The sequence below is a fragment of the Arthrobacter sp. SPG23 genome (genome assembly GCF_000876655.1).
In the GTDB taxonomy this organism is placed as follows: Bacteria; Actinomycetota; Actinomycetes; order Actinomycetales; family Micrococcaceae; genus Arthrobacter.
In genome coordinates this window covers 1-55,717 of record NZ_JYCN01000014.1, presented here as the reverse complement: position 1 = coordinate 55,717, position 55,717 = coordinate 1, and the positions used below count along the sequence as shown (strand labels likewise).

Genomic DNA, 55,717 nt, shown 5'->3' with positions numbered 1-55,717 from the left:
CCGGGTACTCATGGGCATCGGCGCTGCCGGCGGCGGCGTGGTGGCCATGGCCATGGTGCGGGACCTTTTCACGGGATACGCCATGGTGCGGATGTTCTCACGGATGGCCCTGGTCAACGGCCTGGCACCGATCCTGGCACCGGTCATCGGGTCCCAGCTCCTGCTGGTCATGCCCTGGCCGGGAATTTTCTATTTCCTGGCCGGCTACGGCTCGCTGGTGATCATCGCCGCAATCCTCCTGGTGCGCGAAACCCTCCCCCGCGAACTCCGGGGCAGGTCGGGCCTGACGGCGGGCCAGCGTTACAAACTGCTCTTTTCGGACCGGATCTTCGTGGGCCTGCTGCTGCTCGGCGGCATGAACTTCGCCGGGCTCTTCGCCTACCTCTCAGCCTCCCCTTTCCTGTTCCAGGATGTGTACGGGTTCTCGCCCCAGCAGTACGGCCTGCTCTTCGGCATCAACTCGCTGGGCATCGTGGCAGGCGTGCAGACCAGCTCCCGCGTGATCAGGCTGGTTCCGCCGCAGTGGATCCTGGCCTGTTCCACCGCGTGGATGTTCCTGATGGCGGTGCTGATCGTCCTTTTCGACCAGCTCGGCTTCGGGCTCTGGGGCGTCATGGTGCCGCTCTGGTTCTACATCCTCGGCACAGGCTTCACTTTTCCCTGCGTGCAGGTCCTGGCACTCTCCAAGCACGGGGCACAGGCAGGGACCGCGGCGTCGCTGCTGGGAGCGGCTACGTTCATGATGGCCGGCATCGTCTCTCCGGTGGTGGGCTGGTTCGGAGACATCTCGGCAACCGTCATGGGCGGAGTCCAAGCCACAAGCATCCTGCTGGCCGCGGCTGCGCTGTGGCTGGTGGTGCGCCCGCGCACGGTTCCCTCCATCCACTAGCCCCCGCGGCCCCACTGGCCCCCGGCCGCCGTCCCGGTGCGCTGAGACCCCCGGTACGCTGAAGCCATGGCCAAGAGACTTAACCGCAACCGCAGGGGGTTGTTCCTCGGCGCGGTGATTGGCGGCGTCGCAGGTTACTTCGCCGGGCGGGCGATGGGGAACCCGGCCATGGGCATCATCCTGGGGGCGATCGCCGGCTCAGCGTTGCTTTACCGGGTCAATCCCGGCCCCTGGAACCGGCCCTGACAAGCTCCCGGGAGCACCGGGCTTAGTGGCCCTGTTCCGGGAATTGCCCGCGCGATAAAGTTGTTTTGTGCCCGACTGGCAGCAGCATCATCCGCCCCTTCCGGCCACGTGGCAACGATGCGACACCGGCATCCTGCCCCTGTGGTGGGAACGGCTGTGCGCACAGACAAGTCCGCAGTCCGCAGCGCTGTACGCCGCCGGACTCTTCACCGAGGACCGGCGCCGTCCCATCGCCCAGTGGTTCAACCCCGCGTTCAACGCCGCGCTCCTGGTGGCCCCGGAAACGTCCCCGGAGTGGCCCGTGCAGCGGTTCGGCATCTTCTACGCTCCGCCGAGCAGCGGCTTCACCAGGGTGCACTCAGCGCCGCACGAGTGGCATCCCCGGGAACCGCGGAAGTCCCCCACCGAGGACGAAGCGTTCCGCGCCGCCATCGATGAGGCGGAACGCTTCCTTCAGGTGGAGATGGACTTCGTCTGACCCGCACTGTTGACTCAGCCAAACAAGCTGTTGACTCAGCCAAACAAAAAGGCCCCGCTGCCGGCTGTTAGCCGGCCGCGGGGCCTGTGCGCTCCTCCTGCTGGACTTGAACCAGCAACCCTTCGATTAACAGTCGAATGCTCTGCCAATTGAGCTAAGGAGGAATGAAGCAGGTATGACATTAGCAAAGGTTCCGCCCCAATGTGAAATCGGGTTCCACGGTAGGCCTGGATACCCCGCCGGGGTATAAAAAAGTCCCCGTTCCGGTGGCCCGGAACGGGGACTGTGCGCTCCTCCTGCTGGACTTGAACCAGCAACCCTTCGATTAACAGTCGAATGCTCTGCCAATTGAGCTAAGGAGGAATGAAGCGGGTACTAGCCTAGCAAGCCCCCGTCAGGAAATGAAATCGGGAAGTGAAACCGGCAACCGAAGCTGAGCGGTGCCGCACTCCTCCTGCCCCGGTTCGCGCACGGGTGGTCAGGCATCGGAACGCAGCGAACGGCGCTCCATTTCCAGCATCATCAACTCCCGGTTCAGCCGCTGGAATTCGTCAGGATGGGCCGAGGCATCCAGCCTCTGCAGCTGTCCCATCTTGTCCGCCTTGACCCTGGTGATCTGCAGTTCGAACAGCCGGGCGAGAATATCCCGGCAGTATCTGAGCACGCCTTCGGCATTGCTCGCCGGAAGCGGCACTACGGCAAGCTCCGAGACCAGCGGGCGGAGTGGCTCCGGCACTTCGTTCATCACCTGTTCCACCCACCGCACAGGATCGCCGGTCAGCCCGGGGCCGGAGGCGCGCATGGCCTCGTGGACGGCCTGGTAGGCGGGCGTCCGGAACCGGGCCGCACTGAACCGGTCCCAGGTCGCGCCAGCCAGCATTGCGGGCTCCTGAAGCGCCACTTCCAGCGCCTGCCGCTCCATGGACGCCACGGGGTCCCGGGGGTCCGGCCTGTTGAAGGACGGCACAACGCCCGACGCCGGCAGCTCGGCTATGCCGGGTGTCCCGCCAGCGCCTGCGGGCGTCTCGCCCTGCGCAGCACGTTTGGCGGCGACGGCCACCGCGCGGCTGACCTCCTCGACGGGCATGCCGAGCCAGCCCGCCAGCTCGCGGGCGTACCCGGGGCGGATACCTGCGTCACGGATCTGGGCCACCACCGGCGCGGACTCCCGCAGGGCCGCAATGCGGCCTTCAACGGTGTCGAGGTTGTGCCTCTTCAGCGAGGCCCTGATGGCGAATTCAAACAGCGGACGGCGGCTGCTGATGAGGTCCCGGACGGCGGAGTCGCCCCGGGCCTGGCGGAGATCGCAGGGATCGGCTCCAGTCGGTTCCACGGCCACGTACGTCTGTGCCACGAAGCGCTGGTCCTCCTCGAAGGCGCGCAGGGCGGCCTTCTGGCCGGCGGCGTCGCCGTCGAAGGTGAAGATGACCTCTCCGCCGGTGCCGTCGTCGGACAACAGCCGCCGGGCGATCTTGATGTGGTCAGCGCCGAACGCGGTCCCGCAGGTGGCCACCGCCGTCGTAATCCCGGACAGGTGGCAGGCCATGACGTCGGTGTACCCCTCCACCACCACCAGCTGCCGTTCCTTCGCGATGTTGCGCTTGGCGAGGTCGATGCCATAGAGCACCTGGGACTTCTTGTAGAGCGTGGTTTCGGGCGTATTGAGGTACTTGGGGCCCTGGTCGTCCTCGTAGAGCTTCCGGGCACCGAAGCCGATGGTGTCGCCAGCGATGTCGCGGATGGGCCATACCAGGCGGCCGCGGAACCGGTCATAGATTCCCCGGTTGCCTTCCGAGAACATGCCCGTCAGCTTCAGCTCCGCATCCGTGTAGCCGCGGCCGCGAAGGTGCTTGAGCAGCGCGTCCCAGCCCTGCGGGGCGTAGCCCACGCCGAACTGTTCGGAGGCGGCGCGGTCGAAGCCGCGGCCGTGGAGGAAGTTGCGGCCCTCTGCGGCCCCGGGGGTCAGCAGCTGGGCACGGAAGAACTCGTCTGCCACTTTGTGGGCGTCCAGGAGGCGTTGCCGCTTGCCCACTTCCTCGCGGTTGGGGCCGGTGCCGCCGTCCTCGTAATGCAGTTCGAAGCCGATCCTGGCCGCCAGCTTTTCAACGGCCTCATGGAACGACGAGTGGTCCAGCTTCTGGACGAAGGAGATGACGTCGCCGTCCTCGCCGCAGCCGAAGCAGTGATACCTGCCCACCTGCGGGCGGACCGTGAACGACGGCGAGCGCTCGTCGTGGAACGGGCACAGGCCCTTGAACGATCCCAGGCCGGCGCCCTTGAGCGTCACGTAGCCGTCGACGACTTCCTTGATGTCCGTGCGCTGGCGTACTTCGTCAATATCTTCGCGTTTAATCAGCCCGGCCACAGAGCCATCCTAGTCGCCGGGTGAACTACCGGCGACCGCGCGGTGGCCGTTCGACGGCGGTCCCCCGGGCGGCGGTCACCGGCTGGCCGCTCCCCCGTTGGCCGTCATCCTGAAAGCTGAGGGCCAGCATCGGGCACAGCGCGACGGCGTCACGTGCAGCCTCGAGGTCAGCGGGCGCCAGGGGAACGTCGGTGCGCTCGCGGCCCACCCGGCCGCGGGCCACGGGATAGCCCCAGTCATCCCGGTCCAGCATTCCGGAGAGCAGTTCGGTGCACAGGCCCCGCCCGTCGCACCTGGTCCAGTCGATGTGAAGGAAGGTACTCACGCCGCCAGGCCTCCGGGGCCGATGCATCGGCCGTTCAGGTGTGCCCGGACGTCGTCGGCGAAAACTTCCAGCGCGCTGCCGGCCAGCCCCGCTGTTCCGTCCGGGTGCCGGCACGCCCCGCGCCCGGACACAAGCCTGGCAAGGCGGTCCAGTTCGCCCGGAAGCCGGGGATTCCTTTCCCCGGCGGCAATGCGGTTGAGGTTCGACGCCATGGCCGGCAGGCCGAACATGCAGGGCCCGCATTGGCGCGCCGATTCCCCGGCGAGGTAGGAGACGATCCGCGCGGTGACCTGGAGTCCGCAGGCACCAGCACCCAGGGCGTGGATAACGCCCGCTCCCGGCCGCACCGCACGGCCCGCGGGCCCCGTGGGCGAAAGCACATACGGGCCCGGCCGGACCCAGCGGCCGTGGTATCCGCCCACCAGCACAGCGGACACTGAGTCCGGGTCCATGCCGGCGGAGCGGAGGACGTCCGGCAGGCTTGCCCCGCCGGGTACCTCCAGGACAACATCGCGGGCCGGAGCCGGTCCGGAAACGGACACCAGCCGGGTGCCCGGATCCGAGGGGGTCCCCGCTTCGCGGAACCATTCCGCCCCATACCTGGCGATCAGGGCAACCTGCGCAAGGGTTTCGACATTGACCACCAGCGTGGGACGCCCGTTGAGTCCCGCCTCACTGAGCCGGCGGCGTTGGTCCAGCGGCAACGCCGAACCGGTGGCAATCCTGTTGACAACGGCGCTCGCCTCGCCGGAGACGAACGTTTCGGGTGCTTCCACCACCTCGATCCGGCGCGCACCCGGGTGCTCCGAAAGGGCGCGCCGCACACCGGGAACGCTGACGGCGGTGACATACAGGTACATCTGAGCCCCGGACAGTGCCCGGGTCAGGGCAAGCAGGCCATCGATCACCAGGTGCGGCGCGTGGGCCAGAAGCGTCCGGTCCTTGAAGCTGAGGGGTTCCCCTTCGGCACCGTTGCCAATCACCACCGGCCGGGCCGGAAGCAGCCCCTTCCGCCCGGACCGGGCCGTGGACATGGCCTTGCGCCCCGTTTCGAAGGCTGCGCCGCCACGGCCCGTAAGGCCTGCTGACTCAAGCACCGTCAGGAATCCGGGCGTCACGGCGTCGGCGTCCAAAGGGCCGAAGGTGTCCAGATGCCGGGTCAGCGCCGGGTCCGGACCTGCCGCCAGCAGCCGGGACACCTGCCGGCCCGCGGGCGGGAGGTGTTGCGCGGACACGTCAGTGAAGGGGTTCACGGGAGGCTGCCTTCACGTGATTTGGACGTTTCGAGGAACCCTGCTGAGAGCCGCCACACCACGGCCGCTGCGACGGCAAGCGCCGACGCCGCCGCCAGCAGGAAGAACCACGTGCTGCCGGCATCGGTGCCGTTTCCGATCGCGTGGGCCATCGCCACGGGCCAGACGCCGTAGCTTAACCAGTGGACGGCTTTGAAGGCACGCTGCCCGATCCGGTGCCGCAGAAAGCCTGTCACCATCACGGCCGCCACGAGATCGAGGGCCACCGTCCCCAGTCCCTGCCAGAACGGCCGGTACGAACCCAGGAAGGGGACCAGGACATCCACCGGGCGCAGCTTGGCGTAGGAGTCAAGAAGGAGGGACCCGATGTGCAGGGCCAGGAATACCGCGGCCAGCAGGGCAAAATTCCGATGCAGGATGCTGATGGAGAACCTGGGCAGCACCAGCAGCGGCCGGCCGGACCGGTTGAGGATGCCCAGCAGCACTGAAGCCGTGAACAGTGCAAGGGCCATGAACCCGCTGGCCCTCCCGAACGCCCACATCGCCTCATCCATGGGAAGCACCCGCCTCCACGGTGTAGCGTTCCGCGGGCCAGCCGCCGACGGCAACAACCCGTCCCTGCTGGTCCACAAAGCGGGCCGGGACGCCTTCCGAGGTAAACCATTCGGGGGCGGCGGTACCCCGGACAACGCCTGCGGTGCTAAACGCGTTGGCCTCAAGGCAGGTGCGGGCGGCCACGGTGACAGAACGCCATACGGCCCGGGCGGGAAGCCCGAAGCGGGGGTCAAGGATGTGATGGACATCGGTTCCGGCGTGCTTCCAGCGCCGCTTCTGCGTACTGGAGGTGGCGAGTGCGAACCCTGGTTCCAAGGCAACATGCTGGCCCGGGTCGGCGGGTAGGTCCTGGACGAAGATCTGCCACGGGCCCGGGCGCCCGGACGCTGCAGGTGCCGGACCGGCGGTTGCCAGGTCTCCACCCAGGCACACGAGCGCCCCGCAGCCCAGGACGGCGTTCACCTCGGTCGCGGCAAGGTCTGCCGCTACAGCTTTGGCTGTTGCGCCCAGGTCCAGCCGGAGATCGGCAGGAACGGTCAGCGTGTGTCCTTCGAGTGCAATGCGCTGCCAGCCCGGAACACGGCCGGCAGCGCGCGCAGGTTCTGCTTCCAGCGGCACGCTGACTAGTCCGCGGGCATACCCCAGGGCATCCAGGTCGGCGCCAAGGGTTGGATCGACGTCGCCGTCCGTCAGGTGCGCTGCAGCGAGCGCGCGTTCCATCAGGTGGCGGAGTGTCTCGCTGACGGTGACACCGGCGGCCATGTCGGGCTGGAGCATCATCAGCTCCGAATCGCCGCGGAAACGGCTGCAGGCCAAGTCCACCTCAGCGACGATGCGGCGTACTATCCGTTCCGCGTCCGGCAGCAGCCCCGGATCGGTGACGGTGAGGCTGGCGTCGAGCCCCCAGACCGTCCAGCTGGATTGGCCGTCCACGTCAGGACCCCGATGACTGTCCGTGGGCAAAGCCGCCGCTGCCCGGCTGCACGGGGCTGGTACCGCCATAGCCACGCTGGCGCCGAACGCCGTTGTCCTCAGTACTGCCGGAATAGCCGCCTGACGGGGAGCCGCTTGAGGAGGATCCTCCCGGTGTAGTGGCCCCTCCCGGAGCCTGGGACGTCGAGGTGGTGGAATTCGCTGTGGAAAGGACCGACGGCGTGGCGGAATAGATCGCTGCGGCGGCGACGCCGGCGGTCGCGAGACTGCCTACGCCCACGGCTGCGGTGATGCCGCTGGCCAGGCGCTTGCCCCTGTTGCGGGTACTCATGACCTGCTCCCGTCTCTTGCGCTCTGCTCGTACGGTCTGCCTGTCCTTCTATACTCCTCGCGCTTCCTGTGTAAATTCTTAGAACCAGCTGTTGATCGGCCTCACCACAGCGACGGCAGGCTGCCGACCAACCGTTCGTACATCGCCAAAGCTGAACCGTCGGTGAGTGAGGCGACCTGGTCGATGACGACGCGAAGACGCGCGCCGTCGTCGGCCGCGTCCCGCCAGTCGGCAGCGAACATCGGCTCAAGGTGGCGGTCCCCGGTGGCGTTCAGCGCCGTCACCAGGGCGTGCAGGACTTCGCGCTGGCGTTCGTAGATGGGCTGGCGGTGTTCGGTGGTCATCACGAACGTGGTGGCAAGGCCCTTCATGACGGCGATTTCCATGACCGTTTCATCCGGCACCATCAGCTCGGCGTTGTACCGGGTGAGGTCTTCGGGGCCGTAGACGGCCCGCGTTGTCTCCAGTGCGCTCTGGCAGAACCTGCCGATCAACTGGCTGGTCATGTTTTTCAGCGCGGCCATCGCCTTGCGGCTGCCGTCGGCCTCGCGGACCCAGACGTCCGTGGCCTCCAGCCGGGCCAGCGCGGCATCGATGGCAGCGGGATCGTTGTGCGGCAGGTACCACTGCCTGGCGTAGCCCACCACGCGGGCGCGGTGGTCCGGGTTGTCCATCCAGCGGAGCTGGAAGTGGCCCGCCACGATGGCATCCTCGACGTCGTGCACCGAGTAGGAGATGTCGTCCGCGAGGTCCATGACCTGCGCCTCCAGGCAGGACCTGCGCTCCGGCGCTCCCTCCCGGATCCAGTCAAAGATGGGCAGGTCATCCTCATAGGCGCCGAACTTGCTGGTCCGCTGGCCGTGGATCACCGGGGCATTCAACGCCGACCACGGGTACTTGGCAGCGGCGTCAAGGCTGGCCCGGGTGAGGTTCAGCCCGGCCGGGGTTCCGTCCGCGGCCAGCACCTTGGGCTCCAGCCGGGTCAGCAACCGGAGGGTCTGGGCGTTGCCCTCAAAGCCGCCGATGGCGTGCGCCATCTCGTTCAGGGCGGACTCGCCGTTGTGCCCGAAGGGCGGGTGGCCAAGGTCATGGCTGAGGCAGGCAGTGTCCACAACGTCGGGATCGCAGCCCAGCGCCCGGCCCAGTTCGCGGCCCACCTGGGCCACTTCGAGGCTGTGCGTGAGCCTGGTCCGGACGAAGTCGTCCGTGTCCGGTGCAACCACCTGGGTTTTTGCCCCAAGCCGGCGCAGCGCCGAGGAGTGCAGGACCCGTGCCCGGTCCCGTTCGAAGTCGGAGCGGTAGGTGGTTTTGGGCGGTTCCTCCACCCAGCGGGCGGAGTCATGGGCCTCGTAGCCCGGCAGCACGGGGGCCGTGGTCCGGGTTTCAGCCACCTGACACGTCCAGTTCCGCGGCGGCGATGTCGCGTGTCTGGTCAGCGTCCATCTGCCGGCTGAGCAGCCAGTCCTTGGGCAGGGCGGGCTTCTTGGGGGAACCGGCACGTCCGCGGGGGCCCTCAGCATCGACGCCGGGGTACGGAGAGTCCTGGTCCAGTTCGGCCAGCGTTTCGCGCAGGACCTGAAGGCTGGTCACCATGGCCAGCCGCGTCCGCAGTTCGCTGCCCACCACGTAGCCCTTGAAGTACCAGGCCATGTGCTTGCGGATCTCGCGGAGTGCTTTGCCTTCATCGTTGCCAAAGGTTTCGACCATGAGCTCCGCATGGCGGTATACACCTTCGGCCACTTGCCGCAGGTTGGGCTTGTGGCGTTTGTCGCTGCCTTCGAACGCGGCCTGCAGGTCGCCGAACAGCCACGGGCGTCCCTGGCAGCCGCGGCCCACCACCACGCCGTCCACGCCGGTTTCCCGGACCATCCGCACGGCGTCTTCGGCGGACCAGATGTCGCCGTTGCCCAGCACGGGAACGTCCGGCAGCGCCTCACGCAGCCGTGCGATGGCTGACCAGTCCGCCTGGCCGGAGTAGAACTGCGAGGCGGTGCGGCCGTGGAGCGCGACGGCGGCAACTCCGGAATCGCGGGCGATCCGCCCGGCGTCGAGGTACGTCAGGTGGTCCTCGTCGATGCCCTTGCGCATCTTGATGGTCAGCGGGATGCCGCCTTTGGAGGCTTCCCGGACGGCCGTCTGCACGATGGAGGTGAAGAGGTCGATCTTCCACGGCAGGGCGGAGCCGCCGCCGCGGCGCGTCACCTTGGGCACGGGGCAGCCGAAGTTGAGGTCGATGTGGTCCGCCCGGTCCTCGTCGACGAGCATCCTGACGGCCTGGCCAACGGTCACGGGGTCCACGCCGTAGAGCTGGACGGAACGCACTTTTTCGTCGGGGTCGTGGGAGATGATCCGCAGGGATTCGGGGGTTCGCTCCACCAGCGCACGCGAGGTGACCATCTCCGCAACGTACAGGCCGCCGCCGTATTCGCGGCACAGCCTGCGGAAGGCGGAGTTGGTAATGCCCGCCATGGGCGCCAGGATCACGGGAGTGTCCACCGTGATGGGGCCCAGCTTCAGGGGCGGGAGTTCCAGCTTGGGGGCGGGAGGCGTTGCTACAACAGTCACCCGTTCATTGTCTCAAAGCCGGGCAAATCGGCGAGCCGGCTGCCGGAACGCTGCTCCTGCGGCGTCGCCCGGCCCGCATTACTCCCCTTCTGCGGCCCGCCGTGCCCGGCGGCTGCCGGGCAGTGGTTCCCGCCCGGGCTCACGGGACGCGGGGGAACCGGCGGGGCGCGTCCGCCCGCCGCGGGAAACCGCCGCTGCCGCCGCGAGCGCGCCGGTGTCCGCGACGTCGTCGGGCGTTACCGGCGGCCGGCCGGGCACGGAACCGGCCGTTCCCGCTCCGTTAGCGGGCCTGATCCCGGTGGCCTTGACCACCAGCACCGCGATCAGCGTGGTGACGGGGATGGCCAGCACCAGCCCCACCGAACCGACGAGGGTCCTGATGACTTCCTCGGACAGTTCAGCACTGGTCAGGGCCTCGCCGAGCGGGCGGTCGTACAGCATCACGATGATGAGGATGGGCAGCGCCGCCCCTGCGTAGGCAAAGGCGATGGTGTAGACGGTGGAGGCGATATGGTCGCGGCCGATCCGCATGGCCGAGGAGAAGAGCTGGCGGGCGCTGGTCTCCGGCGCAAGTTCGTACAGTTCCCACACCGCCGAGGACTGGGTGATGGTGACGTCGTTCAGGACGCCGAGCCCGGAAATGATCAGGCCGCAGAGGATGATGCCGGAGATGGAGATGTTGTCCGAAATGTTCGCCAGCGTGGCGGCATCGTGGCTGCCCACGCCGGCCAGGTTTGCTGCGTCGGTGGCCCAGGCCGCCAGGAGGGCCGTGATGCCCAGGCCGAACATGGTGCCCAGCAGCGCCGTGGAGGTTCGCGCCGAGAAGCCGTGCGCGAAGTAGAGGACACCGATCATGATCACGGTGGATCCCACCAGCGCCAGCAGCAGGGGCGGTTTTCCTTCCACCAGCCCGGGTAGCATGAACGTCACCAGCACCGCGTAGGCGCCCACCAGTCCGATCAGTGCCCGCAGCCCGCGCCAGCGCGCCACGGCGATCACCACGGCCGCGTAAAGGACTGCCAGCAGGATGATGGGCAGCGTGCGGACGAAGTCCACGAAGATGTAGGCGGGCGCGCCCTGCCCTGCGGACGCGCCCTGCGCGTTGGAGAGGTTCAGGTAGCGGATGTTATCCCCCACTTTGACGCCGTGGGACTTCACCACGTCCGGGTTGATCACCACTTTGACCGGGTTGCCGCCCTTGTCCGGCTCGGTAAAGGCGAAGGTGCACTCACTCCCCGGCTGCGTGGCGCCCTGGCCGGTGTCCTGGCCCGTGCCGGGCTGGGCGGCCGGGTTTTGGCCGGTGTTTCCCTGGATGCAGCTTTCCACCACCACCCGCTGGATCTTGCCGGTGTCGAAGGTCACGCCGGGGGCGGCGGCGTACGGGCTGGCCAGCTTCAGGTCCTCCTTGTTCCCGGACGGCCACATCATGGCCATGGCCGCCAGTGTCAGGAGGGTCAGCGGAACCAGCACTGCCGCGAGAAGCCAGTTGGCCCGCTTACGCGCAGCGAGAGCCCGGGGTGTCGGCTCCGATTGGTCCGTGTGACCGTGCGAGTGTCCGGCACCCATCAGCAGAAAAACCTCATGCCAGAACTTTACGCGGAACCACCGGCCCCTCCGGTCGCCCATCTTCACCAGCGGCGGCTCCGAATGTCAGGTGGAAGCCCTGTTGTCGGGTGCCCGTGCACCCCCGGCCGCGCCGGAAATGAACACCGGAACTAAACACGGGAACCCTTGGGTTTATAACTGTAGGACGAGGAGTCTGGAGGCCCCGCATGGGTAATCGCAGGAATGACGACGCAAGCACCAAGCCCGTACTGACGGTGCGCGAGGCGGCGGGAGAGACCCGCGGCGTGGCACTCGTGCTGCATGGCGGCCGCTCGCACAGCTACGAGCCCGTTGAGGCCCGCCACTTGAGCCCGGCCCGGATGGTGCCGTTCGCGAAGCACCTGCACCGGGCCGGCGGCAGCCACGGGCTTGCGGTCTGGACGCTTCGCAACAGCGTGCGCGGCTGGAACGGCCCGGACATGTCACCGCTGCAGGATGCCCGCTGGGCGCTCGCCCGGATCCATGACGAACACCCGGGCGTGCCCGTGTACCTGCTGGGGCACTCCATGGGCGGGCTCACCGCCCTTTGCGCCGCCGACGATGCCCAGGTGGATGCGGTGGTGGCCCTGGCCCCGTGGCTGAGTGCCGAGACACCGGCGGAGAACGTGGCAGGGCGCCGGGTGCTCATTGTGCACGGCTCCACGGACCGCTGGACGAGTCCCGCCGAATCCTGGAAATTTGCCCAGCGCGCCACCGCCCGGGCCAAGGAGCTGCGCTATGTGTCGCTGGCCGGGGCAGGCCATTTTATGTTCCGTAAGGTCCGGCTGTGGCACACCCTGGCCACCGGCTTTGTCCTCAAGGCCTTCGCCGAATCCGCCGGTGTGGAGCTGGAAAGCGGCCGCGGACGGTTTGACGCCCTGTTGCCGGCAACCGCCCCCGGCGCCCCGGTGGTGCTGTGATGCTGGCGGATTTCCCCCTGAACGAATTCCTGGCGAGCCTGCCGTGGACGGCCCTCGCCGTGGCAGCAGTCCTGGCGGTGACCTTCGCCGTGGCCGTGGCGCAGCGGAGGCACTCCGTCATGGACGTCGCCTGGGGCCCAGGCTTCGCTGCCATCGCCGCGGTTTCGTGGCTGCTCTCCGCAGGAACGGGCGACGACGGCCGGCGCCTCCTGCTGTTGGTGCTGACGGGTGTGTGGGGCCTCCGCCTCGGGGCCCACATCGGCTGGCGTGCGCGCGGCGGCCACGAGGACCCCCGCTACGAGGCAATGCTCAGCGACGCCCCGGGTTCCCGCAATGTGTACGCTCTGCGCCGTGTCTACCTGCCCCAGGGCCTGGTGATGTTCTTCGTCTCCCTCACGGTTCAGGTGGGCATGTTCGCCACCGGCTCGGTGGGCTGGGTTGCCGTCCTGGGAGTGGTCCTGTGGGTGGTGGGCTTCGTGTTCGAAACGGTGGGCGACTGGCAACTGGCACAGTTCAAGAAGGACCCGTCCAACAAGGGAACGGTACTCAACACCGGGCTGTGGCGTTACACCCGCCACCCCAACTACTTTGGCGATGCCGCCGTCTGGACCGGGCTGTTCCTGGTTGCCGCCGACTCCTGGCCCGGTATCCTGACCGTCCTCTCCCCCGCGCTGATGGTCTGGGCGCTGGCGGGAAAGACCGGGAAGCCGCTCACGGAGAAGGCTATGTCCGCCCGGCCAGGGTACAAGGAGTACGTCGAGTCGACGTCGGGCTTTATCCCCTGGCCTCCGCGGCGGCCGGCGGGCGGGCGCTGAGATGGCATGGCGGCCGCAGCCGAACGACCGCTTCTACCGCTTCATCGTCCGCACCGGGCTGGCGCTGCGCCGGCTCTTCCTGATCCGCGTCATTGTCTCGGGCCGCGAACACCTGCCGTTGCCGGGACCGCTCAACGGCCCGTCCCGCCGGGTGGTGCCGGGTGAGGGGGCCGTGGTTGCCATCACCCATTTCGGGTACCTGGATTTTGCCTTTGCGGAGCTGCTCCTGTGGTGGAACAACCGTGCCGAGATGCGCTACCTCGTCACCCAGGGCGCGGCCGACCACTGGCTGGCTGGTCCTGCCATCAGCGCCGCCGGGCACGTTGTGGTCCCCTACGGTCCCGGCAGCGGCGCCTACGACGCAGCGGTCGCTAAACTGCGCGAAGGCGAATACATCGCCATCCTTCCTGAAGCAGGGGTGAGCCGCAGCTTCACGGTCCGCCACTGCAAGACCGGAGCCGTACGGATGGCGGCAGAGGCCGGCGTGCCGATCATTCCGGTCTCGGTGTGGGGCGGCCACCGCCTGATGACCCGGCACCACGGGTTCTCACCGCGCCGCGCCTGGCGCGCGCCGGTACGGATCCATGTGGGCGAGCCGCTGCTGCCCGCGGACTTGCCGGACCCTGCCCAGGACGCCGATGCTGCCACCGAACAGCTCAGGATGGTCCTGCAGGCCGGGATCGACACTGCAATCAAGGACTTTCCGCTCACCCCGCGGCCCGGGGCATGGTGGATGCCCGCGCATTTGGGTGGCGGGGCCCCCACGGAAGAGGAACGCCAGCGGCTGGATCAGGCCGAAGGGCCCCGGCGCCCAGGGGGACGGCGCGGCCCACAGAAAGCTTAAGCAGGCAGGCCCGCAGTAGCGGACTACTGCGGGCCTGCCGTTTGGGGGTCCTAGGCGGGGTCGGAAACCACCAGGGTTTCGGTGCCCCGGAGGCTGGCCTTGCCGTCCTCCAGCAAAGGTTCGACGACGGCGCGCAGGGCAGTCATTGAGTCGTCCAGTTCCAGCACCACGGGGTGCTGGAACGCGATGAGCGCCAGCAGGTCGCGGACGGCAGCGCGGGCCTCCTCCCCGGACAGCTTCGGCTCATGGCCGACGAACACATCCGTGGGCTGCCCCGACGCAGAGCCTGCGCCGTCGGCCGCCGCGTTCCCGCCGGCGGGGGCCAGCTCCGCGTAGCTGATGGCAAACGCCTCGAGCCGGCCCTTCCTGCTGGCCGGGACGCCCTGGCCGAACGCGCTGGCCTTCGGTGCCCGCAGCACAATGGCTCCGTGCGCCCCGCTGAGTTCATCGAGGAACAACCGCTGCACCGTGCCGATGCTCAGTTCGCCCGGGCTGTCCCAGCCGTGAACAGCCGTGTAGTAGCGGCCCACCACGTCGCTGAGTTCGACCGATCCTGTGGCAAGGTCTTCGATCTGCTCCGAAGCAGCCGCCTCAGAGCCGTCGCCGAAGACCGGCAGCTTGAGCGCGCCGGGTTCAACCACAACGAGGCGTGAGCGCTGGATGGGAACCAGCCCGGCAGCTTCGGCGAAGGCGGCCCCGGGAGTGCCCGGTTCCACCTTGGTCCGCAGCCTGGACACGCCCGACGGCGCCCGGCCCGCCTCGTGCCGGAGCATGGTCAGCAGCGTGGAACCAACACCGGCGCGTCGGTGGTCCTTTGCCACCTCGATGTAGGCCCAGAGCCGCTCGGGGTGGAGGGAGGCTTCGTGGACGACGGCGGCCGCCACCGGGATGGCCACGCCGTCGACGACGTCCTCGGCCACGATGCAGCGGCGCCACGGCGAGTTGCCCGAGGGCGCCAGGGTGCCGCGGAACTGCCGTGCCTGCTCGGTCTCCGGGCCGCCCCACAGTTCGAGCAGTGCAAGGTCGTCGCCCTCACGCCATTCGCGGTATTCGATGGCCATGCTCAGGCGCCGATCAGCCGTGCGGCCAGGTAGCCTTCCACCTTGTCCAGGGAGACGCGTTCCTGGCTCATGGTGTCGCGTTCGCGGATGGTCACGGCCTGGTCCTCGAGGGTGTCGAAGTCCACGGTGATGCAGAACGGGGTGCCGATCTCATCCTGGCGGCGGTAGCGGCGGCCGATGGCGCCGGCGTCGTCGAAGTCGATGTTCCAGTTCTTGCGGAGCTGGGCGCCCAGGGCCTTCGCCTTCGGGGACAGGTCCTCGTTTCGGCTCAGCGGCAGCACAGCGGCCTTGACGGGGGCCAGGCGCGGGTCCAGCTTCAGCACGGTACGGACGTCCACGCCGCCCTTCGCGTTGGGGGCCTCGTCCTCGGTGTAGGCGTCGATGAGGAACGCCATGAAGGAACGGGTCAGGCCTGCCGCCGGTTCGATCACGTACGGGGTGTAGCGCTCGTTGGTGGCCTGGTTGAAGTAGCTCAAGTCGTGGCCGGAAGCCTTGGAGTGCGTGGAGAGGTCGAAGTCCGTGCGGTTGGCAATGCCTTCCAGCTCGCCCCACTCGGAGCCCTGGAAGCCGAAGCGGTATTCGATGTCCGTGGTGCCCTTGGAGTAGTGGCTCAGCTTCTCCAGCGGGTGCTCGAAGAAACGCAGGTTTTCGGCTTTGAGGCCCAGGCCGGTGTACCAGTCCATGCGTTCCTTCATCCAGTACTGGTGCCACTGCTCGTCCGTGCCCGGCTCCACGAAGAATTCCATTTCCATCTGCTCGAACTCACGGGTGCGGAAGATGAAGTTTCCGGGCGTGATCTCGTTGCGGAAGGACTTGCCGATCTGGCCGATGCCGAACGGCGGCTTCTTCCGGGAGGTGGTGAGCACGTTGTTGAAGTTCACGAAGATGCCCTGTGCGGTTTCCGGGCGCAGGTAGTGCATGCCTTCCTCGTTGGCCACCGGGCCGAGGAAGGTCTTGAGCAGGCCGGAGAATTCCTGGGGCTCGGTCCATTCACCGCGGGTGCCGCAGTTCGCGCAGGCGATGTCCTTCAGGCCGTTTTCGGCCGGACGGCCCTTCTTTTCCTCGTACTCTTCTTCGAGGTGGTCGGCCCGGTAGCGCTTGTGGCAGGAAAGGCACTCCACCAGGGGATCGGAGAAGACCTCCACGTGGCCGGAGGCTTCCCAGACCTGGCGGGGAAGGATGACGGAGGAGTCCAGCCCCACCACGTCCTCGCGGCCGCGGACCACGGACTGCCACCACTGGCGCTTGATGTTTTCCTTCAGCTCGGCTCCGAGGGGCCCGTAGTCCCAGGCAGAACGGGAGCCACCGTAGATTTCACCGGCCTGGAAAACGAAGCCCCTCCTCTTGGAGAGGGAGATGACCTGGTCGAGAACGGATTTTGCTGCCATGGGGAACTCCAATTTCTACAGGGCCGCTGGGTGCGGTCCGCGCGGTTTCTAGGCCCCTGTGCCTGGCTGGTGCCGGGCGGGGCGGTACGAAGGAAAGAATGTGCAGGAAGCTGCGTGTCCTAGCCTACCGGCCCGGCTGCCGCTTGAGGGCGCCGCGCGGCCACGGAAGGGTGGCCAGGACTATCGCGCCGAGGGTCAGGACGGTGCCGAGGACGGTGGGCAGGGCCACCACAGTGCCGGGGGCGGGAAAGGCAAGGTCCAGGCCCAGCGAACCCAGCAACTGCCCCGCAATCATGCCCAGTCCGGTGACCAGTACGCCCAGGCTCCGGACCAGCAGTGCGCCCAGCCCGATGAATGCGCAGCCCATGGGACCGCCCAGGTAGTACCACCATTCCGGGGGCAGCCCATTGCCTGCCCCGGCCACAGCCAGCTTGATCAGCCACGCGAGCCAGAGCACTATGGCGCCCGAGATGAAATTCACCAGCGTGGCCGCGATCGGTGAGCCGTAATGCACCGTGGCGGTCCCGTTCATTGCCTGCTGGAAACTCATCAGGAACCCGGCAATAACAGGCAGGAGAACCGGCAGGAGCAGCTGGGCCGGCTCCGCCCCTCCGCCGGCACCCGCGCCGCCGAACCGTGGGGACACAGCCCATGCGACGGCGGCGATGGTCAGCACGGTGCCCAGGACGCGGATGCCGGTGACGGACTTCTTGCCGGCGGGCCCGATGCCGAGCCGGTCCACCAGCAGCCCGCTCAGGGTCTGCCCGGTGACGGTGGCCACGGTAAACAGCGCCACGCCCAGCAATCCCACGGTGAAGGACTGCGCAAAGACGAAGAAGGCCCCGATGCCGCCGGCCATCACGTAGACCGGCGGAAAACGGCGTTCCCGCAGGGCGGGCAGGATCTGCGCCAGCCCGCGGCGTCCCCGCGGCAGGACCAGCGAGACCAGGACCATCACGATGAGTCCCGTGGTGAAGCTCACCACGGCCGCGGCGATGCCATCGTTCAACCGGGCACCCAGCGCACCGTTTATGCGGCCCTGGACGGGGATGGCGAGTCCGGCGGCTACAGCCAGCGGCAGTCCTGCAATGAGTGGGAGACGGGGTGCATGGGTCACTGGATTCACCTTACGTCAGGCATCATTGCTTGTATGAGCAACCCGGAAATCGAAGAGATCCCCATCCGCGACGACATGATCCGCCTGGGCCAGCTCCTGAAGCTGGCCAGCCTCGTGGAGGACGGCGTCGAGGCCGCGGAGCTGATCAGGAACGGGCTCGTCAAGGTCAACGGCGAAATCGACGACCGCCGCGGCCGGCAGCTGCACCACGGCGACACCGTCACCGTGAATGGCCGGACCGTGCGGATTCTCACACCCGCCGCTTCCTGACCTTTCCGGCTGACCGTCCGCGGCTGGCCACGGAGGGACTACTTCTTCAACACCTCGTGGGTGAGGAATTCGGAAACGTGGCCGATCTCCTGCTGGTTGATCCCGTGCCACATCCCTGCGTAGAGCACCTTTGTCAGCTTCACGTGCTTGCGGACCCAGCCCATGGTGTATTCGATCTTGTCCTGGGTGATGACGGGATCCTGCTGGTCGCGGCCCCAGAACAGCGGGACGGTGCCGTCCAGTTCGTCGTCGCGGAAACTCGGGTCCCCGCCGGCGTTCACCACAAAGCCGGAAAGCCCGACGACGGCGGCGAAGTCCGCGGGGCGCTGCCTCAGCAGGGTGGTGGCCATCGCCATTCCCATGGAGAACCCGAGCAGGGTGACGGACGGGTGGTCGCCCTTGACGCCGTCGAGCCATTCCAGAACAAAGGCGGCGGCCTCCTTGACCGCGTCAAGGGAGTAGTCGGCGGAGTCCGTCAGGGGAAACCAGGTGAACCCCGGGCCCATGGCGATGGGGGCACGGACGGATGCCACCGCGAAATCGCCGGGCAACAGCTCGGCCAGGCTGAGCAGGTCCTGTTCGTTGGCACCATAGCCGTGCAGCAGAACCAGCAGTGGCTTTCCCGAGCGTTCTTCGTCGGGAGTGGACCACAGGACAACAGGGGCAGTGGAAACGTCGGCTTCAGTCATGGAACCATTCTTGCAGTTACCGCCCGGTAACAACCTACGGTGGCGTAGCTTTAGCCTCACGAGGCAGGATGGAAACGTGAGCGAAACTGAAGCCATTCCGAACCCGCAGGACACCGTTGATACCCACCCCTGGGGCCGTTATGTCGCCATGGGTGATTCGTTTACCGAGGGCATCGGCGACCCGGAAGCGGGAAGCCAGGGCGGGCACCGCGGCTGGGCTGACCGGGTGGCCGAAGAACTCAGCCGGGGGCACAGCGATTTCGCCTACGCCAACCTCGCCGTGAGGGGCCGGCTCCTGGGACAGATCGTTGACCAGCAGCTGGCGCCGTGCCTGGCCCTCAAGCCGGACCTGGTGACGCTTTCGGCAGGGGGCAACGACCTCATCCGGCCCGGCGGGGACCCTGACGCATTGGCCGAAAAGCTGGATTCCGTGGTGCACATCCTCAGTCTGGGCGGTGCCACCGTAGTGCTGTTCAACGGCCCGGACACCGGTTCGTCCGTCCTGGGCAGGGTCCGCAGCAAGATCGCGATCTACAACGAGAACCTCCGCACGGTGGCGGCGCGGCACGACGCCGTTATCGCCGACATGTGGTCGCTTCGCCAGCTCAGCGATCCGCAGATGTGGGACCAGGACCGCCTGCACTTCTCTCCCCTCGGCCATCACACCATCGCGGCCATGGTGCTCGATTCGCTCAACATCCAGCACACCCTGGAACCGCTCTCGCCCAAGCCCCTGCCCCAGCGCAGCTGGCGCGAGGCGCGGTCCGGGGACCTTGTGTGGGCGCGTGAATACTTTGTGCCCTGGGTCGTCCGGCGGCTTCGCCACCAGTCCTCCGGCGACGGCGTCACGGCCAAGCGGCCAACGCCCGGTCCGGTCTTTGGTCCAGGGATGCCGCTGGGCTCGGGCGAGGCAGCGGGAATAGAGTCCGAACAGGGGTAGGGGCGCGTGCACGCCGACGACGTCGTCAGGCTGAGGCTTAGCCGGCAGCAGCTCCGCCCTCCCCGGGCGGTTTCCGCCGAAGCGGCGGTGAAAAACCTCCTGGCCGTCCAGTCGCAGGAATTTTCCTACGCCCGCTGGTCGCTGGCGCAGCGCACTGCCGGAGCCTCCGCCGCCGACGTCGAACAAGCCGTGGCTGACGGCCGGATCCTCCGGACGCACATCCTGCGGCCCACCTGGCATTTTGTGCACCGCGACGACCTCCGCTGGCTGCTAATGCTGTCGGCGCCCCGGCTGCACCGGAAAAACGCGGGTATGTACCGCCAGGCCGGCATCGATGCCGGGGCGGCGGCCCGGAGCGCCCGGGTCCTCGCCGAGGCCGTGGCCGGCGGCGCCCACAAAACCCGGGAGCAGTTGGCCGCTGCACTGCGGCTCAGCGGCTTCGCGGACAGGGGCCTGGAACTCGCCTACCTGATCATGCACGCGGAGATCAGCGGGGTACTGACTAGCGGAACGCCCGTGCGCAGCGCCGGCGGCACGCTCAAACAGACCTATGCACTCTTCGAGGAACGCGTTCCGGTGATGCCCGGCGGCCCCGCCGACCGCCCCGCGGCCCTGGCGGAGCTGGTGAGGCGCTACTTCCTCAGCCGCGGACCGGCCACCGTGAAGGATTGTGCAGACTGGTCCGGGCTCACTGTCACGGACGTCCGGCTCGGGCTGGGCCTGACGCTGGAAGCTGATTCTGCTGCGTTGGGGACCGCGGTGCTGGACGATATGGAGTTCCATTTCAGTTCCGCGGAACCCGGACCCGGTGGGCCGGCAGACGCCGCACCCGGACATGACGCGGAGAGCGGAGGACACCGGATTGACCTGATCCAGTGCTATGACGAATACGTCATGGGCTATTCACGGACGCGGTATTTCCTGGGCGGCACCGCCCCGGCGCGTCCGGAGCGGGACACTCCGATGCATGTCGTACTGATGGACGGCCAAATGATCGGCTCCTGGCGCCACGACCTGGCCGGCGGACGCTGTGAGCTGGACATCCGCACCGGGCCCGAACCCGACGCCGCCGCTGAGCGGGACACCAGCCATGCGATCGATGAAACCGTTGCCGCATACGGCGCCTTTCTGGGGATCCCCACGGTGCGGAAGTAGGCGCAGTGCGGAAGTAGGCGGAGTGCGGAAGTAGGCGGAACGAAGCCGTCTGGCTGCCGCGGTCCAATGCCGGTGTTGAGCCAGGGGTTAAACTGAAGGGACACTTCTGAGAGGCCCTCCACCGTGAGCAACGTGTTCTTCTGGATCATCATCCTGTCGTTCCTGATTCCCTTCGCCATGCGCATGTACCGGAAGTCAGTCCGGGGCAGGAACCAAAACCAGGATTTCAACGGGCAGTATCCTGGCCAGTTCCCCGGGCAGCAGCCGGGCCGGCCAAACAACCAGCCTCGTGACGGCTACACCCAGCAGGACTACTTTGGCGGCGGCTTCCGGCAGCTCGGCGGCGGGCAGCAGCCCCCGCTCGACCAGCCCTACCCGAACCCCGGCTACCCGGCTCCCGGTTACCAGAATCCGGGCCACCACACTCCCGGCTATCCCGCCCCCGGCGGCACCGGACAGGTGCCCTACGAGGACAGCCCCGAGTATCCGGCCAACCGGTCACGCCAGCAGCCGCAGCAGCCATCCGCCCCGGTTACTCCCCCGCCGCCGTCGGCCCCTCAGGGTTTCCGCGCACGGAAACTGGCGGAGCTTGACCAGCAGTACAGCAACGGCGAAATCGCCATGGAGGAATACATGGCCCGGCGTGACGAGATCATGAACGGTTAGTCGTTCCCTTTCCCGTTTACTCCTAGCAATGCCGGTTCCCTTCGGGTTCGCCGGTTCCCTGCAGCGGCCTGTCCTCAGGCGGCCACCGAGCCATCTAGCCGGGAGCGTTTCAGGATCTTGGCGCGGTGCAGAAGTTCTCGTCTCTGGCGACGGCTCAGCGGCGATGGCGTGCCGGGTAATGATGTCCCGGGCAGCAGCGGGGCGGTCGACCGGTACGTATGCCCGGTCGGTGTCTGGACCTGCAGGGTGTGCCGTGGCCCAGGCCTTGGTTCGGTATGCCAACCGGGAGATTCTTTGGCGTAGTTACAGGATTCGCAGAGACCGCTGCCGTTGCTGTGGCTGGTGGCTCCTCCGTGGTGCCACACCACAATGTGGTCGTGGTGGCGGATCGGCGCATCGCAGTAGGGCGTGCGGCATGTGTCATCCCGGGCTTGGATGAAACGGCGCAGCCCGTCCGGGAAGATCCTGGCACGGGAATCCATCCCCACCAGCTCCCCGTCCCCGGAGCGGTGTAGAGCCTGCGCAGCCAGGTAGTCAACGCCGCGTCACGCTGGCCGCCCCCTTCTTGCTGCAACCCTGCAACCGCGGCCCTGGCCCACCCGGCAGGGACCACGCCGTATCCGGGCAGCCTCGCCGGTTCGCTGTCCCCTTGGAAGAGAGTGCGGTCGGTCATCACGAGCTGGATCTCGATGCCGCTGATCCCCCCGGAGGTGCCCGTGATCCGGTCGACGAGGTCATCGGCCATGATCTGTCCGCGGGAGCGGGTGTCTCCGGCCGAGCGCAGGGTGTCCGCCTGCCGCGTGAGCGCAGCGTGGACGGCCACGCCGGCAGTGACCGGGAGCAGTGCGGTCAAGTAGCACATGGTGTCCGGAGCCGGACGAAGGCTCACGTGCCGGTCGGCAACGGCTTTGCGGGCACGGTCGACCACGGAGTGGGGGTCCAGCCGATAGGCCGCTGTCCGGGCTGCCGCGATAATGGTCCGGTCGCCGGCGCCGGCCAGGGTACCGGTGTCTGCGGCGAGCTGATCATCAACGGCGCACCGGTCCGCCGCGGACAGGCAGGCGGTTTCCTTCACCAGCAGCGTGGCGCGCCACTCATTGAGCTGTCCCATCCGGAGGGCCGCCAGGGTGTGGGGCATCTCCGTCACCAGGGCTTTCGCCATGCCGAGCAAGCGTCCGCCGCGGGCGGGCGATTCACCACGGGCCAAAGCGATCTGGGCGGCGACGCCTTTGCCGAGTTCATCTGCCGGAAGCCCGGCCTCAGTCTGGGCGCAGCGCTGCTGGACATCGAACGCCACCGACGCGCGGGCCTGCATCGCGGCAGCGGCCGACTTCAAATCCTCCAGATCCCGTAGCTGGTCAATCAGGGCGGCACTGTCGTTGCAGGGGCGGATCGCGGCCAAGAGACCAATGAGGTCCCTGACCGTGATCCCGCGGCCTGTCTCGTCCGAAGCCTCACCCGGCCCGCGATTACCTTCCATAGCTAAAGTCTGCCCGGGACCACTGACATTTTTAGTGGCCCCGGGCAGACAACCCGGACGATTCCGGCTTGAACGGCCGGCGCTTAGTCCACCTGCGGGAAGCCCAGGTCGATCACCGAGGTGGACGGGTCCGGCCAGCGGGTGGTCACCACTTTGCCGCGGGTGTAGAAGCGGATGCTGTCCGGGCCGTACATGTGGGTGTCGCCGAACAGCGAGTTCTTCCAGCCGCCGAACGAGAACGTCCCCACCGGAACCGGGATGGGCACGTTGACGCCCACCATGCCGGCCTCGACGTCGAACTCGAACTGGCGCGCCGCGCCGCCGTCGCGCGTGAAGATGGCCACGCCGTTGCCGAACTCGTTGTCGTTCACCAGCCTGACGGCGTCGCTGTAGCTTTCAGCGCGGACCACCGAAAGCACGGGGCCGAAGATTTCGTCGTCGTACACTTTCATGCCCGGCTTGACGTGGTCCACCAGGCTGACCCCGATGAAGAAGCCGTCCGAGTCGAAGGCCTGCTCGCGCCCGTCCACCACCACAGTGGCGCCCTCGTCCGCTGCCCCGGCCACGTAGGAAGCAACCCTGTCCCGGTGTTCCTTGGTGATGAGGGGGCCCATCTGCGAGGCCGGATCCGTACCGGGACCGATCTTGAGGTCCGCCATGCGGGTGGAAATGGCCTTCACCAGGTCGTCGGCAATGTTGCCCACCGCCACCAGCACGGACACCGCCATGCACCGTTCCCCCGCGGAGCCGTAGGCGGCTGACACGGCGGCGTCCGCGGCCATGTCCAGGTCTGCGTCCGGCAGGACCACCATGTGGTTCTTGGCACCGCCCAGCGCCTGGACCCGCTTGCCGTGGTCCGCAGCCCGCTTGTAGATGGACTGCGCGATCGGAGTGGACCCCACAAAGCTGACAGCCTTGACGCCGGGGTGTTCCAGCAGGACGTCCACGGCCTCCTTGTCACCGTGGACCACGTTAAGGACGCCCGGCGGCAGGCCTGCCTCCGCGAAGACCTGGGCGATGAAAACGGCCGACGACGGGTCCTTCTCGCTTGGCTTGAGGAGGACGGTGTTGCCGCAGGCCAGCGCGCTGCCGATCATCCACAGCGGAACCATGGCGGGGAAGTTGAACGGGGTGATGCAGGCGACCACGCCCACCGGCTGGCGCACTGAATGCACGTCCACGCCGCTGGACACCTGCTCCGAACGTTCGCCCTTGAGCATGTGCGAGAGGCCCGTGGCGAACTCGATGTTTTCAAGGCCGCGGGAGATCTCGCCCTCGGCGTCGGAAAGCACCTTGCCGTGCTCGCTGGTGAGAATGGCGGCCAGCTCCGACTTCCGCTGCGTCAGCAGTTCCCGGACCCGGAAGAAAATGTTGGTGCGCTTGGCCAGGCTGGTGGCCCGCCAGCCTGGCAGGGCAGCCTGGGCGGCCGCGATGGCTTCTTCCACCCGGGATGCTGAGGCCAGTGCTACCTCTTTGTCCTGCGCGCCGGTGGCGGGGTTGAAGACGGGGCCGAAACGGTCGGCGTCGCTGACCAGGGCGCCGTTGATGAAGTGCGGAATGCGTTCCATGGGAAAGTCCTATTCGTGAAGCAGGCTGCGGTTAGTTGGAGGTCTCGAGCGAGCCGTCGACGAGTTTGATGATCATGGAGCAGTCCTTGCCGGACTGCCCGGAGTCGATGAGGCGCTGGAAGAGCGTCTGCACGTGCTCGCCGATTTCCAGCGGGGTGCCGGTGTCGCGGGCGGCACTGATGGCCAGGCCGATGTCCTTGTTCGCGAGCTCGGTGGTGAAGGTCGGGGCGAAGTCGTTGTTGGAGGCCGCGGTGGGGACCACGCCGGCTACCGGGTACCAGGTGCGCAGCGCCCAGCTGTCACCCGAGGACACCGAGGCGATGTCCCAGAAGACCTGCTTGTCCAGGCCCAGCCGCTCGGCGAGCACCGCACCTTCGGCCGTGGAAGCAAGGTTGATGAAGAGCATCAGGTTGTTGCAGATCTTCGCCGCCTGCCCCGTGGTGGCGCCGCCGGTGGGAATGATGTTAGAGGCCATCGGACGGATGTATTCCGTGGCTTCGGCCACCGCGTCCGCCTGGCCGCCGATCATGAATGTCAAGGTCCCCGCCTTCGCCCCGCTCATGCCGCCCGAGACGGGGGCGTCCACGAAACGGAAGCCGGCGGCAGAGGCGGCGTCGTGCAGTGCCTGGGCGGAGGCGATGTCGATGGTGGAGGAATCCACCAGCAGCGTACGCGTGTCCGCATGGGCCAGGACGCCGTCCTCCCCCAGGTACACGGCCCGGGCGTGTTCGCCCTTCGGCAGCATGGTGAACACGACGTCGGCACCGTTCACCGCCGCGGCGATGCTGCCCACGGGCTTCACGCCGCCGGCTTCCGCGGCTGCGACCGCCTCGGGGTTAAGGTCGAATCCGCGGACGTCATGACCGGCCTTCGCCAGGTTTGATGACATGGACCCACCCATGTTTCCGAGACCGATCCAAGCGACTACTGCCATGGCTAAAGCTCCTTTGCTTCGAGTACCAGCCGGTATTGCTGGAGGTTCCGTGTCCACCATCACACCCTGTTAGAGTGCAATCAAGGGGAAAAATTACAGAGAGCATGTGCATTGATGCACATGACTTGGGAAAGCCGCGCTTGGAACCGGAGAGATGGACGTGAATAAGTGGACGTGAGCCGGTTGCCGAGCCCTGATGACCTGCTGATCCTGTTGACCGTGGCCAGGCTGGGCCGGTTCAATGCCGTGGCAGAGACGCTGGGCACCACTCACACCACCATTTCCCGCCGGATCCTGGCATTGGACAAGCAGCTGGGCGGCCGGACACTGGAGCGCAGCCCGCACGGCTGGGAACTGACGGAACTGGGCAACCGGGCCGTTGCCGCGGCTGAAGCTATCGAGGCGACGCTCGGGTCCCTTGCCGGCACCATCGGCGACGGCGAACACTCACTGTCCGGTATGGTCCGGATCAGCACGTCCGACGGGTTCGGGGCGGAATTCGTAGCCCCGGCACTGGTGCGACTGCAGCAGGAGAACCCGTTGCTGGACATCGAGATGCTCAGCGCCACGCGAAAGGTCAGCCAGAACCGTTCCGGCGTGGACCTGGAGGTGGTGGTGGGCCGGATGGAGGTCACCAACGTGCAGCCCATCTTCCTCACGAACTACTTCCTGCGGCTCTATGCCAGCCCGGGCTATGTCCGGTCCCGCGGGCTGCCCGCGGCCCTGGATGACGTCCGCGAGCACGGCTTTGTCTCCTACGTGGAGTCGGCTTTGCAGGTGGCGGAACTGGGCCACCGGTCCTCGCAGCTGCCCGCGCCAAAATCCAGCTTCCAGGCCACCAGCGTCTTCGCCCAGGTGGAGGCGGTCAGGCACGGCGCGGGCATCGGCCTGCTGCCGAACTTCATGGTGGCGGACAAGCCGGACTTCGTTCCCGTCCTGCCTGAGCTGTTCCAGCGCCAGCTCCCCATCTGGGCGGTGGCGCGTCCCGAGTCGCTGCGTTCGGCGTCTGTCCGGGCCGTGGTGGAGGCGCTCAAGGCGGAAGTGTCAGGCCGCCGGGACATCCTGGCGGCCTGACACGACGCCGGCCCTGACACTACGCCTGGAACAGCCGGCGGACCACCTTTCCGGCGGCCAGGGCGTCAAGGCCTTCGTTGATCTCCGCGAGCGGCCTGGTATCCGTGTGCAGCAGTTCCACCGGAAGCCGTCCGGCGCGCCAGTGGTCAAGATACAGCGGAATATCCCGCTCCGGGACGGCATCCCCCATGTAGGAGCCCAGGAGCCGCTTCCCTGCTCCGGCGAACTGCAGGGCTCCTACGGTCAGTTCCGCTGAGGGTTTCGGCAGCCCGACGGAGACGACGGCGCCGCCGCGCGTGACGAGGTCAAGGCACGAGGCGATCACCCCGGCGGAACCCACGGCCTCGACGGCGACGTCCACGCCGTCGCCGGTCGCCTCGGCAACCAGCCGGGCTGCGTCGTCGGGAGTTCCCACTGCCGTGGCGCCGCAGTCCCGGGCGAGCTGGTGCTTGCCCTCATTGGGGTCGATGGCAATGACGGCGGCGGCGCCGGCCAGGGATGCCGCCATCACGGACGATAGCCCGACTGCGCCGAGCCCGAAGACTGCCACCGACTGCCCGGCGGTGACCGCCGCCGTGTTCAGCACGGCGCCCATTCCGGTGAGCACAGCGCAGCCGAACATGGCAGCGACGGTGTCCGGGACGTCGTCGTCGATCACCACTACTGATTCGCGCGCCACCACGGCGTAGTCCGCAAAGGCCGACACCCCGAGGTGGTGGCTGATCCGTTCCCCCGACGGCGTCCGCAGCAGCGCCTCCCCGTGCAGCAGGTCGCCGGAGCCGTTGACCTCGGCGGCGCGGTGGCACAGGGCCGGGCGCCCGGAGCGGCACGCGCGGCAGTCGCCGCAGCTGGGGACGAAGACGAGCACAACATGGTCGCCCGCCGAGACGTCGCTGATGCCCTCTCCCACTGCCACCACCCGGCCGACGGCCTCATGCCCGAGTGCCATGGGGAGCGGCCGGACCCGGGAGCCGTCCACCACCGACAGATCCGAGTGGCACAGGCTGGAGTAGGTGATGGCCACCCCCAGCTCGCCGGCGCGGGGTTCAGGCCGGTCAAGTTCCTGCACCACGAGCGGGCGTGCTTCGGTGTAGCTGGTTCCGGCGGGGACGGTGGAGTAGAGGACTGCAGCTTGCATGGGCACTGGTTCCTGCCGTTACTTCTTGCTGGCGGCAAGGAGGTCCGCGGTGCCCTGGGCATCGGCGGCGTCGACGTCGTGCAGTGAGATCCCGCGGGTTTCCTTAAGGAAGTACACCGCCACCATCGTGACCAGGCACGCACCGAGCAGGTAGACGGCCACCGGGGTGGAGGATTTGAACTGGCTCAGCAGCGCGGTGGCAATGATCGGGGCCATTGAACCGGCCACGATCGAGGTGACCTGGTAGCCCAGGGAAACGCCGGAGTAGCGCATCCGGGTGGGGAACATCTCGGCCATGATGGCCGGCTGGCCGGCGTACATCAGTGCGTGGAAGAGCAGGCCGATGGTGATGGCGGCGAGAATGACCAGATCGTTCTTGGTGTCCATCATCGGGAAGGCGAAGAAGCCCCAGGTACCGCCCAGGATTGCACCGGCCATGTAGACGGGCTTGCGGCCGAAGGCGTCGGAGAGCTTCCCGACCATCGGCACCACTGAGAAGTGGACGACGTGAGCCACGAGCAGCAGCAGGAGGATCCGGGAGGTGTCCGTCTGGACAACCACCTTCAGGTACGTGATGGAGAAGGTGACCACGAGGTAGTACAGGATGTTCTCCGCGAAGCGCAGGCCCATGGCGGTGAAGACGCCGCGCGGGTAGCGGCGGAACACTTCGGCGACGCCGTAGCCCTTCTTTTCGACGGTGACTTCCTTCTGCGCTTCGAGGAAGATGGGGGCGTCGGTGACCTTGGTCCGGATGTAGTAGCCAACCAGCACGATCACAGCGGAGAGCCAGAAGGCCACGCGCCAGCCCCAGCCGAGGAAGTCGGCGGAGGACAGTGTGGAGGACAACGTGAAGAGCACTGCGGTGGCGAGCAGGTTGCCCAGGGGTACAGCGGACTGCGGCCAGCTGGCCCAGAAGCCGCGGGACTTGCTCGGGCTGTGCTCGGCAACGAGCAGGACGGCACCGCCCCATTCACCGCCGACGGCGAAGCCCTGGGCGAAGCGCAGGAAGACCAGGAGGGCAGGAGCCCAGTAGCCGATCTGCTGGAAGGTCGGCAGGCAGCCCATCAGGAACGTGGAGACGCCCACCAGGATGATGCTGAGCTGGAGCAGCTGCTTCCGGCCGAATTTGTCGCCGAAGTGGCCGAAGACGATGCCGCCGATGGGTCGGGCGACGAAGCCCACCGCGTACGTGAGGAAGGCGGCAATGATGCCATCGAGCTCCGTGCCGGAATTGGGGAAGAATGTCTTGCCAAAAACCAGGGTGGCCGCTGAGGCGTAGAGGAAGAACTCATACCACTCAACGACGGTGCCGGCCATTGAGGCCGTTACCACCTTCTTTAGCCCTGAGGCCTTGACGTCAGTCTCATCTGCGCGCCTTGCGGCGGAGTTTTGTGTGCTCATTGTGAACTCCTTCGGCGTCTCCGTCGACACCATGTGGACCATTCCGTAGCGGCCGCGTGTGATGTGCACCACCAACGCGCCGGTCCCCTAGAGTATGGACTCACATTGCCGCAGGCTCAACGCCATTTTCTGCAGAACCGCTCTGCATAAATGCACATTGAGCCGACGGGCTAGGCGAAAAAGTTCTGCCTCAGCTGAGCGTTAAGCTGGCCGATTTCGGTCAGGAATCCGTCGTGGCCGATGGGCGCTTCAATGACGTGCACCGGCACATCGCCCGGGAGTGCAGCCGCGAGTTCGTGGGACTGCGCGGGAAAATACAGCCGGTCGGTATTGACGGCGGCGAGGAAGAACTCGGCCTTGGCACGCGCCAGCGCTTCCTTGAGCGGGCCGCGCCCCCGGCCCACGTCGTGGCTCATGAGCGCTTCGGTGATGGCGATGTAGCTGTTGGCGTCGAAGCGGCGGACCAGCTTGGTGCCCTGGTGATCGAGGTAGCTCTCCACCTGGTACCGGCCGCGCTCCCCCAGCGACACTGCCTGGAGGGGCGCTTCGCCACCCTGGGCGCTCCGGCCGAACCGGGCTTCGAGCTCGTCGGCGGAGCGGTACGTGATGTGCGCAATCCTGCGCGCCAGGGCCAGGCCTGCCTCAGGTTCCGGGCCGCCGTAGTAGTCGCCGTCATTGAAGTTGGCGTCCTGGCGGATGGCGAGGGTCTGCGCCTGGGCAAAGGCGATCTGCTCGGCAGTACTGCTGGCGCCGATGGAGATCACGGCACAGCGCCGGACGCGGTCCGGGTAGCTCACGGCCCATTCGAGCGCGCGGGCCCCGCCCAGTGATCCTCCCAGGACGGCGTACCAGCTGTCGATGCCCAGGGCATCTGCCAGCCGGGCCTCGGCCGCCGTTGTGTCGCGCAGGGTCACCAGGGGGAAGCGCGAGCCCCATGGCTTGCCGTCCGGAGCGGGAGTGGAGGGCCCGGTGGAGCCGTAGCAACCGCCCAGGATATTGATGGAGACCACGAAGTACTTGTCCGTATCAACCGGGGCTCCGGGGCCGGCAAGCTGCTCCCACCAGCCCACCTCATCGCTTGCTCCCCTGGTGACGTGCGTGCTGCCGGTCAGGGCATGCTGCACCAGCACGGCGTTGGAGCGGTCGGCGTTGAGTGTTCCCCACGTTTCGTAGGCGAGCGTGACGTCCGGCAGGCGGCCGCCGGCCTCCAGGTCGAGTCCGCCTATGTCCAGGAACCTGACGGTTCCATCGGGGACACTGGTTGTTTCGGGTACACCACTGCGGGTGACGGCAATCGTCATCTGAGGACCTCTTCTTCGCGCTTGCCCGCCGCCAACTGGCCGGCAGGCCAGGTCTTCACCCGGGGCACCCCGCCGCGTAAGGAGGGTTGCCGGCCAGCAAGCCGGGGCTGTCGCTGGCACTCATGACCTGTAAAGAGTGTACGAAATGCGTCCCCGCAATGGCGAAGAATGTGACAGCAATGTGACCCCCGGCGTCGGGCGCCGGGGGTCACAGTGTTCAGTCGCCCTTGGCTGCGCGGAAACCGGCGTCGAGGTCGGCGATGATGTCATCGATGTGCTCGAGCCCCACCGAGAGGCGGACCAGGCCCGGTGTCACCCCCGCCACCGCCTGCTGTTCCGCAGTCAACTGGCTGTGCGTGGTCGACGCCGGATGGATGACCAGCGAGCGCACGTCACCGATGTTTGCCACATGGGAGTGCAGTTCCAGCGCGTCCACAAACCGTTTGCCGGCCTCCGCCCCGCCGGCGATGTTGAAGGACACGATCGCGCCGGTGCCCTTGGGCCCGTACTTGCGGCCGCGCTCGTACCAGGGGCTGGACGGCAGGCCCGCATAGGCCACGGATTCGACGTCGGCCCTCGCCTCCAGCCACTCCGCGACACTCACCGCATTGGCCACGTGGCGCTCAACGCGCAGGCTCAGCGTTTCCAAGCCCTGGGCGATAAGAAAGGCGTTGAACGGGGAAACCGCTGAACCCAGGTCACGCAGAAGCTGGACGCGGGCCTTGAGGATGTAGGAAAGATTCGCGCCCAGGGCGCCCCCGGCGCCGAGGTCCCGCGCGTAGACAAGCCCGTTGTAGGTGGGGTCCGGAGTGTTGAACCCCGGGAACTTCTCCGGATCCTTGCCGAAATCAAAGTTGCCCGAGTCCACGATCACACCGGCGATGGCGCTGCCGTGCCCGCCAAGGTACTTCGTTGCCGAGTGGACCACGATGTCGGCGCCCCATTCCAGGGGCCGGATGAGATATGGGGTGGACAGCGTGTTGTCCACGATCAGCGGGACGCCTGCCTCGTGGGCGGCGCGGGAGACGCCCTCGATATCCAGGACGTCCTGGCGGGGGTTGGACACCACTTCGGCGAAGAAGAGCTTGGTGTTCGGCCGGACGGCGTCCTTCCACTGCTGGAGGTTGTCCGGGTCCTCCACGAACGTCACGGAGATGCCGAACTTCTTCAGGGTGTGGGCCAGCAGGTTGTACGTGCCGCCATAGAGGCTGGGGCTCGCCACCACATGGTCGCCGGCCTCGGCCACGTTGAGGATGGCGAACGTCTCCGCAGCCTGTCCCGAGCTGAGCAGCAGCGCTGCCAGTCCACCCTCAAGGCTGGCCACGCGCTGCTCCACCGCATCCTGGGTGGGGTTGCCGATACGCGTGTAGATGGGCGCCAGTTCGGCCAGCGCGAAACGGTTGGCGGCGCTTTCGGCGCTGGGGAAGACGAACGACGTCGTCTGGTAGATGGGCAAGGCCCTGGCGCCGGTGGCGCTGTCCGGCTCCTGGCCGGCGTGGATCTGGCGGGTTTCGAATGACCATGCATTGGACATCGGGGGGCTCCTTCCAAGGAAGGCACCATGGCCGGGCGTACGGTATGCCGGGCCGGCCTGGTGCCGCGCTTGCCGCCCGGCGGTTGCCGGAGGGCCAGGTCTTCACCCGGGGCACCCCACCGCGGAACGAGGGTTGCCGGCCAGCAAGCCGGGGCTCGATGCTGGCGCTCATGACCTGGACCCAGTGTAGAAAGGGCGGATTGTGTGTGAACAGGTTTGTGACGAAGGACGTCGGCCGCGTGATTTCACGGGCCTCAGGCCGGTCCGGAACAACATCCCACCTCGGTAAGGATACCCTTAGCTGAGAGCTCCATCACAAAGTGCCAAGATGAGGGCATGCGCATGGATCACGTCTCTTACGCCTGTGAACAGGATGGCCTGGCTGCCACCACCGACCGTATTGCATCTGCCCTCGGCGTCGAAGCCGTCAAGGGCGGGGTACACCCCCGTTTTGGCACCCGCAACATGATTATCCCGCTTGCCGGGCACAAGTACCTGGAGGTCGTGGAGGTCCTGGACCACCCGGCATCCGACAAGGCTCCGTTCGGGCAGGCTGTCCGGGCCCGCTCCGCAGCGGGCGGCGGCTGGATGGGCTGGTGCGTCGAAGTGGACGACCTGGCACCGTTCGAAGAACGCCTCGGCCGCTCGGCTGTTAACGGCAACCGCAAGTTCCCCGACGGCCGCGAACTCGTCTGGAAGCAGATTGGCATCCTGGGCCTCATTGCGGATCCGCAGGTGCCGTACATGCTCAAGTGGGAAGGCGACCCGGAGCTTCACCCGTCCAACGCCTACCCAAGCAACGTGAAGATGTCCAGCCTCACCATCGCCGGCTCGGCCGAGCGTGTCACGGAATGGCTCGGCCAACCGGTCGAAAAGCCGCTCGAAGATGTAGCCGTTGAATGGGTCGCTCCGAAGGGAACGCCGGGAATCCTCTCCGTCACGTTCGAAACCGCCTCCGGGGCAGTAACCATCTAACCCCCTTCCACCGTGTGGTCCGCAGGGACCACGGGCAGCGCGCTGCCTTGACAAACTTCGGCCGCTATCAGCGGGTGCCAATGACGCCACCCACCGATAGCGGCCGAATCCTTTTAGGCGGCCGGCCCGAGACGTCCCTCAGGCGTCCCTGAGCAGTACAGCTAGCCCAGCCCGATGGCCTTGCCGAAGAGGCTGAACCCGACGAACGCCACGATGTCCAGCAGCGCGTGGGCGATCACCAGCGGCATGACCCGGCGGGTCTTCGTGTAGATCCAGGCGAAGACAACGCCCATGACTGCGTTGCCGATGAACGGACCGAAGCCCTGGTAGAGGTGGTAGCTGCCCCGGAGCATGGAGCTGGCGAAGATGGCCAGCGGCATGCCCCAACCGAACTTGCCGAGACGGTCCAGCAGGTACCCCACCACGATGACTTCCTCCACGATCCCGTGCCGGATTGCGGACAGGATCAGCACGGGAATCGTCCACCAGTAGGCATCCAGCGCGCTGGGGATGATGGCCGTAGTGATGCCCAGGGCCCGGCCGGCTGCGTACAGCCCCAGCGACGGGATGCCGATCAGCGCTGCAAGGCCCAGCCCCTGCAGCAGGTCCCTCCCCGGGCGGGCGAAGTTGAAACCGAGTTGGCGGAAGGCCGAGGCCCCGGACTGCCCCGCCGCCCGGTGCTCGGTGAGAAAGTAGATGACCAGCGCCACCGGCACCAGCGCGAAAAAAATATCCAGCAACTGGTACGTCAGGTCGAAGTATTCGCGGCTGCTCTGCGACCGGTTGAGGGTGGAGGTCCCTTCGGCCAAGGGTGCACGCGTCAGCTTGTCCAGCAGCTGCACCACCGAATACACGGCGGACTGCCCCAGCGACAGACCCAGGACAATCCAGACTTCTATCCGCAGACGACGGCGGGAGGGAACCAGCATGTTCCTATCTTGCCTTCCCTTTCTGGTTCTTTCCTGTCCGCCGCTTCTGGAGTCCCGGGGCAAGGCCACCCGGATGCTGCGTGGTCCGGGGCCTATGCTTGGGATTTATGAGTGCGCCCGGAAAAATCATCATGATCCGGCATGGCCAGTCCGCCGCCAATGCCGACACTTCCATTTATAACCGGGTGCCCGATTACCGGATACCGCTGACCGAACTCGGCGTGGCACAGGCCCGGGCCGCGGGCGAGAACATCCGCCGCGAACTTAACGGGCAGCCGGTGTGTGTCTATGTTTCGCCGTATCTCCGGGCCTACCAGACCCTCGAAGCGCTCAACCTGGGACCGCTCGTGGAGCGGATCATCGAAGAACCCAGGCTCCGCGAACAGGACTGGGCCAACTTCCAGATCGCCGGGGACATCGAGGACCAGAAGGAGCTCCGGAACGCCTACGGCCACTTCTTCTACCGGTTCCGCGAGGGTGAATCCGGCTCCGACGTCTACGACCGGATCTCCTCGTTTATGGAAACCCTGCACCGGCACTGGTCCAAGCCCAGCTACGCGCCGAACGCCCTCTTTGTGACCCACGGGCTGACCATGCGGCTGTTCTGCATGCGCTGGTTCCACTGGTCCGTGGAGTATTTCGAGTCCCTCAACAACCCGGACAATGCCGAGGTGCGGATCCTGGTGCGCACCCGCAAGGGCAAGTACGAACTGGACAAGCCGTTCAGCCAGTGGGAGGACCGCCGGGTGGACGAGACAGTCCTGGACGCTCCGCCCATGTTCTTCTAGCGGCCGCGCTTCATTCCGGCAGCCGGGCGATCACCTGACGAAACTTCCCGCTCGTGCCGCTCTGTTCTGGCGGCTCGACCGCGCGGACGACGCCGACGTTCCGCAGTTCCAGCCCGGCGAGGTACTCCAGCAGCTTCGCGGAGGCCGTGCGCCACACCGCTGCGGCGTCGGCGCCGGGTTCCGGTTCGAGCCGGAGGCGGATGGTTGCCGGTCCTGTCTGCACCAGCTGGCTGCGGTGCAGTCCGGGAGTTTCGTCGACGACGGACCCGATGGCGAGCGGGAGCACCCGGACCGTGGTCCCGTCCGCGGCGAGGAGGCGGAGGACATCGTCGCTTCGGCCCGCGACCCGGATGGCGGGCAGCTGATTACCACATTCACAGGGACCTGTCTTCGCCAGCACCGAGTCGCCGAGATCGTAGCGGATCAGCGGCTGGACCCGGTTGGCGAGGTTGCTCAGCAACACCGTGTGGGACGCCTCCCCCGGCGGCGTGGGCCGGAAGTCCGCGTCGACGGGTTCCAGGATGGCCCAGTCGCTGTTGACGTGCAGCCAGCCGCGGGGACAATCGAATGCCAGCGGGTGTGAACTCGGAGGCCGCATAAGCATCGTGGAGGGCGCCCCCGAACGCCTCCGCGATGCGGGCCCGCGCGTCCGGAGCACTGGACTCGCCAGCCAGCTCCACGATCACCGGCTTCAGCTGCAGCCGGCCGGCCATTTGTTCCTCGGCGAGCAGCGCAAGGGCACTCGGGTAGCCGGTGACAGCCGAGGGGTCGTAGACATTGAGGGCTGCCACGAGCCGTGCCAACGGCTGTTGCACCGGGAACGTCTGGAACGCGCGGCGGCGCCACCGGCTGCGCCGGCGCTGCCATTGCATCCAGCCCGCGCCCGCGTAGTGCCCGCCAGTGCCTACAACGCCAGCCCAGCGCAGGCCGCGGCGGGCCAGTGCCAGCAGCTCGGCGGGCGACAGCCAGGCCAGGTCGATGCGGAGAATGAAGGCCTGGGAGACCGCAAGGGAATGGGGATCGTGCACGAAGATACCGGGGTGACCGGTGGTGCCCGACGTTGTGCAGACGAAATATTGGCCCAGGAAAGGTGTTCCCACCAGGGACGGGTCGGCGATGAAAGCATCGACTCCGGCCCGGGTGACGGCGGGATCCGTGACCCAGTCATCGAAGTTGGCCATGAGCACCTGTTTGGTGACCGGTGGAAGCTCCGCCAGGACGACGCCGTCGGAGCGCCCGGCGGGTAACACGTCCCGGTAGAGGTGACGGTAGAACGGCGAGCTGGTCCTGGCGTGCGCAACGATCGCCGCAAGCCGGGCCTCCCGGCGTCGGGCCAGTCCGGCCGGCCCCTGGCGCTGAGCCCACAGCTGGTCGAGAGCGAAGCCCAGTTCCTTCAACAGTCCGGCCACGGTTATCTCCTGGGGTATGCCGACAGGGTAGGAAGCACTAGATCGAAAGGCATCCGTTCGAAAGCAAAATCAGCGGGCGCGGGCGCCCGCCCGCCAGACGGCGTGGGTCAGCGGGATGCCCGGCCGGTAGGCCAGGTGCGTGGCGGAGGGTGCGTTGAGCAGGTGCAGGTCCGCGCGGTGCCCGACGGCGATGGAACCCACCGCCCGTTCGCCGTCGACGTCGTTCCCCGATTCCCGCCGTAGCGCGAGCGCACCGCCGTACGTCGCGGCGCGGACGGCCTCGTGGATGCTCAGCCGCATCTGGAGAACGGCGGTGGTGACGCAGAACGCCATGGAGCTCGTATAGGAGGTGCCGGGGTTGCAGTTGGAGGCCAGGGCAATCGGCACCCCGGCGTCGAGCAGCTCGCGCCCGGGGGCCAGCGGCTGGCGGGTCGAGAGGTCGCAGGCCGGCAGGCACGTCGCGACGGTGCCCCGCTCGCCGGCGCCGGCCGCCGATTCCCAGCCGGACCAGGTGTCCGCGAGGGCGTGGACGTCGGCGCGGGACAGGTAGTTCACGTGGTCCACGCTCGCCGCGCCGAACTCCACAGCCAGCTGCACGCCCGGCCCTTCGCCGAGCTGGTTGCCGTGGACGCGCAGGCCCAGGCCCGCATCCTTGCAGGCCTGCAGCACACGGCGCGACTGTTCCTCGTTGAAGGCCCCCTGCTCGCAGAACACGTCCGCCCAGCTGACGTAGGGCCGCACGGCCGCCAGCATGGGCCCGCACACCAGGTCGGTGTATTCGTCCGGGTCCTCACCTGCTGGGACCAGGTGGGCACCCAGGTAGGTGACTTCGTCCGCCACCGTGGAGGCGATGCGCGCGCTGCGCGTTTCGTTCTCCACGTCCAGTCCGTAGCCGGTCTTGGTTTCCAGGTACGTGGTTCCCTGCGAGACTGCTTCGGCCACGCGGCCCAGGGCGAGCCGGGTGAGGTCGTAGTCGCTCGTCCCGCGGGTGGCGCCCACGGTCACGGCGATACCGCCGGCGCTGTAGCTTTCGCCGGCCATCCGGGCCTCGAACTCCGCGGTCCTGTCACCGGCAAAGATCAGGTGCGTGTGCGAATCCACCCAGCCCGGCAGCAGGGCGCGGCCGCCGGCGTCCACTGCGTCGTCAGCGGCCGGCGCTGCCGACGCCGGCCCGAGCCAGGAGATACGCTCCCCTTCGATCACCACGGCGGCGTCCTTGAGGACGCGGTGTTCCACGTCCTGGGTCATCAGCTCGGCAATATTGGTGATCAGGGTGCTCATGAGTCTATTCTTCAGTGCCGGATGGACCAGCGGGTCGCGGCCAGGGCCGCCGCTGTCCGGGATGCCGGACTGAGCCCGGCCTCCCCGTCCCAGGCGCTCTGCCCCACGGACGGTCCTGACAGGATCAGCTCCGCTGCCAGTTCCGCAATCCCGGACGAGGTCTGGAAACCGTAACCGCCCTGTCCGGCGAGCCAGAAGAATCCGGTGGCTTCGGCGTCGAACCCCACCACCGGCACGCCGTCGGCAGCTTCGGTGCGAAGGCCGGTCCACGAGGACTCGACGTTCGTGATGCCCAGCGTGGTCACCGCGTTGAGCCGCGCCACCAGCGCCTCCACATCGCCCGGGTACGGCTTCGCGTCCTCGGGGCCGCTCGGCACGGATTCCGACGGCGAGATCAGCACGCCGTTCCCCTCCCTGCGGAAGTAGAACGATTCGTCCGCCGCCGCCACCATGGGGCAGGCCTCCGGGAGGGGGTGTTCGACGCCGACAATCGCCGCCGTCCGGCGGTACGGCTGGAGGCCGAGCTTCTCCACGCCGCTGATCACGGCCAGTTCGTCGGCCCAGGCTCCGGCGGCATTAACCACAACTCCGGCCTGGAACGCTTCCTGGCCCGCCCCGAGCTCCCAGCCTGATCCCAGCCGCTGGGCGGAATGGACCTTGGCGCCGGTGACGATGTCCACCCCGCCCGCCTCGGCGCGTTGCCGGTGGTCTTCCAGCAGCACGGGGGCGTTGCAGGCGAACGAGCCGGTGTCCAGGCCGGCCGCGGTAAAGAATCCGGGATCCAGCACCGGGCACAGCTCCAGTGCCTCGGCATGGGAGATCCGGTGCATGTGTCCGCTGGCTTCTTCCCGGACGGTGTCTTCGTCGCCGATCAGCATGAAGCTGCGCGGCGAAAGGACCGGCTCCGGAAGCTCCGCGTCCCGCGCCGCAATCAGCCCGAGCGTGCGGAGAGTCAGCTCCTGCACCACCATGGGGCCGTAGCTGGGGATTAGTTGCCGGGCCGAGCGGGCCGAGGTGTGATAGGCGAGGGACTGTTCGGCCTCGACGAGTGCAACGCTGCATTTACCGGCAAGGGCAGAGGCGAGGGACAGCCCGGCAATGCCGCCGCCCACAATCACTACATCGTAATTTGCTGACATGCCTACATCCTTGCACCCGGCGGGGCGTCACGTCAGTACCTTACGCCCCCACACCGTCGCGGCTGTCCACGAACGCCCGGACGCAGGCTTCGACGTCCTCGGTGCTGTGCGCTGCGGAGAGCTGAACCCGGATCCGGGCGGCCCCCTTGGGCACCACGGGATAGCTGAAGGCGGTGACGAACACTCCGTGCTGGAGCATCCGGTCTGCCACCTTCGCGGCCATGACGGCGTCCCCGAACATCACGGGCACGATGGCGTGCTCGCCGTCCAGAAGGTCGAACCCCTCCTCCGCCATCCGGTTCCGGAACAGGTCGGCGTTGGCGAACAGTTTGGCACGCAGTTCTGCGGAGTTCTCCACGAGGTCAAGCGCCTTGAGCGTGGCGGCCACGATGGCCGGCGCGAGCGAGTTGGAGAACAGGTAGGGGCGCGCCTTCTGCCGCAGCATGGCCACCACCTCAGCGCGGCCGGAGACGTAGCCGCCGGACGCCCCGCCCAGGGCCTTGCCGAACGTTCCCGTGTAGATGTCCACACGGTGGCCCACGCCGGCGTGCTCCGGGGTCCCCGCACCGGTGGCGCCCATAAAGCCGACGGCGTGGGAGTCGTCCACCATCACCAGGGCATCGTACTTTTCGGCCAGGTTGCAGATGGCTTCGAGCGGCGCGAGGTAGCCGTCCATGGAGAACACGCCGTCCGTCACGATGATCGTGCGGCGGGCCGGGTTCTCCTGCGCAGTGGCCTCGACCAGTTTCGCTTCGAGGTCCGCCATGTCGCGGTTGGCGTACCGGAACCGCCGGGCCTTGCAGAGCCTGATGCCGTCGATGATGGACGCGTGGTTCAGGGCGTCGGAGATGACGGCATCCTCGGGGCCGAAGAGGGACTCAAACACGCCGCCGTTGGCGTCGAAGCAGCTGGAGAAGAGGATGGTGTCCTCCGTGCCCAGGAACTTGGAGACGCGCGCCTCCAGTGCCAAGTGCAGGTCCTGGGTTCCGCAGATGAAGCGTACGCTGGCCATGCCGAAGCCGCGCTCGTCCATCGCCGCCTTCGCGGCGGCAATGATGTCCGGGTGGTCGGCCAGGCCCAGGTAGTTGTTGGCGCAGAAGTTCAGCACGTCGGCGCCCGCCTCGCCGATCTGGCCTGCCGTGATGTGGCTGGCCTGGGGCGAGTCGATGTGGCGTTCGGTCTTGAACAGGCCCGCCGTGCGGATCTCATCCAGCTCGCTCTGCAGCTGGTCCTTGATGGCTGAATACATGGGGTGCGCTCCTCAGCTGGGTGAATTCTTGTGTTCTGGTGCCGAAAGTCTTTGGGGGTGGAAGTTTGGGGACTAGAAAACGGTCCAGTCGAGGACAACCTTGCCGCCCACACCGGCGCGGGCAACCTCGAAGCCCTTCTCCCAGTCCGTGGCGGGCAGGGTGTCCGTGACCACCGCCGAAATGTTGGCGTGGAGCACCGGGTTGGAGGACAGCATGGCGCTCATGGCGTACCAGGTCTCGAACATTTCACGCCCGTAGATGCCCTTCATGGTCAGCATATGCGTGACCACCTTGCCCCAGTCGATGTCGATGGACTGGCTCGGCAGGCCCAGCATCGCGATCCGGCCGCCGTGGTTCATGTTGTCGATCATCTCCGGCAGGGCGGTGGGGTGTCCGGACATTTCCATTCCGATGTCGAATCCCTCGCGCATGCCGAGTTCACGCTGGGCGTCCTTGACCCGCATCTTCGACACATCGATGGCGAGGTCCACGCCCAGCTGGCGCGCCAGCTCCAGCCGCGGTGCGGACACGTCCGTGATGGCAATCTTCCGGGCCCCGGCGTGGCGGGCGACGGCGATGGCCATCAGTCCGATGGGCCCGGCGCCGGTGATCAGCACGTCCTCGCCCACCAGCGGGAAACTCAGGGCGGTGTGGACGGCGTTGCCGAAGGGGTCGAAGATGGCGCCAAGTTCGGGGGTGACTGAAGGATCCTGGTGGACCCAGACGTTGGTCTCGGGGATGACCACGTACTCGGCGAAGGCGCCGTCCCGCTGGACTCCCACGCTCACGGTGTGGATGCACATCTGCCGGCGGCCGGCGCGGCAGTTGCGGCAGATGCCGCAGACAATGTGCCCTTCGCCGGAGACCCGGTCGCCCACTTTGACGTCGCGGACGTCCTCGCCGGTTTCCACCACCTCGCCGTAGAACTCGTGGCCGGCGATCAGCGGAGCCTCGATCATGCTCTGCGCCCAGGCATCCCAGGACTGGATATGAAGGTCCGTGCCGCAGATCCCGGTGGTCATCACGCGGATCTTGACGTCGCCGGGGCCCGCTACCGGCTCGGGGCGGTCCACCAGCTCAAATCCGGCGTGTGCACCGGCTTTGTACAGAGCCTTCATTGGCTTCCTTACTCTTGATATCTATTCTCAGGAACGGGGCGCCCCGCGGAGGTGCTGCCGGGCTGACCCCTTCATTAGAACCACAAAGAAGCATTAGCACAACCGAATTCTTCTCAATCGACGATTTAGCATTCCCTAAGCAATAGAATGGGGGGCATGGAAATCCACCAGCTGGAAATGCTTCGGGAACTCGGAGCGCTGGGCAGCGTCAAGGCGGTGGCCGAAACTCTCCTGGTCACGCCGTCGGCCGTGTCCCAGCAGCTGGCGGCACTGCAGCGCAGCGTTGAGGTGCCGCTGACGCGCAAGGAGGGCCGGAACCTGGTGCTCACCGAAGCCGGCCAGGCCCTGGCCGACGCCGGAGCCGCCGTCGTCAGTGCCATGGCCGATGCGCGGATGGCGATCGGGGCGTACCACGGTTCCACGGTGGCTCCCGTGACGGTGAGCGGTTTCCACAGTGCCGGGCAGGCACTGTTCGCGCCGCTGGCCCGGCTGCTGGATTCTCCGGACAAGCCCCGGGTGCTGCTCACCGACGAGGACGTGGCCCAGCAGGATTTTCCCGCCTTGACGGCACGGTACGATCTGGTGCTGGCGCACCGCATGGACCACAGCCCGCGCTGGCCGGAGGAACGGGTGGCCGTTATCCCCCTCGCGCACGAGCCGCTGGACGTGGCACTATCCGCCAGCCACCGGCTGGCGGCCAAGGACACACTGACAGCTCACGACGTCGTGGGCGAACCATGGGTGACCAGCCACGCCGGGTACTCCCCCGCGGATGTGCTGTCCGCCGTCGCCGCCGTGTCCAGCAGGGAACTGAACATCGTCCACCGGATCAACGACTACTCCACGGTGGCGGGGCTGGTGGCGACGGGCAGCGTGATCGGGCTGCTGCCGCGGCACACGGCGAAGCCTGTGCTGAACCCGGAGATCGTCCTGCGGCCCCTAAGCGGCATCAGCACCCGGCGCCGGATCGACATCCTGGCCCGGCCGGAAAACCTCAAGCGGACCTCGGTGATGATGGTGTGCGAGGCCCTCGAAGACATCATGGCAGGGCTCGTGTCCCCTTAACCCCAACTGGGTCGCAGTAGATGTCGTTATGAGCGTTCAAAACGATCATTAACTGCGACCCAGTTGGGTTAAAACAGGCTTGCTTAGCCTTCGACGCCGAGACGCTCGAGGATCAGCTCGCGGACCCGGCCTGCGTCGGCCTGACCGCGGGTGGCCTTCATGACGGCGCCCACGATCGCGCCGATGGCCTGCACCTTGCCGCCGCGGATCTTGTCAGCGACGTCGGGCTGCGCGGCGAGGGCCGCGTCGATGGCTTCCAGCAGGGGGCCGTCGTCAGAGACCACGGCCAGGCCGCGCTTCTCCACGATCTCCGCGGGGGTGCCTTCGCCGGCGAGGACGCCGTCCAGGACTTCGGCGGCCATCTTGTTGTTGATCTTGCCGGCTTCCACCATCTTGTTCAGCTCCACGATGGTCTCCGGCTTGACGCCCAGCTGGCCGGGGTCCACGTCGGCGTTCTTGGCACGGCCCACGATCTCGCCCATCCACCACTTACGGGCCACGGTTGCCGTGGCACCGGCGGCGATGGTTTCCTCGATCTCGTCCATTACGCCGGCGTTGACCACGTCGCGGAATTCCAGGTCCGAATAGCCCCAGTCGGCCTGCAGGCGCTTGCGGCGCTCGGCCGGCGGTTCGGGCAGGGTGGCCCGCAGTTCCTCCACCCATTCGCGGGAGGCGACAATCGGAACGAGGTCCGGCTCCGGGAAGTAGCGGTAATCGTCGGCGTCGGACTTTGCCCGGCCCGACGTCGTCGAGCGGGTGTCCTCGTGCCAGTGGCGCGTTTCCTGGATGACCGGCTCACCGGAGTCCAGGACGGCGGCGTGCCGCTGGATCTCGTAGCGGACGGCGTGTTCGACGGCGCGCAGCGAGTTCACGTTCTTGGTCTCGGAGCGGATGCCGAAGCGTTCACGGCCGTGCGGGCGCAGCGACACGTTGGCGTCGCAGCGCACGTTGCCGCGTTCCATCTTCGCGTCCGAAACGCCGAGGTTCTTGACGATCTCCCGCACGGCGGCGACGTAGGCCTTGGCCAGTTCGGGCGCGCGGCTGCCGGCGCCCTGGATCGGTTTGGTGACGATTTCCACCAGCGGTACACCGGAGCGGTTGTAGTCCACGAGCGAGTAGTCCGCGCCCTGGATCCGGCCGGCGGCGCCGCCCATGTGGGTCAGCTTGCCGGCGTCCTCTTCCATGTGGGCGCGTTCGATTTCGACGCGGAACACGGTGCCGTCGGAGAGTTCGATGTCCAGGTAGCCGTCGTACGCGATGGGTTCGTCGTACTGGGAGGTCTGGAAGTTCTTCGGGGTGTCCGGGTAGAAGTAGTTCTTCCGGGCGAAGCGGCAGGTCTCGGCGATCTTGCAGTTGAGCGCCAGGCCGATCTTGATGGAGGACTCAATGGCTGTCTTGTTCACCACGGGCAGCACGCCGGGCATGCCGAGGTCCACCTCGTTGACGTTCGTGTTCGGCTCGTCGCCGAACACGTTCGGGGCGGAGGAGAACATCTTCGTCTTGGTATTGAGCTCCACATGGACCTCGAAGCCCAGGACGGGATCGTACTTCTCCATGGCCTCTTCGAAGCTCAGGGTTGCGTCAGTGCTCATTATTTTGCCTCCTGGGTTTCGAGGGTCTCGGCAGGCTCGACCACCGAGGTAGCCAGTTCCGGCGCCTTGTCCAGCAGCGGACCGCCCCACTGTGCCTCGAGCAGCGATTCGAGCACGGCACCCACACGGTACAGGCGCGCATCCTGGCGGGCCGGGGCCAGGAGCTGGATGCCCACCGGCAGTCCGTCCTCATCGGCCAGGCCGCCCGGCAGGGACAGGCCCGGGACGCCGGCCATGTTGGCCGGGATGGTGGCAACGTCGTTCAGGTACATGGCCAGGGGGTCGTTCAGTTTCTCGCCGAGCTTGAAGGCCGTGGTGGGGGCCGTCGGGGAAATCAGGACGTCGGCCTGCGCGAACGCGGCCTCGAAGTCACGCTGGATGAGCGTGCGGACCTTCTGGGCCGAGCCGTAGTAGGCGTCGTAGTAACCGGCGCTGAGCGCGTAGGTGCCCAGGATGATGCGGCGCTTCACTTCGTCGCCGAAGCCTGCGGCGCGGGTGGCACCCATCACGCGTTCGATGGTGAGCGGCGCATCCTTGGGCAGGACCCGCAGGCCGTACCGGACGCCATCGAACTTGGCCAGGTTGGAGGAAGCCTCAGAGGGCATGATCAGGTAATAGGCACCCAGCGCGTACTTGAAGTTGGGGCAGGACACTTCAACGATTTCCGCGCCGGCCTGCTTGAGCAGCTCCAGCGATTCGTTGAAGCGGTTTTCGACGCCGGCCTGGTAGCCCTCGCCGTGGAGTTCCTTGATGATGCCGATCTTCATGCCGTCCACGTTGCCCAGCCGGGCGGCCGCAACGAGGTCCTCCAGGGGGTCCGGCAGGGACGTGGAGTCGTGGGGGTCGTGGCCGCCGATGACCTGGTGCAGGAGGGCCGAGTCCAAAACCGTGCGGGAGACGGGGCCGATCTGGTCCAGCGAGGAGGCCATCGCAATGGCGCCGTAGCGGGAAACGCTGCCGTAGGTGGGCTTGACGCCCACGGTGCCGGTGACGGCGCCGGGCTGGCGGATGGATCCGCCGGTGTCCGTACCCAGGGCAAGGGGCGCTTCGAAGGCGGCGACGGCAGCAGCCGAGCCGCCGCCGGAACCGCCCGGGATGCGGTCCAGGTCCCACGGGTTGCGGGTGGGGCCGTAGGCCGAGTGCTCCGTGGAGGAACCCATGGCGAATTCGTCCAGGTTGGTCTTGCCCAGGATGGGCATCTTGGCGTCGCGCAGCCGCTTGACCACCGTGGCGTCGTACGGGCTGTGCCAGCCTTCGAGGATCTTGGAGCCGGCAGTGGTGGGCTGGCCGATGGTGACGATGAGGTCCTTGACGGCGATGGGAACGCCGGCGAGTTCATGGAGTTCCGCTGCCGGGGCGCCGCCGGCGGCGCGGATAGCGTCCACCTCCGCGGCGACGGCGAGCGCCTCCTCGGTGTTGACGTGCAGGAAGGCGTGCACGCCCCGCGGGCCGCCGTCCACCGCTGCGATGCGGTCGAGGTACGCCTGGGTGACCTCAACGGAGGTGACCTCGCCGGCTGCGAGCTTCCGGGCGAGCGCGGCGGCGGAGAGGCGGATCAGTACGTTGTTCTCAGTCATGTGTCAGTCCTCATCCAGGATTGCCGGAACCTTGAAGCGGCCTTCGTAGGCGTCAGGGGCACCGCTCAAGGACTGCTCGGAGGTGAAGGTGTGGCCCACAACGTCCTCGCGGAACACGTTCGTCAGCGGAATCGGGTGGGACGTGGCCGGGACATCATCACCGGCGGCTTCACTTACGGACTTCACTGATTCGACGATGACGGCGAGTTCGCCGGCCATCCGGTCCAGCTCTTCAGCACTCATCTCGATGTGCGCGAGACGCGCGAGATGCGCGACGTCGTCGCGGTTGATCGCAGCCATGGATCTCCCCTGCAATGTAGTTTTGGTTTCCTCCATAGTCTACGTTGCAACAGTGTGCCCGCCTGACGACCCCCAGCGGGCGTCAGACGGGCAACACCGACCCGCGGCGCCGGCCTCAGGCAGCGTGAGCTGCAGGCAACAGGAGCCGCGGGCAGCTTTACCCTAGCCGATGCCGATGGCTCCCGTCAGCATTCCGACACCGAGCATGACGAGGGAGATGACGGCGGTACGCCACAGCACCTTCTTGTGGTGGTCGCCCAGGTCCACCTTGGCCAGCGACACGAGCAGCAGGATGGCGGGCACCAGCGGGCTCTGCAGGTGGAACGGCTGGCCGGTGATGGAGGCCCGCGCCATGTCGGCGGCGCTGACGCCGTAGTGTGCCGCGGTCTCGCTCAGCACGGGGAGGACACCGAAATAGAAGGCGTCGTTGCTCATGAAGAACGTCATGGGGATGCTGAGGACGCCGGTGATCACGGCCATGAACGGGCCCATGCTGGTGGGGATGATCTGGACCAGCCAGGCGGACATGGCCTCGACCATGCCGGTGCCTTTCAGTACGCCGGTGAGGACCGCTGCGGCCATGACCATGCTGACCACGGCCACGATGGACGGGGCGTGGGCGATGAGCTGGGCACCCTGGTCCTTGACCTTGGGGAAGTTGATGAGCAGGGCGATGGCGGAGCCCACCATGAAGACGAACGGCAGCGGAATGACGTTGGCGACGAGCGTGACCATGACGGCAACCGTCAGGCCAAGGTTGAACCAGAACAGCTTGGGGCGCAGGGTCTTGCGGTTGGGGTCCAGGGCGGTGTCCGCCATGGCCGAGTCATGGTCGTCCACGAGGGATTCGGTGCGCTCGAGGACTGCGACTGAACCGCCGACGGCGGGGCCGCCCGGTGCGGTGCCGGTGCCGCCGTTGCCCGGGCCGCGGCGGGAGGTGCTGCTACCGCCGCCGGTGATGCCGCCGTCGAACTCTTCTGCAGTATCCGGCACGCCCCAGATTTCCGGTGCGGTGGCGCGGAGCCGGTTGCGTTCCTGCAGGCCAAGCAGCCAGGCGAAGGCGAAGACCACCACGAGGCCTGCGATCAGGGACGGAATCATGGGGACGAAGACGTCGTTGACGTCGATCTTCAACGCCGTGGCGGCGCGGGCGGTGGGGCCGCCCCACGGCAGGATGTTCATGGTGCCGTTGGCGAGGCCGGCGACGCAGGTCAGGACCACCGGGCTCATCTTCAGGCGCAGGTAGACGGGCAGCATGGCCGCGGTGGTGAGGATGAAGGTGGTGGAGCCGTCGCCGTCGAGGGACACTGCGGCGGCCAGGATGGCGGTGCCGAGCACCACCTTGGCGGGGTCGTTGCCCAGCTTGCGGAGGATGAACCGCACCAAGGGGTCGAACAGCCCGACGTCGATCATCAGGCCGAAGTAGATGATGGCGAACATCAGCAGGGCTGCGGTGGACGTCATGGACTTCATGGAGTCCATGACCATGTCCCCGATGCCCAGCCCCGCTCCGGCGAAAAGCCCGAAAACGGTAGGGACGATGATCAGCGCCAACACTGGCGTCAACTTCTTCGTCATGATCAGCACCATGAATACCGCGATCATGGCGAATCCAAGTAATACCAGCACGGCCGGCTCCTTTGTCAGTCAATGGCACCACTCCGGTGTGATGCGCACTACAGACGTTAGAGTGGCCCGCGTCACGGCAGTGCCTTTGGCTCAATTGATTGGCATACTGCTTATTGGGAGCATTTTGCTCATTTAGCTCAGCAGCCACCACCCCGTCAGCACCACCCCGTCAGGAGGGCAATGAAGCGTCCGGCACCGCCGCTGCGGTTCTCCACGCAGACCCTGCTGCTCCAGCTCGGAGTGGTTTTGCTCGTTGTGCTGCTCAGCGGCGCCGTGCATGCCTGGCTGACGTACGAGCGGCTGGGCCGCGAAGCCGAGAACCAGGCGCTCACCCTGGCCCGCACCGTCGCCTCGGATCCTGCGGTCCGGCAGGAAGTCCAGGCCATCAGCCGCGAAGCGGGCACTCCCCCGGCATCCGTGCTGCTGGCGGGCCCGCTGATGGCGGTGGCTGAAGGTGCCCGCACCCGCACCGGGGCGCTGTTCGTGGTGATAACAGACGAGACAGGCCTGCGCCTGGCCCACCCGGATGCCGACCGGCTGGGCGAAAAGGTCAGTACGGATCCGTCCGAGGCGCTCTCCGGCAAGGAGGTCACCACCCGGAACACTGGAACGCTGGGGCCCTCAGCGGGGGCCAAGGTGCCGGTCTTCGGACCGGATTCGGGCACGGTGGTGGGCGAGGTCAGCGTGGGGTATTCCACGGAGAGCGTGATCCAGAGCCTGGCCCGCGACATCATGCCGATTGCGCTGACCGCGGCGGGTTCGCTGCTGGCCGGAATCCTGGCCTCGTTCCTCCTGCGCCGCCGCCTGCAACGGCTGACGCTCGGCCTGGAACCGGAGGAGATCAGCACGCTGGTGCACGACCAGGTGGCGGTTCTCCAGGGCGTTGACGACGGCGTGATCGGCGTTTCGGCCGACGGCAGGATCAGTGTTTTCAATGCAGCCGCCCAGCGGCTCCTCGACCGGCCGGACCTCGCCGGCACGCCGTGGAAGCAGGCCCCGGTCCCGGAACAGCTGAAGGCGCTGACCCTGCCGGACGCCGCGGAAGCCGACGCCGTCGAAGTCATCGCCGGCGGCCGCGTGCTGGTGGCCAGCGCCCGCAAGGCATTGCACCGGCAGGAAGACCTGGGCTGGGTGGTGATGCTCCGCGACCGCACCGAGCTCCAGCATCTGACCCGCCAGCTCGATGCCGTGGGCACCATGTCCACGGCGCTGCGGGCCCAGCGCCACGAGTTCGCCAACCAGCTGCACACCATTGCCGGTTTCATGAGCATCGGGCAGCACCAGCAGGCCCGCGACTACCTGGCCCGGCTGGCTGCCACGGGACCGCTGAAGTTCCCGGTGGACCAGGCGGAGCTCCTCCAGGACCCGTACCTGCAGGCTTTCGTGGGCGCCAAGGGCGTGGAAGCGGACGAACGCGGCGTGATGCTGCGCATCGGCCCGGAAACGCTGGTGCGCGGCCAGGTCACCGAGCCGCAGGACGTCACCACGGTGCTGGGGAACCTGATCGACAACGCCGTGAACGCCGCCGTCGCCGGTTCCGCGGCGGACCGCTGGGTGGAAGTGGAGCTGCTGGACGAACCGGGACCCGACGGCGGCACGCTGCATATAGTCGTCGCGGACTCCGGCGACGGCCTGGCCGTGCACTCCGCGGCGGGCGGGGCGGACGGGCCCGGTGCGGATGCCGTGTTCGCCGAGGGGTTTACGACGTCGGCTCGGCCGGCGCGTGCCGGCGGCGGGCAGGGATTGGGGCTGGCCCTGGCCCGGCAGCTTGCGCGGCGCCGCGGCGGGGACGTCCGGGTCCTGGAAGCCGGCTCCCCCGGCGGCCCGGGCGCCGTCTTTATGGCGACACTGCCGCGGACCACCGCCGGGATCAGCGAAGTAACCGGAAAGGACAACGATGGCTGAGGATTTCAGGGTGCTGATCGTGGATGACGACTTCCACGTCGCCAAGCTGCACGCGGCCTACGTGGATTCGGTGGCTGGTTTCCTGGCGCTGCCGCCAGCGGGTTCGGCATCGCTGGCGCTGCAGGCCATCCACAGCCTGCGCCCGGACCTGGTGCTGCTGGATGTGTACCTGCCGGATGCGTCCGGCCTTGACCTGCTCGGACAGCTGGACGTGGACACCATGATCCTCAGTGCGGCGTCGGACGCGGCCTCGCTGCGGGTGGCCTTCCGCCGCGGCGCCCTGGGCTACCTGCTGAAGCCGTTCACAGCCGAGTCCCTCTCGCAGCAGCTGCGCTCCTATGCCCGGTACCGGCGGATCCTGGCCCAGCCGGGGGCGCTGGACCAGGACACGGTGGAACGGGCCAAGCGTTCGCTGATTCCCGGCGACGTGGCGCCCACCGCCAAGCCGCGCTCCGCCACCGAGGCCGCCGTGCTCGAATCACTGGTGCCCGGGGAACAGTATTCCGCGGCCGAAGTCGCCGGGCGGGTGGGAGTCTCCCGGGCCACCGCCCAGCGGTACCTGTCCTCGCTGGCGGACGACGGCGCCGTCGACATCCAGCTGCGCTACGGAACAACCGGCCGCCCGGAACACCGCTACGGCCTGCCTGCGAAGTAGCGTTGGAGCCGGTTAGCTGGCGCTCTTCTGGGCCACCAGTTCGATCTCCACCAGCATCTTGGGGTCCAGGAACGGCAGCACGTGGACCAGGGACAAGGTGGGGCGGATCTCGCCGAAGACTTCGCCGTGGGCGCGGCCGGCGTCTTCCCACTTGCTGATGTCCGTCAGGTACAGCTTGGACTGCACCACGTCGGCATAGTCGAATCCGGCCTCGGCCAGGACGGCGCCCAGCTTTTCCAGGATGTACCTGGTCTGGGTGTAGAAGCCCTCGCCCACGATGCCGTTGTCGCCGCTCGCCGCGGTGGCGGAGATGTACAGGGTGTTGTCCACCTGCACCGCACGGGAATATCCGAGGGTCTGCTCCCACGTGGAGCCGGAGCCGAATGTCTTGCGCATGGGTGTGCCTTTCGATGGTGCCTTGAGTCGGCACCACTTTAGGGCGGCTACACGTCGAGCCGGTAAACCAGCAGCTTTATGTCGGTGTCCGTCACGAACCAGTCGCGCTCAGGAACGCGGTGGAAGCCTGTCTTCCGGTACAGGCCGTGCGCGCTCTCCCACGTGCGGCCGGTGGTGAGGGCCACGGCCTTGATGCCGTCCAGCGACTTTGCGTGGTCGATGATCGCCTCGACCATGGCCTTGCCTGCGCCGCTGCGCTGGACCGACGGGTCCACCACCAGCATGCGGAATTCGAGTTCGTCCGGCAGTGCGATATCCGCGAAAGGTTCACCCGCGACGGCGAGCGTCACCGAACCGACAATGCGCCCCGCCCGCTCGGCAACCCAGATGGTGGCCTGGCCGGCCCGTTTGGCCACGTCCTGGATCTGAAGCATGTAGGGGTGGTCGGCACTCGCGAAGTAGCCGGCGGCGAGGTAGGCGTCCCGCGTAATGCGGGCCACGGCGTCGAAATCGGCCGGGACGGCGGGACGAATGATGATCTGCGAATGCACTTATCCATGGTAGTCGCGGGCGCATCCCGGTTCCCCTGAAAGTGCCGTTTCCGTGACTGAACTATCACTACGCGCTCTGCGTCCGGGTGTTGCCCTGAGTTGCCCTCCGTTTCGCGGCGTTGCTCTGCGTCCGGGTGTTGCCCTGAGTTGCCCTCCGTTTCGCGGCGTTGCTCTGCGTTGCCCTGCATGGCCCCGTATTTCCGGGTGTTTCCCTGCATTTCCGGGCGTTGCTCCAGTGGTCGGCGGCGCTGGCCGGCCGCCGCCGGGCTGTGGTTGATTTGCACCACCGACGCCGGCAACCACGCCGCCCGATGGACAGGACCCTCCCATGGCATCCCCTCAGCGCACGCTGCACCTCAACGCATTCCTCATGAGCACCGGGCATCATGAAGCCTCCTGGCGGCTGCCCGAAAGCAACCCGCTGGCCAGCCTGGACATCAGCCACTACCGCGCCCTCGCCCGGATTGCCGAGCGCGGCACCTTCGATTCCATCTTCTTCGCCGACTCGCCCGTGATCTTCGGCAACGTGGGCCGCCGGCCGGCCGGAAAGCTCGAACCTACGGTGCTGCTGACCGCCATCGCCGCAGCAACCGAGAAGATCGGCCTCATTGCCACGGCGTCCACAACCTATAACGATCCGTTCAACCTTGCGAGGCGTTTTGCCTCCGTCGACTTCGTCAGCGGCGGCCGTGCGGGATGGAACGTGGTCACCACTGCCGGGCCCGACGCCGCGCGGAACTTCGGCGTAGACGACCAGCCTGCGCATGCAACGCGTTATGAGCGGGCGGCAGAGTTCCTCGACGTCGCCGGCAAGCTGTGGGACAGCTGGGACGACGACGCCGTGGTGGCGGACAAGGAAGCGGGCGTCTGGGCGGATCCGGAGAAGGTCAGGCCGATCGACCACGCCGGCAAGCATTTCAAGGTGCGCGGGCCGCTCAACGTTCCGCGGTCGCCGCAAGGCTACCCGCTGATTGTCCAGGCGGGATCCTCCGAAGACGGCAAGGGCCTTGCCGCACGCTACGCCGAGGCCGTATTCACGGCGCAGCAGACGCTCGAAGACGCGCAGGGCTTCTACCGCGACCTCAAGGCCCGCACCGCTGCAGCCGGACGCGACCCGGAAGGCATCAAGATCCTTCCCGGAATCGTGCCTGTGCTGGCCGGTACGGAAGCCGGGGCCAGGAAGCTTGAACGCGAACTCGATGAGCTGATCCGTCCGGAGTATGCACGGATCGAACTTGCCAGGACGCTGGGCGTCAGCCCGGACGACCTGCCGCTGGACAGGCAACTGCCCGCCGACCTCCCCGATGAGGATTCCATCCAGGGTGCCAAGAGCCGCTACACCCTGATCGTGGAGCTTGCCCGCCGCGAACGCCTCACGGTGCGGCAGCTGATCGGGCGCCTGGGTGGCGGCCGCGGGCACCGCACCTTCTCAGGAACACCGGAGCAGGTGGCCGATGCCATTCAGCTCTGGTTTGAGAACGGCGCTGCCGACGGCTTCAACATCATGCCGGCAGTATTGCCCTCAGGGCTTGAGACATTTGTGGACCACGTGGTGCCGGTCCTCCGGCAGCGCGGCCTGTTCCGTACCGAGTACACAGCCGACACGCTCCGGGGGCATTACGGGCTGGAGCGCCCGCTCAACCGGTACTCAGGCGCCGCCGGACTCGCGGGCGCGCACGCCTGAGCCGGCGCCACGCCTGAGCCGGCTCCTAGAGCGGAAACTTGCCCGACAGCTCAAGGGTGCCAGCACACGTCCAGGCCGCCAGGCGTTCCTCGTCCGACGGTCCGCCGTCGAGGGGGCTCGTGAGGCGGGGCCGGCGCACCCAGCACCCCGCTTCCTCGGCGATGAGGGCGCCCGCCGAGAAATCGTGCTCATTGAGTCCGCGTTCGCCGAAGGCGTCATGGGTTCCGTCCGCCACCAGGCAGAGGTCCAGGGCAGCGGACCCCAGCCGGCGCACATCGGCAAAACCTTCCATGAAACCGCCGAGTGCCGCTGCCTGCTCGGCGCGGACGCCGGGATCGTAGCTGAAGCCGGTGGCCAGGATCTGACCGGCCCGGCCCGGAACAGGTCCGGTGAGCTGGGTCCGCTGCCCCCGCTCCTCGAGCCAGGCGCCTCCCCCGCGCGACGCGTAGTAGATGCGGCCCAGGGCCGGGGCATTCACGACGCCGGCAAGCCAGACGCCGTCGGGATCCGCCACCGCCACCGACGTGCCGTAATAGACGATGTTCCGGATGAAGTTGGTGGTGCCGTCCAGCGGGTCGATTGACCAGCGGTATCCGCTGGGGTTGTCCCGGCGGAGGGTGCCATGTTCCTCGCCGGTGACGGTGTCCTGCGGCCGGACGCGGCCGATGACTTCACGCACGGCGTTTTCGGCCGCGACGTCGAAGGCGGTGACCCAGTCACCCGAGGCTCCCTTGTTGCTGACGTCCAGGGCGTCGCCATTGCGGGTGGCGAGCACCGCGGCTCCGGCCGCGGCTGCCGCTTTCGCCACTTCGAGCAGGTCCGCTGCGGTGAGGCTCATTCCGTCGGCTCTTCCTGGTGATCTTCGAGGGCGTCGCCCTTGCCGGCGGCGTGGTCCGCGGAACCGGCCGCGTCCGACTCGGCCGCGTCCGCGGAGTCAGCCAAGCCGGCCGGGCCGTTGGCCAGCAGCGCGCGGAAGCCGTCCTCGTCCAGCACGGGAACGCCGAGCTGTTCGGCCTTGTCCAGTTTCGTTCCGGCGTTCTCACCCGCGACGACGTAGCTGGTGTTCTTGGAGACGGATCCCGACGCCTTGCCGCCCCGGATGAGGATGGCTTCCTTGGCTTCATCCCGGCTGAAGCCCTCAAGGCTTCCGGTGACCACCACGGTCAGCCCTTCCAGGGTCCGCGGGGTGGATTCGTCCTGCTCGTCCTCCATCCGCACGCCGTCCTCAGCCCATGTGTCCACGATTTCGCGGTGCCAGTCCTCGGCGAACCATTCCTTCAGCGCAGCCGCGATCACCGGGCCCACACCGTCGACGTGGGCGAGTTCCTCCTCCGAGGCCTGCCGGATGGCGTCCATCGAGCTGAAGGCCGTGGCGAGCGCCCGCGATGCCCGCGGGCCGACGTGCCGGATGGACAACGCGACCAGAACGCGCCACAGGGGCTGCGTCTTGGCCTTTTCCAACTCGTTGAACAGTTTCTCCGTGGTGGCAGTCGGCTTGGACGGCGACTTGGCTGTGCCCTTGGTGTAGAAGTACGGCACGAGTTCGAATTCGCCCGTAGCCACGCCCTTGGACCGCTTCTCACGGCGGATCCGGACATCGGCAAGGTCTTCGCGGGTGAGCCGGAAGAGCGCGGCCTCGCTGGTCAGCGGAGGCGTTGCGGGCTCGGCCGGCTGGGTCAGGGCAATCGCCGCTTCCCAGCCGAGGGCCTCAATGTCGAACGCGCCGCGGCTGGCCACATGGAAGACGCGTTCGCGCAGCTGGGCCGGGCAGGAACGGGAATTGGGGCAACGGATGTCGACGTCGCCCTCCTTCCCGGGGGCAAGCGGCGTCCCGCAGGACGGGCACTCCGTGGGCATGACGAAGTCACGCACCGGCGGTTCCTGCTGGTCCCGGAGTGCCAGGACCGGCCCCACGATCTCCGGGATGACGTCCCCGGCTTTGCGCAGCACTACGATGTCGCCGATCTTCACACCCTTGGCTTTGACCACGTCCTGGTTGTGCAGGGTGGCCATTCCTACGGTGGACCCGGCAACTTTCACGGGTTCCATGATGCCGAATGGGGTTACCCGGCCGGTGCGCCCCACGTTCACGGCGATGTCCAGCAGCTTGGTGTGGACTTCCTCCGGAGGGTATTTGTAGGCCACCGCCCAGCGGGGGACCCGCGAGGTGTAGCCGAGGGCGCGCTGCGTGGCGAAATCATCCACCTTGACCACGATGCCGTCGATCTCATGGGTGAGGCTGTGCCGTTTGTCGCCGTAGCGCTTGATGAAATCCAGCACTTCCTTCAGGCTGCCGAGGACCTCGAAGTACGGGCTGGTGGGCAGGCCCCATTCGGCAAGCTGGCGGTAGGTGTCGGACTGGCTGACGGTCTCCAGCCCTTCGCGGGCGCCGATGCCGTGCACGTACATGCGCAGCGGGCGCTTGGCAGTTTCCGCAGGGTCCTTCTGCCGGAGCGAGCCGGCGGCAGCGTTGCGCGGGTTGGCCAGCGGCGCCTTACCTGCCTCGATCAAGGCCTCGTTGTATTCGGCGAAGGCCTTGGACGGAATGAAGACCTCGCCGCGGACCTCCATCTCGGCCGGGTAGTTTCCGCCGGTCAGCTGCTGCGGGATCTCCTTGATGGTCAGGACGTTGTGGGTGATGTCCTCGCCCGTGTAGCCGTCCCCCCGGGTGGCGGCGCGGACCAGCTTGCCGTCGCGGTAGAGCAGGTTCACCGCCAGGCCGTCGATCTTGAGTTCAGTGAGCCATGCGGGTCCGGCAGTACCGTTCCCGAGTTTGGCCACGGACGCCTCGGCCTTGGCGATCCAGGCTTCAAGTTCCTCGAGGGAGAAGACGTCCTCCAGGCTGTACATCCGCTGGAGGTGTTCGACGGCGGCAAAGGCGGCGGACACTTCGCCGCCCACTTCCTGGGTGGGCGAATCGTTGGCCACGAGTTCCGGGTGCATGGCTTCGATTGTTTCGAGGCGCCGGAAGAGCTCGTCGAACTCGGCGTCCGAAATGATGGGCGCGTCCTCCTGGTAGTACGCGAAGCGGTGCTTGCGGACCTCTTCCACCAGGTTCTCGTATTCCTCGCGCACCGCACCGGAGGGCACCTGATCCCGGTCGGTGCCCGATTGGCTTATGCCTGCCCCGGTCATGCTTTGCGTTTCAGTTTCTGCTGCCGTGTTCCCTGTGCTCACAGACCTATCCTGCCCTAGATCTCCGACATTGTCCGGCTACCGGCAAACGGAGGTCCCGGACGCTTTGCTGCGTCCGGGACCTCCGTTTCAGCATTGCCGGCGGTGCGGCGTTCCCTAGCGGGAAGCCTCTTCCTGCTGGGCAGCGTTCTTGCTGGCCTGCTTGCCGGCCTCTTCCAGGGCACGCGCCACCCGGGCCAGGTCCGCTACGTGGCGGCCGGACCATTCGCTGCGGAACTTCTCAGCGTCCGGGCCCTTCCAGTCGGTGCTGTCAAGAGCCTTCGTCAGCTGCGACTTGGCCTTCTCGATCTCGGACGAACCAGCCTGAAGCTTGGTTCCCAGTGCCTTGAGCTGAGCAATGTCTGCACCCCAAATAGCCATTAGTTTTCTCCTTCAGTCAACGGACCCGATCCGATCGGCATCCCCAGCGGCCCCCGGCTCATCCGGAAGATCCATTACCTAGAAACTATCCCGCGGCCTG

Annotated in this window: 52 protein-coding genes, 2 tRNA genes, 1 pseudogene and 2 riboswitches (1 of these 57 cut by a window edge); of the genes and pseudogenes, 17 read left to right on the top strand and 38 right to left on the bottom strand. The window is 67.3% G+C overall.

The genetic code is table 11. The annotated features are described in order from the left end of the window. The 3 genes from TV39_RS06980 to TV39_RS06970 all read left to right on the top strand — a co-directional run. Positions 1-889, top strand: partial view of a multidrug effflux MFS transporter gene (locus TV39_RS06980; protein WP_442853488.1) — the 3' portion only. 335 nt of this gene lie to the left of the window's left edge; only the last 889 of its 1,224 coding nucleotides appear in the window; its start codon lies off the left edge, out of view; it ends in the stop codon at positions 887-889. 66 nt (positions 890-955) lie between these two features. Further along, entirely contained in the window at positions 956-1,135 is a 180-nt protein-coding gene (locus TV39_RS06975; protein ID WP_043480008.1) for a hypothetical protein, read from the top strand. Positions 1,136-1,202: 67 nt separating this feature from the next. Next, complete coding sequence (locus tag TV39_RS06970; RefSeq protein ID WP_043480006.1) at positions 1,203-1,613, top strand: hypothetical protein; 411 nt, start codon at positions 1,203-1,205, stop codon at positions 1,611-1,613. Between the two features lie 91 nt (positions 1,614-1,704). On the opposite strand, the gene TV39_RS06965 is transcribed toward TV39_RS06970, so the two are convergent. The 11 genes from TV39_RS06965 to TV39_RS06915 all read right to left on the bottom strand — a co-directional run bounded on the left by TV39_RS06965 (position 1,705) and on the right by TV39_RS06915 (position 11,506). After that, positions 1,705-1,777: transfer RNA gene (locus TV39_RS06965), tRNA-Asn, on the bottom strand. Between the two features lie 126 nt (positions 1,778-1,903). Continuing rightward, positions 1,904-1,976 (bottom strand) — tRNA-Asn (locus TV39_RS06960). Positions 1,977-2,091: 115 nt separating this feature from the next. Continuing rightward, positions 2,092-3,978 carry a DNA primase gene (gene dnaG / locus TV39_RS06955; protein ID WP_043480001.1) on the bottom strand — a complete coding sequence of 629 codons (1,887 nt, stop codon included), beginning with the start codon at positions 3,976-3,978 and terminating at the stop codon, positions 2,092-2,094. Between the two features lie 25 nt (positions 3,979-4,003). After that, entirely contained in the window at positions 4,004-4,303 is a 300-nt protein-coding gene (locus tag TV39_RS06950) for a ferredoxin (protein ID WP_052500519.1), read from the bottom strand. Next, positions 4,300-5,556 carry an NADH-ubiquinone oxidoreductase-F iron-sulfur binding region domain-containing protein gene (locus TV39_RS06945; protein WP_052500518.1) on the bottom strand — a complete coding sequence of 419 codons (1,257 nt, stop codon included), beginning with the start codon at positions 5,554-5,556 and terminating at the stop codon, positions 4,300-4,302. Before TV39_RS06945 ends, TV39_RS06950 begins: the two co-directional genes overlap by 4 nt. Continuing rightward, entirely contained in the window at positions 5,553-6,110 is a 558-nt protein-coding gene (locus TV39_RS06940; RefSeq protein WP_043479999.1) for a ferric reductase-like transmembrane domain-containing protein, read from the bottom strand. Before TV39_RS06940 ends, TV39_RS06945 begins: the two co-directional genes overlap by 4 nt. Next, positions 6,103-7,044, bottom strand: coding sequence for an FAD:protein FMN transferase (locus TV39_RS06935; protein WP_043479998.1), 942 nt, complete (start codon positions 7,042-7,044; stop codon positions 6,103-6,105). The genes TV39_RS06940 and TV39_RS06935 overlap by 8 nt, the downstream gene beginning before the upstream one ends. Position 7,045: 1 nt before the next feature. Further along, positions 7,046-7,375, bottom strand: coding sequence for a hypothetical protein (locus tag TV39_RS06930; protein ID WP_043479996.1), 330 nt, complete (start codon positions 7,373-7,375; stop codon positions 7,046-7,048). Between the two features lie 101 nt (positions 7,376-7,476). After that, positions 7,477-8,766, bottom strand: coding sequence for a deoxyguanosinetriphosphate triphosphohydrolase (locus TV39_RS06925; protein ID WP_043479994.1), 1,290 nt, complete (start codon positions 8,764-8,766; stop codon positions 7,477-7,479). Then, positions 8,759-9,940: a tRNA dihydrouridine synthase DusB gene (gene dusB / locus TV39_RS06920; RefSeq protein ID WP_043479993.1), complete on the bottom strand. Its 1,182-nt coding sequence runs from the start codon at positions 9,938-9,940 to the stop codon at positions 8,759-8,761. The genes TV39_RS06925 and dusB overlap by 8 nt, the downstream gene beginning before the upstream one ends. Positions 9,941-10,018: 78 nt before the next feature. Next, positions 10,019-11,506 carry a YibE/F family protein gene (locus TV39_RS06915; protein WP_043480255.1) on the bottom strand — a complete coding sequence of 496 codons (1,488 nt, stop codon included), beginning with the start codon at positions 11,504-11,506 and terminating at the stop codon, positions 10,019-10,021. A 206-nt stretch (positions 11,507-11,712) separates the two neighbouring features. On the opposite strand from TV39_RS06915, the gene TV39_RS06910 reads away from it, so the two are divergent. Genes TV39_RS06910 through TV39_RS06900 form a run of 3 tightly spaced genes read left to right on the top strand, consistent with a single transcriptional unit; the run spans position 11,713 to position 14,103 of the window. Further along, a complete protein-coding gene (locus TV39_RS06910) occupies positions 11,713-12,444 on the top strand; it encodes an alpha/beta hydrolase (protein ID WP_043479991.1) in 732 nt (243 codons plus the stop codon). A 2-nt stretch (positions 12,445-12,446) separates the two neighbouring features. Then, positions 12,447-13,259 carry a DUF1295 domain-containing protein gene (locus TV39_RS06905; RefSeq protein WP_082049559.1) on the top strand — a complete coding sequence of 271 codons (813 nt, stop codon included), beginning with the start codon at positions 12,447-12,449 and terminating at the stop codon, positions 13,257-13,259. Between the two features lies 1 nt (position 13,260). Then, positions 13,261-14,103: a lysophospholipid acyltransferase family protein gene (locus tag TV39_RS06900; protein WP_043479989.1), complete on the top strand. Its 843-nt coding sequence runs from the start codon at positions 13,261-13,263 to the stop codon at positions 14,101-14,103. A gap of 50 nt (positions 14,104-14,153) precedes the next feature. Here TV39_RS06900 and TV39_RS06895 read toward each other — a convergent pair whose 3' ends face one another. The 3 genes from TV39_RS06895 to TV39_RS06885 all read right to left on the bottom strand — a co-directional run bounded on the left by TV39_RS06895 (position 14,154) and on the right by TV39_RS06885 (position 17,669). After that, positions 14,154-15,164, bottom strand: a complete 1,011-nt coding sequence (locus tag TV39_RS06895) for an N-acetyltransferase (RefSeq protein ID WP_043479988.1) — start codon at positions 15,162-15,164, stop codon at positions 14,154-14,156. 2 nt (positions 15,165-15,166) lie between these two features. Further along, positions 15,167-16,552 (bottom strand): glycine--tRNA ligase, encoded by a 1,386-nt coding sequence (locus TV39_RS06890; RefSeq protein WP_043479986.1) that lies wholly within the window; start codon positions 16,550-16,552, stop codon positions 15,167-15,169. Positions 16,553-16,676: 124 nt separating this feature from the next. Beyond that, complete coding sequence (locus tag TV39_RS06885) at positions 16,677-17,669, bottom strand: DMT family transporter (protein WP_043479984.1); 993 nt, start codon at positions 17,667-17,669, stop codon at positions 16,677-16,679. A 33-nt stretch (positions 17,670-17,702) separates the two neighbouring features. Between TV39_RS06885 and TV39_RS06880 the strand changes: the two genes are divergently transcribed. Further along, positions 17,703-17,939, top strand: coding sequence for an RNA-binding S4 domain-containing protein (locus TV39_RS06880; RefSeq protein ID WP_043479982.1), 237 nt, complete (start codon positions 17,703-17,705; stop codon positions 17,937-17,939). 38 nt (positions 17,940-17,977) lie between these two features. Here TV39_RS06880 and TV39_RS06875 read toward each other — a convergent pair whose 3' ends face one another. Then, positions 17,978-18,628 (bottom strand): alpha/beta hydrolase, encoded by a 651-nt coding sequence (locus TV39_RS06875; protein WP_043479980.1) that lies wholly within the window; start codon positions 18,626-18,628, stop codon positions 17,978-17,980. Positions 18,629-18,776: 148 nt separating this feature from the next. Here TV39_RS06875 and TV39_RS06870 point away from each other — a divergent pair, with 148 nt between their 5' ends. The 3 genes from TV39_RS06870 (at position 18,777) to TV39_RS06860 (ending at position 21,389) form a co-directional block, all read left to right on the top strand. Continuing rightward, positions 18,777-19,568 (top strand): SGNH/GDSL hydrolase family protein, encoded by a 792-nt coding sequence (locus TV39_RS06870; RefSeq protein WP_235347304.1) that lies wholly within the window; start codon positions 18,777-18,779, stop codon positions 19,566-19,568. Positions 19,569-19,574: 6 nt separating this feature from the next. Then, entirely contained in the window at positions 19,575-20,723 is a 1,149-nt protein-coding gene (locus tag TV39_RS06865) for a winged helix DNA-binding domain-containing protein (RefSeq protein WP_043479977.1), read from the top strand. Positions 20,724-20,846: 123 nt separating this feature from the next. Then, positions 20,847-21,389, top strand: coding sequence for a hypothetical protein (locus tag TV39_RS06860; protein WP_043479976.1), 543 nt, complete (start codon positions 20,847-20,849; stop codon positions 21,387-21,389). Positions 21,390-21,463: 74 nt separating this feature from the next. On the opposite strand, the pseudogene TV39_RS06855 reads toward TV39_RS06860, so the two are convergent. The 3 genes and pseudogenes from TV39_RS06855 to mmsB all read right to left on the bottom strand — a co-directional run bounded on the left by TV39_RS06855 (position 21,464) and on the right by mmsB (position 25,371). Further along, positions 21,464-22,869: pseudogene (locus TV39_RS06855) on the bottom strand (DUF222 domain-containing protein). A gap of 83 nt (positions 22,870-22,952) precedes the next feature. Further along, a complete protein-coding gene (locus tag TV39_RS06850) occupies positions 22,953-24,437 on the bottom strand; it encodes a CoA-acylating methylmalonate-semialdehyde dehydrogenase (RefSeq protein WP_043479974.1) in 1,485 nt (494 codons plus the stop codon). Positions 24,438-24,468: 31 nt separating this feature from the next. Beyond that, entirely contained in the window at positions 24,469-25,371 is a 903-nt protein-coding gene (mmsB, locus tag TV39_RS06845; RefSeq protein WP_043479972.1) for a 3-hydroxyisobutyrate dehydrogenase, read from the bottom strand. Between the two features lie 174 nt (positions 25,372-25,545). Between mmsB and TV39_RS06840 the strand changes: the two genes are divergently transcribed. Continuing rightward, complete coding sequence (locus tag TV39_RS06840) at positions 25,546-26,445, top strand: LysR family transcriptional regulator (RefSeq protein ID WP_043480253.1); 900 nt, start codon at positions 25,546-25,548, stop codon at positions 26,443-26,445. A gap of 19 nt (positions 26,446-26,464) precedes the next feature. On the opposite strand, the gene TV39_RS06835 is transcribed toward TV39_RS06840, so the two are convergent. The 4 genes from TV39_RS06835 to TV39_RS06820 form a co-directional block, all read right to left on the bottom strand. Continuing rightward, positions 26,465-27,583, bottom strand: a complete 1,119-nt coding sequence (locus TV39_RS06835; RefSeq protein WP_043479971.1) for an alcohol dehydrogenase catalytic domain-containing protein — start codon at positions 27,581-27,583, stop codon at positions 26,465-26,467. An 18-nt stretch (positions 27,584-27,601) separates the two neighbouring features. Further along, on the bottom strand, positions 27,602-28,984 hold the full coding sequence (locus TV39_RS06830) for an MFS transporter (RefSeq protein WP_043480251.1): 1,383 nt from the start codon (positions 28,982-28,984) through the stop codon (positions 27,602-27,604). A gap of 170 nt (positions 28,985-29,154) precedes the next feature. Next, positions 29,155-30,285, bottom strand: a complete 1,131-nt coding sequence (gene metX / locus TV39_RS06825; RefSeq protein ID WP_200890970.1) for a homoserine O-acetyltransferase MetX — start codon at positions 30,283-30,285, stop codon at positions 29,155-29,157. Positions 30,286-30,297: 12 nt separating this feature from the next. Beyond that, positions 30,298-30,413, bottom strand: a riboswitch (SAM riboswitch). Positions 30,414-30,502: 89 nt separating this feature from the next. Further along, positions 30,503-31,819 carry a bifunctional o-acetylhomoserine/o-acetylserine sulfhydrylase gene (locus tag TV39_RS06820; RefSeq protein ID WP_043479969.1) on the bottom strand — a complete coding sequence of 439 codons (1,317 nt, stop codon included), beginning with the start codon at positions 31,817-31,819 and terminating at the stop codon, positions 30,503-30,505. Between the two features lie 60 nt (positions 31,820-31,879). Continuing rightward, a riboswitch (SAM riboswitch) is annotated at positions 31,880-31,995 on the bottom strand. Positions 31,996-32,155: 160 nt separating this feature from the next. On the opposite strand from TV39_RS06820, the gene TV39_RS06815 reads away from it, so the two are divergent. After that, positions 32,156-32,794, top strand: coding sequence for a VOC family protein (locus TV39_RS06815; protein ID WP_043479967.1), 639 nt, complete (start codon positions 32,156-32,158; stop codon positions 32,792-32,794). A gap of 161 nt (positions 32,795-32,955) precedes the next feature. Here TV39_RS06815 and TV39_RS06810 read toward each other — a convergent pair whose 3' ends face one another. After that, positions 32,956-33,723, bottom strand: coding sequence for a CPBP family intramembrane glutamic endopeptidase (locus TV39_RS06810; protein ID WP_043479965.1), 768 nt, complete (start codon positions 33,721-33,723; stop codon positions 32,956-32,958). A 107-nt stretch (positions 33,724-33,830) separates the two neighbouring features. Here TV39_RS06810 and TV39_RS06805 point away from each other — a divergent pair, with 107 nt between their 5' ends. Then, positions 33,831-34,511 carry a histidine phosphatase family protein gene (locus TV39_RS06805; protein WP_043479964.1) on the top strand — a complete coding sequence of 227 codons (681 nt, stop codon included), beginning with the start codon at positions 33,831-33,833 and terminating at the stop codon, positions 34,509-34,511. A 10-nt stretch (positions 34,512-34,521) separates the two neighbouring features. On the opposite strand, the gene TV39_RS21995 is transcribed toward TV39_RS06805, so the two are convergent. The 6 genes from TV39_RS21995 to tdh form a co-directional block, all read right to left on the bottom strand. Next, on the bottom strand, positions 34,522-34,974 hold the full coding sequence (locus tag TV39_RS21995; RefSeq protein WP_144406344.1) for a hypothetical protein: 453 nt from the start codon (positions 34,972-34,974) through the stop codon (positions 34,522-34,524). Beyond that, positions 34,886-35,920 carry a hypothetical protein gene (locus TV39_RS06800; protein WP_052500516.1) on the bottom strand — a complete coding sequence of 345 codons (1,035 nt, stop codon included), beginning with the start codon at positions 35,918-35,920 and terminating at the stop codon, positions 34,886-34,888. The genes TV39_RS21995 and TV39_RS06800 overlap by 89 nt, the downstream gene beginning before the upstream one ends. 69 nt (positions 35,921-35,989) lie before the next feature. Then, positions 35,990-37,201 carry an imidazolonepropionase gene (hutI, locus tag TV39_RS06795; protein WP_043479962.1) on the bottom strand — a complete coding sequence of 404 codons (1,212 nt, stop codon included), beginning with the start codon at positions 37,199-37,201 and terminating at the stop codon, positions 35,990-35,992. Positions 37,202-37,212: 11 nt separating this feature from the next. Then, positions 37,213-38,340, bottom strand: coding sequence for an NAD(P)/FAD-dependent oxidoreductase (locus TV39_RS06790; RefSeq protein ID WP_043479961.1), 1,128 nt, complete (start codon positions 38,338-38,340; stop codon positions 37,213-37,215). 40 nt (positions 38,341-38,380) lie between these two features. Further along, positions 38,381-39,589: a glycine C-acetyltransferase gene (locus TV39_RS06785; protein ID WP_043479959.1), complete on the bottom strand. Its 1,209-nt coding sequence runs from the start codon at positions 39,587-39,589 to the stop codon at positions 38,381-38,383. Positions 39,590-39,661: 72 nt separating this feature from the next. Continuing rightward, complete coding sequence (gene tdh / locus TV39_RS06780; protein WP_043479957.1) at positions 39,662-40,708, bottom strand: L-threonine 3-dehydrogenase; 1,047 nt, start codon at positions 40,706-40,708, stop codon at positions 39,662-39,664. Positions 40,709-40,864: 156 nt separating this feature from the next. Here tdh and TV39_RS06775 point away from each other — a divergent pair, with 156 nt between their 5' ends. Continuing rightward, positions 40,865-41,773 carry a LysR family transcriptional regulator gene (locus tag TV39_RS06775; protein WP_043480247.1) on the top strand — a complete coding sequence of 303 codons (909 nt, stop codon included), beginning with the start codon at positions 40,865-40,867 and terminating at the stop codon, positions 41,771-41,773. Positions 41,774-41,856: 83 nt separating this feature from the next. On the opposite strand, the gene gatB is transcribed toward TV39_RS06775, so the two are convergent. The 4 genes from gatB to TV39_RS06755 form a co-directional block, all read right to left on the bottom strand. Further along, a complete protein-coding gene (gene gatB, locus TV39_RS06770; RefSeq protein WP_043479956.1) occupies positions 41,857-43,365 on the bottom strand; it encodes an Asp-tRNA(Asn)/Glu-tRNA(Gln) amidotransferase subunit GatB in 1,509 nt (502 codons plus the stop codon). Then, complete coding sequence (gatA, locus tag TV39_RS06765; protein ID WP_043479954.1) at positions 43,365-44,942, bottom strand: Asp-tRNA(Asn)/Glu-tRNA(Gln) amidotransferase subunit GatA; 1,578 nt, start codon at positions 44,940-44,942, stop codon at positions 43,365-43,367. The genes gatB and gatA overlap by 1 nt, the downstream gene beginning before the upstream one ends. 3 nt (positions 44,943-44,945) lie before the next feature. Then, on the bottom strand, positions 44,946-45,242 hold the full coding sequence (gatC, locus tag TV39_RS06760; protein ID WP_043479953.1) for an Asp-tRNA(Asn)/Glu-tRNA(Gln) amidotransferase subunit GatC: 297 nt from the start codon (positions 45,240-45,242) through the stop codon (positions 44,946-44,948). A gap of 162 nt (positions 45,243-45,404) precedes the next feature. Further along, entirely contained in the window at positions 45,405-46,871 is a 1,467-nt protein-coding gene (locus tag TV39_RS06755) for a CitMHS family transporter (RefSeq protein ID WP_043479950.1), read from the bottom strand. Between the two features lie 180 nt (positions 46,872-47,051). Between TV39_RS06755 and TV39_RS06750 the strand changes: the two genes are divergently transcribed. Beyond that, positions 47,052-48,776 carry a sensor histidine kinase gene (locus TV39_RS06750; RefSeq protein ID WP_200890969.1) on the top strand — a complete coding sequence of 575 codons (1,725 nt, stop codon included), beginning with the start codon at positions 47,052-47,054 and terminating at the stop codon, positions 48,774-48,776. Further along, positions 48,769-49,431 carry a response regulator gene (locus TV39_RS06745; RefSeq protein ID WP_043479948.1) on the top strand — a complete coding sequence of 221 codons (663 nt, stop codon included), beginning with the start codon at positions 48,769-48,771 and terminating at the stop codon, positions 49,429-49,431. The genes TV39_RS06750 and TV39_RS06745 overlap by 8 nt, the downstream gene beginning before the upstream one ends. A 12-nt stretch (positions 49,432-49,443) precedes the next feature. On the opposite strand, the gene TV39_RS06740 is transcribed toward TV39_RS06745, so the two are convergent. Then, complete coding sequence (locus TV39_RS06740; RefSeq protein WP_043479945.1) at positions 49,444-49,827, bottom strand: RidA family protein; 384 nt, start codon at positions 49,825-49,827, stop codon at positions 49,444-49,446. 47 nt (positions 49,828-49,874) lie between these two features. Then, the gene (locus TV39_RS06735; RefSeq protein ID WP_043479943.1) at positions 49,875-50,378 is read right to left on the bottom strand and encodes a GNAT family N-acetyltransferase; all 504 of its coding nucleotides are present in this window, start codon (positions 50,376-50,378) and stop codon (positions 49,875-49,877) included. A gap of 328 nt (positions 50,379-50,706) precedes the next feature. On the opposite strand from TV39_RS06735, the gene TV39_RS06730 reads away from it, so the two are divergent. Continuing rightward, positions 50,707-52,062: an LLM class flavin-dependent oxidoreductase gene (locus TV39_RS06730; RefSeq protein WP_043479940.1), complete on the top strand. Its 1,356-nt coding sequence runs from the start codon at positions 50,707-50,709 to the stop codon at positions 52,060-52,062. Positions 52,063-52,087: 25 nt separating this feature from the next. Here TV39_RS06730 and TV39_RS06725 read toward each other — a convergent pair whose 3' ends face one another. From TV39_RS06725 to TV39_RS06715, 3 genes are all read right to left on the bottom strand, one after another. Next, positions 52,088-52,900, bottom strand: a complete 813-nt coding sequence (locus TV39_RS06725) for an inositol monophosphatase family protein (RefSeq protein WP_043479937.1) — start codon at positions 52,898-52,900, stop codon at positions 52,088-52,090. Continuing rightward, a complete protein-coding gene (gene ligA, locus TV39_RS06720) occupies positions 52,897-55,197 on the bottom strand; it encodes an NAD-dependent DNA ligase LigA (protein WP_043480243.1) in 2,301 nt (766 codons plus the stop codon). The genes TV39_RS06725 and ligA overlap by 4 nt, the downstream gene beginning before the upstream one ends. Positions 55,198-55,353: 156 nt before the next feature. Further along, complete coding sequence (locus TV39_RS06715) at positions 55,354-55,617, bottom strand: hypothetical protein (protein ID WP_043479689.1); 264 nt, start codon at positions 55,615-55,617, stop codon at positions 55,354-55,356. Positions 55,618-55,717 lie beyond the last annotated feature (100 nt).

Excerpts from the sequence above, each read along its gene's own strand:
- TV39_RS06830 (WP_043480251.1), bottom strand. The coding sequence starts at position 28,984 with ATGAGCACACAAAACTCCGCCGCAAGGCGCGCAGATGAGACTGACGTC.
- TV39_RS06775 (WP_043480247.1), top strand. The coding sequence starts at position 40,865 with ATGGAAATCCACCAGCTGGAAATGCTTCGGGAACTCGGAGCGCTGGGC.
- gatA (WP_043479954.1), bottom strand. The coding sequence starts at position 44,942 with ATGACTGAGAACAACGTACTGATCCGCCTCTCCGCCGCCGCGCTCGCC.
- TV39_RS06785 (WP_043479959.1), bottom strand. The coding sequence starts at position 39,589 with ATGTATTCAGCCATCAAGGACCAGCTGCAGAGCGAGCTGGATGAGATC.
- TV39_RS06900 (WP_043479989.1), top strand. The coding sequence starts at position 13,261 with ATGGCATGGCGGCCGCAGCCGAACGACCGCTTCTACCGCTTCATCGTC.
- ligA (WP_043480243.1), bottom strand. The coding sequence starts at position 55,197 with ATGACCGGGGCAGGCATAAGCCAATCGGGCACCGACCGGGATCAGGTG.
- TV39_RS06715 (WP_043479689.1), bottom strand. The coding sequence starts at position 55,617 with ATGGCTATTTGGGGTGCAGACATTGCTCAGCTCAAGGCACTGGGAACC.
- TV39_RS06895 (WP_043479988.1), bottom strand. The coding sequence starts at position 15,164 with ATGGCCATCGAATACCGCGAATGGCGTGAGGGCGACGACCTTGCACTG.
- TV39_RS06880 (WP_043479982.1), top strand. The coding sequence starts at position 17,703 with ATGAGCAACCCGGAAATCGAAGAGATCCCCATCCGCGACGACATGATC.
- TV39_RS06815 (WP_043479967.1), top strand. The coding sequence starts at position 32,156 with ATGCGCATGGATCACGTCTCTTACGCCTGTGAACAGGATGGCCTGGCT.
- TV39_RS06890 (WP_043479986.1), bottom strand. The coding sequence starts at position 16,552 with ATGGCAGCAAAATCCGTTCTCGACCAGGTCATCTCCCTCTCCAAGAGG.
- TV39_RS06835 (WP_043479971.1), bottom strand. The coding sequence starts at position 27,583 with ATGCAAGCTGCAGTCCTCTACTCCACCGTCCCCGCCGGAACCAGCTAC.
- mmsB (WP_043479972.1), bottom strand. The coding sequence starts at position 25,371 with ATGGCAGTAGTCGCTTGGATCGGTCTCGGAAACATGGGTGGGTCCATG.
- TV39_RS06725 (WP_043479937.1), bottom strand. The coding sequence starts at position 52,900 with ATGAGCCTCACCGCAGCGGACCTGCTCGAAGTGGCGAAAGCGGCAGCC.
- TV39_RS06930 (WP_043479996.1), bottom strand. The coding sequence starts at position 7,375 with ATGAGTACCCGCAACAGGGGCAAGCGCCTGGCCAGCGGCATCACCGCA.
- metX (WP_200890970.1), bottom strand. The coding sequence starts at position 30,285 with ATGACGATTGCCGTCACCCGCAGTGGTGTACCCGAAACAACCAGTGTC.
- gatC (WP_043479953.1), bottom strand. The coding sequence starts at position 45,242 with ATGGCTGCGATCAACCGCGACGACGTCGCGCATCTCGCGCGTCTCGCG.
- tdh (WP_043479957.1), bottom strand. The coding sequence starts at position 40,708 with ATGAAGGCTCTGTACAAAGCCGGTGCACACGCCGGATTTGAGCTGGTG.
- TV39_RS06975 (WP_043480008.1), top strand. The coding sequence starts at position 956 with ATGGCCAAGAGACTTAACCGCAACCGCAGGGGGTTGTTCCTCGGCGCG.
- TV39_RS06740 (WP_043479945.1), bottom strand. The coding sequence starts at position 49,827 with ATGCGCAAGACATTCGGCTCCGGCTCCACGTGGGAGCAGACCCTCGGA.
- TV39_RS06750 (WP_200890969.1), top strand. The coding sequence starts at position 47,052 with ATGAAGCGTCCGGCACCGCCGCTGCGGTTCTCCACGCAGACCCTGCTG.
- TV39_RS06940 (WP_043479999.1), bottom strand. The coding sequence starts at position 6,110 with ATGGATGAGGCGATGTGGGCGTTCGGGAGGGCCAGCGGGTTCATGGCC.
- TV39_RS06745 (WP_043479948.1), top strand. The coding sequence starts at position 48,769 with ATGGCTGAGGATTTCAGGGTGCTGATCGTGGATGACGACTTCCACGTC.
- TV39_RS06790 (WP_043479961.1), bottom strand. The coding sequence starts at position 38,340 with ATGTCAGCAAATTACGATGTAGTGATTGTGGGCGGCGGCATTGCCGGG.
- TV39_RS06805 (WP_043479964.1), top strand. The coding sequence starts at position 33,831 with ATGAGTGCGCCCGGAAAAATCATCATGATCCGGCATGGCCAGTCCGCC.
- TV39_RS06810 (WP_043479965.1), bottom strand. The coding sequence starts at position 33,723 with ATGCTGGTTCCCTCCCGCCGTCGTCTGCGGATAGAAGTCTGGATTGTC.
- TV39_RS06850 (WP_043479974.1), bottom strand. The coding sequence starts at position 24,437 with ATGGAACGCATTCCGCACTTCATCAACGGCGCCCTGGTCAGCGACGCC.
- TV39_RS06870 (WP_235347304.1), top strand. The coding sequence starts at position 18,777 with ATGGGTGATTCGTTTACCGAGGGCATCGGCGACCCGGAAGCGGGAAGC.
- hutI (WP_043479962.1), bottom strand. The coding sequence starts at position 37,201 with ATGAGCACCCTGATCACCAATATTGCCGAGCTGATGACCCAGGACGTG.
- TV39_RS06820 (WP_043479969.1), bottom strand. The coding sequence starts at position 31,819 with ATGTCCAATGCATGGTCATTCGAAACCCGCCAGATCCACGCCGGCCAG.
- TV39_RS06730 (WP_043479940.1), top strand. The coding sequence starts at position 50,707 with ATGGCATCCCCTCAGCGCACGCTGCACCTCAACGCATTCCTCATGAGC.
- gatB (WP_043479956.1), bottom strand. The coding sequence starts at position 43,365 with ATGAGCACTGACGCAACCCTGAGCTTCGAAGAGGCCATGGAGAAGTAC.
- TV39_RS06915 (WP_043480255.1), bottom strand. The coding sequence starts at position 11,506 with ATGGGTGCCGGACACTCGCACGGTCACACGGACCAATCGGAGCCGACA.
- TV39_RS06875 (WP_043479980.1), bottom strand. The coding sequence starts at position 18,628 with ATGACTGAAGCCGACGTTTCCACTGCCCCTGTTGTCCTGTGGTCCACT.
- TV39_RS06910 (WP_043479991.1), top strand. The coding sequence starts at position 11,713 with ATGGGTAATCGCAGGAATGACGACGCAAGCACCAAGCCCGTACTGACG.